Source organism: Brucella sp. RRSP16 (assembly GCF_052246815.1).
GTDB lineage: Bacteria > Pseudomonadota > Alphaproteobacteria > Rhizobiales > Rhizobiaceae > Brucella > Brucella intermedia.
The window spans coordinates 227,004-283,616 of record NZ_JBQQAM010000002.1; the positions used below are offsets into that span (position 1 = coordinate 227,004).

The following is a 56,613-nucleotide window of genomic DNA, read 5'->3' on the forward strand; positions in this document are numbered from 1 at the left end:
GCGCCAGATGCGCAAAACGCTTCACGAAGCGCGGCGTGAAATCCTGAAAAAGCCCCAGCATGTCGTCTGAAACCAATATTTGTCCATCGCAGGCAGCAGATGCCCCGATGCCGACCGTCGGGATGGCAAGCGATGCGGTGATCTCACGCGCCAGCGGCTCCACCGTGCCTTCGATCACCAGCGCAAAAGCGCCCGCATCGGCAATGGCCTGTGCATCGCGGCGGATCTGATCGGCCTCTTCATCGCCGCGTCCGAGCGAGCGGAAGCCGCCGACCGTGTTGACCTGCTGCGGCATCAGACCGACATGGCCGAACACGGGAATGCCGCGCTTGACGAGGAAAGCAACCGTTTCCGCCATCTCCTCGCCGCCTTCGAGCTTCACGCCGTCGCAGCCGGTTTCCTGCATGACGCGGGCCGCATTACGGAACGCCTGTTCCTTCGATTCCTGATAGGAACCGAACGGCATATCGACAATAACACAGGCCTTCTCCACGCCGCGCATCACCGCCTGCCCATGGGCGATCATCATGTCGAGCGTTACGGCAAGAGTGGAATCCATGCCGTAGAGCACCATACCAAGCGAGTCGCCGACCAGCAGCAGGTCGCAATGCGGATCGAGCAGCCGCGCGATCGGTGTCGTATAGGCGGTCAGGCTGACAATGGGGCGTTCGCCCTTCATGGCCTGGATGGATTTAGGCGTCAGCCGCTTCTGTTTGACGGGTGCGCTCATTTCAGGCTGCCCTTTCCTGCGCGACATGTGCGATGACGCGGTTATCGAGAAGCCGGGTCGCGCCAAGACGAACGAACAGCGCAATGAGAACCGGGCGCCCCTGTACAGCTGTCAGGCGCTCCAGGGTTTCAGGGTCGCGCAACGCGACTACTTCGGGCGTTGCCAGCGGCTCGGTAGCGATGAAGGCGCGAATTGCGGCTTCCAGCGCATCAGGATCATCCATGCCGGAGCGATAGAGGCGTTCAGCCTCATCGAGCGCTTTCGGCACGATGACGGCGGCTGCGCGCTGTTCTGGCGTCAGATAGACATTGCGCGACGAACAGGCGAGGCCGTCATCCTCACGCACGGTCTCGACGCCGACGACACGCACCGGAATGGCCATGTCTTCCACCATGCGACGGATGATGACGAGTTGCTGAAAGTCCTTCTCGCCGAAATAAGCAGTATCCGGGCCTACGATATTGAAGAGCTTGCTGACCACCGTCGCGACACCGGCGAAGTGGCCGGGACGCGCCTCGCCTTCCATCTGGTTGCCGAGCGCGGGTACATCCACCACGGTCTGCATGGGGCGCGGATACATGTCGCTGACCGCTGGTGCGAAAAGATAATCGACACTGGCCCCGCGCAGCAGAGTTGCGTCGCGCTCCAGATCGCGAGGATATTTGTCGAGGTCTTCATTTGCGCCGAACTGCAATGGATTGACGAAGATGGACACGACAGTCACATCGTTTTCCGCCCTGGATCGATGCACCAGTTCAAGATGGCCTTTGTGGAGATAGCCCATGGTCGGCACAAAGCCGATGCGTTTTCCAGTCCGCCTTGCGGGCGCCAGAGCCTGACGCAACTCCTCTATGGTGCGGATGATCTGCATGAGGTCCTCCTCGCGACCGAAATTGTTGGCCGCGAGTCCTACAGCGTCAGCTTAAATATGACAACTGCCGAGGCAGATGCCTTCCCGACTGCCTCACTGCGTCGGGATCGTCACCGCACCAACCGTATTGCCGACAGCACGACCGAAACGATCAATCTGCTCGTCATAGGTTTTGCGCGTATTGGGATCGAACACCGCAATCGGCGCCGTGACCACCAGCGAAGCCGCCGTCCCGACACCCTGCGCCGTCCCTATCGCAACTGCACCCAGACGATCGCCGAGGCCGACCTGCGAATCCGTGATGGTCTGGCCCGCGACGAGACGCTTGCCGATCAGTTGCACGACTTCCGGGCTCGCGGCAAACTTGCCATGGTTGAGACGGTCTCCCGCCTTGAGCTGCGTCAGATCGATGACGGTGATGCCCGCTCTTTCCAGTTCGGAACGATAAGGCTCGATCGACGGGTCTATCTGGCCCAGGCGGTCGATATTGCCCGAAATGCGCCGGGACAATGCAAGCGCCTTGTCGTCCCGCGAGGTGAACAATGTGAAACGGGGATGCTGCTTGCCCATAGCAAGAAACTGCTTCGAAAACACATCAACGTCGAGATCGGGCGAGGCCAGAATGACATCCGTGATCTTGGCATTCACACGACCATCGCGAATAGCCATCTGCCGCAGGGCCTCGACCGTCAGCCAGCTGCCCATGGAATGGGCCATGACCGTGATATCCTTGACCTCGGGCTCGCGCACGATGGCTCGCAGAATCTGCTCCAGCGCATCGCGGGAATAGTTGGTGCTTTCCTTGTCGTAATTGTAGTCGAACACGCTGGCGCGCGACGGCCAGGTGAAAATGACCGGTGCTACATCGGCGCCCGAATCATGCACGATCTGCGCGAAGCGATAGACGGAATCCTCAAACGTATTGTTGAAACCGTGCACGAACACCATCACGCGGCGGCTCTTGGTCAGGTGCGGACGAACCCAACCTGCCATTTCCACGTCCGTCTTGACCGGCGTCACGCTGACGGTGGTGAAATCCTTCTGGGGATTGGGCGGCAGCTTCTTCGGCCACTGCACTTCACCCGCCTTGCGGTTTTTCTCCGGGGGAATGGATACGACGATCTCATTGAGCGATACGAGCTTGTCGCGCTCGCCGGAGAAAAGAATGCCGGGGTTATCGGACGGGCGGCGGGTGGTCGCGACGACGAGGTTGACCTTCGTCGTGCCGGGAGAGGCAGTATCGCCGATTGGAACGAGCACGCCTTCAGGGCGGCTGGCGCAACCGGTGAGCAGAGATACTAGAACAAGCAACGCAGGGGCAGACCAAGAAAAAATGCGCCGCAAAACCATACTCCCTAACACTACGCCAGCAGGGCTCTTACACCCGAATTTTGAAGGTTAACATATTCTTTACGTGAAACCTTCTGCCAAGCCCCCAATTATCCACCGTTGTCGAAAGACCAGCGGTTGCGGCTTATGGGTTACACACTGTTCAACAGCTGATACTTTCCCCGCAGTCAGCCCTGCCCGATATATCCGCCAACAGCAACTCCGTTTCTGAAGGAGGCACACATATGGCATTGGAACTGACAGGGCTGCACCATCTGACAGCCATTACCGCCGATGCGCCCGGCAACCGGCGCTTCTACACCGACACGCTCGGGCTTCGGCTCGTCAAGAAGACCGTCAATCAGGACGACACCAGCGCCTATCACCTGTTCTATGCGGACGGGCTGGCTTCACCCGGGACCGACATCACCTTTTTCGACTGGCCGGTACAGCGCGAACAGCGCGGCACCAATAGCGTCGCCCGCACCGGCTTGCGCGTGAACGGGGTCGAAAGTCTTGATTGGTGGCGAAAGCATCTGACTGAGAAGGGCGTCCAGACGAGCGACATTTTCGAAGCTGCGGGACGCGCCGTTCTCGACTTCGAGGACCCCGAGGGGCAGCGGCTGCGCCTGACCGATGACGGCGGCGCGGGTGAAACGCATAGCTGGGCACGAAGCCCGGTTCCCGTGGAAAGGCAGATCAGGGGGCTCGGTCCGATCACGCTCAGCGTTCCCGAATTGGCGCCGACCCAGATCATCCTGGAAAAGGTCATGAACATGCGTCAGACCGGCGACTATGCTTCACCCGATGGCGAAGGCCATGTCCATGTCTTCTCGATGGGACCGGGTGGTGCGGCAGCCGAACTGCATGTCGCCGTACAACCAAACCTGCCAACCGCATGGCAGGGTGCAGGCGCCGTACATCACGTCGCATTTCGCACACCGGATCAGGAAAGCATGCAGGATTGGGTCGAGCGCCTGCGGTCCGTTCGCATGCCGTCAAGCGGCGAGGTGGAGCGCTATTATTTCCGCTCACTCTACTTCCGCGAGCCGAACGGCATCCTGTTTGAAATCGCCACGGACGGCCCCGGCTTCGCGGTTGACGAACCACTGGAAAGCCTTGGCGAAAGCCTGTCGCTTCCGCCTTTCCTTGAAGGAAAGCGTGAAGCGATCGAACGAAACCTGAAACCGCTTGATTGATGGAGTAAAAGGGCTGCGGAATTCTCCGCAGCCCTTTTACTTATATCTTGTCTCGAAGCCAGTCGCTTGCGATGCGGATATCTTCATCGATGAGCGCATGGCCCGCTTCGACTGTGCTGACGGTAAGCGCCGCTCCATCTTCTCGCAGGACTTTTTCCAGCGTTCCGGCCTCGTCGCCAAAAGGATCGGAAGCACCTTTCATCAGAAGCACCGAAGCATCGGACAAATCCGCCCCTTCGGGCTGTTCTTCCAGAACTTCCTGCCCGCGCAGAAGGATCGCCGTGCGAACTACGTGAGGATGCAGGCGCATGAAGGCGGCCAGCAGATTGGCGCCGTTGGAGTTCCCGATGAATGCCGTCCGGTCCGGATCGATGCCATAGGCAGCAACGGCTCCCTCGACGAAAGCCTTGAATGCTTCGGCTTCAAACCGGATATCGGCCTGATCGAACCGCTTGAGGTCAAAGCGGCGGAACCAGCGCTGGATACCCTCTTCCGTGCTGCGTCCACGCACGCCTAGAAGGGTTGCGCGCGGCGCCACCTTACGGGCGAAGGGCATCAGGTCATTTTCGTTTCCGCCAGTGCCGTGCAGGAGCACCAGCGTGCTGCCATCGGCATCTTCCGGCTGGTGTATCCGGTGAATGAAAGGCAGGTCGCGGTAGATCACTCGCTCCTCTCCCGGCAGAGCGAATTGCGGCATCCGTACGCGGATCGCATCCGCCTTTTCCTCATTGCCCGGCGGCACGAACAAAAATTTCCCCAGTTCTTCAACCGGCTCGTCTATCGTGAAGCCCGGCGCATCGGTTGCAAATTCGAACAGCGTTCCGGCCGGTTCGCGCACATAGAGCGAAGTGAAATATTTGCGGTCGTGCACATTGACGGCACTGGAGTTCAGCTTTGAAAGCTCCTTCTCCGCCCTTTCCACTTCACCTGTGTCAGCGGCGCGAAAAGCAACATGGTCGGCGATGCCGGTACCCGGAATGCCCGGCCAGAAGCCGCCCGCGTCGCGCACATCGATAGCGTCGCCCGAATCCGACAAGAGACGCTCTATCGTGCCTTCTTTGGCCGCAGCTCTGAATCCGAAATGACGCTCGATGAAACGGGCAGTCTGCTCCGGGGTTTCGGACAGGACGGTCGCGGCCCGCAAGCGCCTGACCGCGAAAACGGCGGGTATGCCCTCGCTTTCCCAGGCATCATTGGCGGCAAGATCGCAGCCGATCAGCTTCACAATCACTCCGTCAGGATCGCGCAGGCGCAGGACCGGTTCGCCGAATTCCTGCACCGGCCCTTCGGACGGCACATGATAGCGCAGCGCGCGTTCCAGCCAGAAACCGATGGCAGTTCGATCTATAGCCAGCGCAATTTCACCAACCTGTCCATGACCGACGCGGCCCCTGGAGCCATCCTCCCAAACCAGAAACGTGACCAGCGATCCGGGTGTGCCGGTACGATCCCCGTAGAACAGGTGGAGCTGCTCGGCATCCTCGAATCCACCCGTCTGCTTGACGATGCGCAGCCCCAGAAAGCCGACGTAGAAATCGACATTCGCCTGCACTTTTCTGGTGATGAGGGTGATGTGGTGGATGCCGCTTGTCATGGACGCTTCTTCCCGATTTCAGAACCTGGACCAGAAATAGAGTAGAGGCCGCGAATTGCCTATGGGCTTGCGCGGTTACGCATTGTCAACGCATCAGAACAAATAGGGGAAGCTGAAAAAGAAAAAGGCCGCGCGGGAGGAGGATGCGCGGCCTGATCTTGAATACGGCTTGGGAGGAGGAGTGCCGTATTCCTTATCGAGTTCTGGGAGGAGGAGTGAACTCGATGAAGAGATGTTTACCCGGCACCTCCCTCAGCAGCAACGACCATTAATGCATATCAGTTATGCAAAGACGTTGACGCTCACGAAAAAGGCAGGCCCTCTGGAGCGGTTCTGTTTTCACAGGTCCGTTCAAAACCACTCTAACCAATTGTTTTTATGAAAACGCTCACCCAGATAAAACGCCGGTTTCCGGGCGTTTATAGAAAGTGAGCGATCAGGGGCGCGGCCAGCACATTCACCAGTCCTACAAGCACCATGACCAGCCCGGCAATGGAACCTTCCTCGCTGCCGATCTGATGCGCCTTCGCAACACCGGCGCCGTGGGCGCCCATGCCGAAAAGGGCTCCGCGTGCCAGCGCCGAGCGGATGGGCAGCCAGTTGAGCATAACTTCGCCCATCGCCGCGCCGAACACGCCCGTGAGCACCACAAAGATGGCAGTCAGATCCGGCGTGCCGCCAATGTCGCCGGAAACCGTCATCGCAAATGGCGTACTCATCGAGCGGGGCATCAGGCTGAGGCTGATAGCTTCATTTAGTCCCAACAGATGTGCCAGACCCCATGCGGAAGCCATTGCCGACGAACTTCCCACCACCACGCCTGCCAGAAGCACCGGCCAATAGCGGCGGATCGTGGCGCGTTGCTGATAGATCGGGATTGCAAAGGCAACGGTTGCAGGTCCCAGCAGCGCGACCAGCCAGTGGGTGGCGCTGAAATAGCCGCGATAGTTCTGGTTGAGCGCGATGACGAGCGCCATCAGCAACAGTGGCGTGACGGCAAGCGGTGTCAGCCACCACATGGGAAAACGGCGGTAGACGCGCTTGGCCGCGAGATAAAGCAGGATCGTTGCGGCGGACCAGAAAAGCGTCGCTACAAGCGGGTTACTTAGCGACATAACGCAGGCTCCACCGGTAGCAGAGGTCGACCGTCAATGCGGTGACGCTCATCACCGTCAATGTGCCCAGCAAAATCACGGCCATGATCTTGAGGCCGAGCAGGCCTATCAATTCCTGATGCTCAAGTACCGCAAGAACCGCAGGAACGAAAAAGAGCAGCATCTCTGCCAGGAACCACTCCGCACCGCGCTTCATGCTGAAGAGGCTGATGCGCCCGCTCAGAAGGAGAGCCAGCACCAGCGCCATCCCCACAATGCCGCCGGGAAGCGGGAGGCCCACCAGGCGAACGAAGAACTCACCCGCCAGCCAGAAGCCAACCAGCGTCGCGATCTGCATCAGGCGACTGTGATGCAATACGTAACGAAACCGGATCAAGAGGCTGTGGGCGTTCATGTGCTTTTCCAATAGGAACCGAGGCATTTTCATCGATGAATATAGGCGGGGAGGCGCTATTCTAGAAATGAATTGATTTCATTGCAGCTATTCCGTAATAGAATGGCTCATGAATTTGCGCAGCTTCCAGGCATTTGTCGAAGTGGTGCGGCAGGGCGGTTTTTCCGCTGCCGCAAAAGCCATCAACGCGACCCAATCGACCGTCAGCAAGGCGGTCAGGCAGCTTGAGGACGAATTGGGGCTGGTCCTGCTTGATCGTGAAGTTTCGCCCTCGCGGCTCACTGCGGCGGGCGAGATCGTCTTCCGACGCGCGCTCGCGATGCTGGCGGAAAAGGACGACATGTTGGCCGAGCTCAATGAACTGCGCGGCCTCAAGCGCGGCCTCCTGAGGCTCGGGCTGCCGCCTATCGGCTCCAGCGTGCTTTTTGCGCCCGTTTTCGCAGCCTATACGAAGCTTTATCCGCAGATCGACATTCAACTGGTCGAGCACGGCAGCAGAAGGCTGGAGGAACTGCTGCTGGCGGGCGATGTGGAACTCGCGGCTTCGCTTCTGCCGGTTGGAGACAGTTTCGAATGGCAGGATGTGCGATGCGAACCGGTTGTGGCGCTGCTCCCGACCGATCACGCGAAGGCACAAGGCGATGGCGTTTCGCTGCCGGATATCGCCAGCCTGCCTTTCATTCTTTTCGAGAGCGGCTTTGCCCTCAATCATATCATCCTTGATGCATGTCGTTCGCATGGATTCTCTCCGAACGTTGCGGTCCGTTCCAGCCAGATCGACTTCATCGTGGAACTGGTGGCAGCGGGCATGGGGATCGGCTTTCTGCCGAAAATGATCGCGGAACAGCGGCATCACCCCGGCGTGCGCATTCACAAGATCAATGGCGCGGACGTGAGCTGGCATCTGGCGTTGATCTGGCGGAAAGGTGCATTCCTGTCTCACGCCGCTCGGGCATGGCTCGAGCTCAGCAAAGCCCGAACCGGCGCTGCATCATCTTGAAACACCCGTCATATCGCCTATCTCAAATAGACATACCGACTGGATAAGTGCCTTCGGCACCACTTCAGCCATAGGCCCGTGTGTAGAATATTGCTCTACCCACCCGTTTCAAAGCGCATGACGCCTGAAACCGCCGACGGATTTCTGCTCTGCGCGTCATCAGAAGGAGGCTATGATGGAAGGTCAGGTTATATTCTATAAGGACGACAGAATACTCTACCGGCACCATATCGATGTGCAGGAAGACGATTATTCAAAGGGCGTCAATGATGCGCTCATTGCCTTTCAGCGTAACTATGCTGGCTTCGACCTCGCAAGCGACAACATTCACATCCGTTTCAAGAAACCGGGCGATGTGTAAGTTTTGGAGGTTTCCTGCGGATCGGTTCAGGGTCGCGTTTCCAAAAGAACAACGACCCTGACATGTTCACGCGAAAGCGGCTTCGCGAGCAACGCGATGAATATCTGTACGGGAAAGCCCCAGATCGGAAAGCTCGCGGTCTGTGCAGCCGCTGAGTTCGCGAACGTTTTCGCGATATTGCATCCAGCGATGGAAGTGGGTACGAAGATTCATTGTGGTATCCCCTTTTTTATCTTCCTCCCGAGTGTGAGCTTCCGCCTTCCTGTGCCGTTTGAGAAGTGCATTTCCTGCATGGCAGCCGTGATCGCAGCGAAATCCCAGCATTTCCACCGGATTTCAATTTCTTCCGAGAAATAGTCTCCAAATATCGTATTCATTATGTAATTCTGGTTTAGAGATGCCCGCTATTTCACAGTCGGCCGTGGTTCGTTCTATTTTGAGTTGGAGTGCATGAAAAAGACCTTGATCATCGTCGGCAACGCGCCTTTGCCGCGCGATCTTTCTGCCGAAGTGGATGCAGCGGATTTTGTTGTCCGTTTCAATGAACCCAAACAATCAATCGGCATGAGTGGCACCCGGACGGATATCCTGATGCTGGCAACCTCCAGCAAGCCCATGCAGCGGCGTCTGCGCGATCCGGGCTTCGTACAGACACCGACCTTCAAGGCAGCCAAGGAAGTGATGCTGGCCTATCATCCCAGCATCATCCGCAAATACCACCCCCGCCCGAATTTCCTTTCCCGCCTCAAGGGACGGCGCGGTGACTGGACCATGCAGACCATTGAGGTTGTCGGTTCTGCCGGCAAGGAAATCCGGATAATGCCGCCCCAGTTCTATCTGGCCGGGTGCAAAGAGCTGGGCGTAACCGAAGAGAACATAAGCAAAGTCTTTCCAAGTACTGGTTTTTTTGGCATCTGGTACATGCTCGAAAAGTGCCCGCAGGAAAGCTGGGACGTGAAAATCTGCGGCTTCACCTGGGAAGGATGGAAACGTCACACCTGGGGGGATGAGCGCAGCTGGGTTGAGCAAAAGGTAAAGTCCGGGCGTATCAGCCTTATTCAATGACGCTGCACATACCTATAATTTTCGGCAGAAGGCGTGAGAACGATCACGAGGCAATCGCTTTAAAGGAGCATATGAATGAGTGAACCGTTGCGCATTTTCATCGGGTGGGATTCTCGCGAGCCCATCGCATACGACGTCGCCAAAGCATCGGCGTTGAAGCATTCTTCTATTCCGTTGGAAATCGTGCCGATCAAGCTGCAGGATCTTGTGGAACAGGAGCCTACACGCGAGAAGTCGACCCGCTGGCGTCGACTGAGTTTACCTATTCGCGTTTTTTCACGCCATGGCTTGCGGGCTATAAGGGCTGGGCACTTTTTTGCGATTGCGACTTCCTTTTCCTCGGCGATATTGCTGGCCTTCAATCCTATAACGATCCTTCGAAAGCCGTTTATTGCGTTCAGCACGATTATCAGCCCAAAGACAGCGTGAAGATGGATGGAAAGGTGCAGACCAGCTATCCGCGCAAGAACTGGTCTTCCTGCATGCTGTTCAACTGCGAGCATCCTTCGACGCGCAAGCTGACGCCCGAACTGGTCAACCGCGAAAGCGGGGCCTATCTGCACCGTATGCAGTGGGCTGCCGACGATGAAATCGGTGCGTTGCCGACGGATTACAACTGGCTTGAAGGCTGGAACGAGAAGCCGGAAACCGGACTGCCGAAAGTCGTCCATTACACGCGCGGCGGGCCGTGATTCAAGGACTGGCAGAATGTCGACTACGCCGATTTGTGGCGGGCGGAAGCCGATCGTGTCGAACCAGGCTGGCAGCCTGTCTGATCTGCAAAATTCCTGGAGCTTTTCCATGTGTTCCAAGGTAAATAGGGACCATGAACGAAACGCGTCCTGACATTACCGCGAGTGACGGCCCGCAGAGGGCCGTCAAGGCTTTCATCATCCATCTGGAGCGCGCCACCGACCGCCAGCCCCAGGTCGAAGAGCTTATTCGAAAGCTGCCGATTGAAACAGACGTCGTCAACGCTGTCGACGGTCGCACGCTCGATGCGCAAACGATCAGCCGTGTCTATCGGCGGTCGGCACACAAGCCCCGCTATCCATTTCAACTCAGCACCAATGAAATTGCCTGTTTCCTTTCGCACCGGAAGGCCTGGCAGGCTATTGTCGATCAAGGGCTGGACGCAGGTCTGGTGCTGGAAGATGATGTGGAACTGACGCCGGAATTTGCCGCAGCCTATTCCGCCGCATGCCAGTTTCTCAAAGCCGACAGTTTTATCCGCTTTCCCTTTCGCGAGCGGGAAAGCGGTCGGGTGGTACTGACGACGGAAGGTGCACGCATCATCGAGCCGGTGCCGGTCGGCCTCGGCATGGTGGCGCAGCTTATCGGGCGGGAAGCCGCGCAACGGCTGCTCTCGGCAACCGAAGTCTTCGACCGCCCTGTAGACACCACCGCGCAAATGAACTGGGTAACCGGGCTGAAACCACTGTCCGTCCTTCCGGGCGGCGTGAAAGAAATTTCGGTGCAGCTGGGCGGCAGCACGATCCAGAAATCACGCTCCCTGCCAGACAAGCTGAAGCGTGAAATCTTGCGCCCGCTTTATCGCTGGAAGATAAAATCGCGCTCGCGCGCAGCTGTTTGAGGTTCTCGTGCCTGTTCCGATTCTTCTTTATCACCAGATAGACGTGCCGCCGACGCACCGCGCGCCCTATCGCAGCATGATCGTTCATCCGGATCGCTTTCGCCAGCAGATGGCGTGGCTGAAAAGGCTGGGTTATCGCGGCCTGTCGGTGCGGGACGCACTGCCTTACATCTACGGCAAAAAGCAGGGCAAAGTTGCTGTCATCACCTTTGACGATGGTTTCGAGAACGTCTTCTGCAATGCGCTGCCCGTGTTGCAGGAGTTCGGCTTCACCGCCACAAACTATTTCGTCGCCAACCAGATTGGCGGTTTCAATCTTTGGGATCAAAAGATCGGCGTTGCGCGCGCCACCTGCATGAGCGTTGCGGAATTGCGAGAATGGGCAACGCTCGGGCATGAAGTTGGTTCGCACACGCTCGACCATATCTTACTTCCAGACGCGAGCGAAAAGGATGCCATAGCGCAGATTCACCAATCGCGGACAAGGATCGAGGACGTGCTCGGCAGCGAAGTCACGTCTTTCGCCTATCCTTACGGTGGAGAAAACGCAGCGACACGCAAGATCGTCGAAGCGGCAGGTTATACAAACGCGACGACGACGGAAAAACGCCGCGCAAGACCAACTGATGATCCGTTCGGCATTCCGCGCCTTACGATCAGGCGCAATGATATGTTGCTGCAGTTCTTGCGTAAGACCTTTACGCGTTAATGCGGCACTTCGGTCCCGCCGCCGGCTTTATATCTCGCAAATCGGCCATGAAGCCACGTTCAACGAGACCGGCAGGGCCTGTGTATTGCAACGAGCCTTCGTAAACGAGTGACAGGTCATCCGAAAAACGCTCGTTTTCAACGATTGCCCGATAATGTTCGGCCCCGCCCGCGTGGCTCTTTTCCGAGGCGATACGTTTGAATTCGCTGACCGAGAGCGATGAAAACCGATAATGGAGAAGAGCCCCGGTAGCGGGTAGAAAATTACGGAAACACGGTCCCGGCCCGTGAATGCTACCTCGGCGATAATCCGTTTTCCCGTCGACCCAAATCAGCGGGAATTTTGAAAGGCGCATGCTGCGTCCGAACAGGCGCAGACGCGGTCCACCGCGCACAGCTACGCCAAACTTTTCCGGCGTCACCGTATAGCCGTCGCCATCGAAATGTGAGGACACCTCGAACGGGTATCTGGTCCCATCATCGACAAAAACCCCTTCGCGCAGCAAACCGCCGGGATACATATCGATCATCGGCGCCAGGCATCGGCGAATTCCGTTCTGCTCCAGCTCCTCGATAAACGAGCGGATATTCCGCTGCTCCATTCTCGGAAACACGAAGAACTCATCGGCATCGACAGACAGATACCAGCGTCCGCGCCCATAAAGATTGAACAGAGCATCGCGCCAGGCACGGCCGCGGTCGGCCTCTGCATAACGAATGCTCGAGGAGTACAGATCCACATCAGGGGCGCTGGATAATATTTCAGCCGTACCATCGTCCGACCGGTCGTCAACGACGATGAAGCGCGTAACACCCATCTCGCGATAATAGCGCAAAAAGGATTTGATGTAGGCTGCTGCATTGCGCACCACGCAAACGAGCGGCAGATCATCGGGCTTCAAAGTCTGGAAGCTTCCAGCTGTGGCGATAAGATTTGCCTTGTTTTTTCGGTTTGGAACCGAAAGCTGCACATGACGCCATAGCAATCGCAAATGTCGCATCGGGGAAGCGCCCCAATAGGCGTTCCAATCGCCAGTGTTTGAGGCTGGATAGTTCATCGCCGAGCGCGTTGATTTCATGCAAATGCCGCGTTTTGTGTTGGATGCTGGAAACAGCTGGCGATTTTTGGCTGCTTATTCAAGCAACTCTGCGTCGAAACCAATCACTCTGCGCGATATTCCGATATGGTTCGTGATGAACAAGGGTTGTCATTATTGCCAGTGTCGAGCCTACTTGCTTGATTTCAATCAATGCTGCTTCATTCAAACGTGGCAAATTGCCCATCAATGCGCCATGGACGGCAAGTGCCAAAAGCGCTAGTTAGGGCACAGACTAAGGAGCGCATTATGGACTATCGCCGTTTTTTCGAAGAAGCGATCGACCAGTTGCACGCCGAGAAGCGTTACCGCGTTTTTGCAGATCTTGAACGTATTGTCGGACGTTTCCCCCGAGCTATCTGGCGCAACAATGGCACTGCCCGCGAAATCACCGTCTGGTGTTCGAATGACTATCTTGGCATGGGCCACCATGCCGATGTCATCAAGGCTATGTGCGACACAGCCGGCAACGCTGGCTCAGGTTCCGGCGGAACGCGCAATATTTCCGGCAATAATCACCCGCTCGTCGAACTGGAAAACGAACTCGCTGATTTGCACGGCAAGGAAGCCGGACTCGTTTTCACATCGGGCTTTGTCTCCAACGAAGCCTCGATTTCCACGATTGCCCGATTGCTGCCTAACTGTCTTATCCTGTCTGACGAGTTGAACCATGCTTCGATGATCGAAGGCGTGCGCCGCTCGGGTGCTGAGAAGAAGATTTTTCGTCACAATGACGTCGAGCATCTGGAACAGCTGCTGAAGGCTGCCGATCCTGCGCGCGCAAAGCTGATCGTGTTCGAATCCGTCTATTCCATGGACGGCGATATCGCGCCGATCGAGAAGATCGCCGATCTGGCCGATAAATATAATGCCATGACCTATATCGATGAAGTTCATGCGGTCGGCATGTATGGCGCACGCGGTGGCGGCATTACCGAACGCGATGGCCTTGCACATCGCATCGATATTATCGAGGGCACGCTTGCCAAGGCTTTCGGCGCGCTCGGCGGTTACATTACCGGCTCGCGTGCGATTGTCGATGCGGTGCGCTCCTACGCACCGGGCTTCATCTTCACCACTTCCCTGCCCCCGGCAGTCGCTGCAGCAGCGACGGCTGCGATCCGGCACCTGAAGACCTCGCAGGTGGAGCGCGACGGCCAGCAACGTCAGGCCCGGCGCGCCAAGGATGTACTTTCGGCCGCCGGTTTGCCCGTCATGTCGTCGGAAACCCACATCGTGCCCATTCTGGTCGGCGATCCCGAGCTTTGCAAAAAGGCCAGCGACCGCCTGCTTGAAGTGCATGGCATCTATATCCAGCCGATCAACTATCCGACCGTTCCGCGCGGCACCGAAAGATTGCGCATCACGCCGTCGCCCCTGCATGATGACGCCTTGATCGACGGTCTCAAGGAGGCACTTCTGGAAGTGTGGAACACGCTCGGCATCCCCTACGCCGAACCCACTGTCTCACAGCCCGCCAGTTCCGAGCGGATCATTCCGCTGATGGTCTCCAAGGCCGGCGGCTGACAAGCAGGATCATTGGAACAAAAGGCCGGTTCAACCGGCCTTTTTGCTGTGTCAGAAGATGAGCGTGGCCGCGAGAGCCGCAAGATAGAGCCCCGCTCCGAACCACAGATGCGTCATTATACTCCATCCCCGGGCGGCCCAGGGCTTCGGCGTCTTTCGTGCGGCGATCCCCGCCCCCATGCCGGGCTGCATGACAAAGAATGGAGCAGCAACGGTCAACAATCCGAAGGCAAGCGCGGGCAGGAGCTTCGGCGATGCCATCCACTCAAGCCCGCCAGCAGCAACCAAACCAGCCGCAAACAGCACGCCGATGGCGTAATGAACGCCCCAGCCAAGAAGTTTCTCTCCTCGAACCGGCGGGCTGGCGGTGATCCGCTCGTGCACGAAGCGCCCTTCCATCATATGACTGAACCAGCGTCCCACCAGCCCATAATCCAGGCTCGCAACGCCGAACAGCCGCGCTCTCGCCATCGTCCAGATATCCGTTATGATTGTCGCTCCCACTCCGATGAAAACGATCTGCAAAACAAGCATTTACCTTTCCTTTCCACTTGCGTGGATCATTGAAAAGGCGGACCATACAAGTTAAAGCCGACTTGAGGTCAATATGAAAGATATGGACATTGCTGAAGTTGCGAAAGTGACAGGCATTCCCGCATCAACACTGCGATACTATGAAGAAAGGGGGCTGATCGCCTCGCACAGCCGACGGGGCTTGCGCCGAGTATTTGATCCCGGCGTTGTGACCAAGCTGTCCCTGATCGCCCTCGGACAGGCGGCTGGCTTTTCGCTCGATGACATTGCGGGCATGTTCGGCCCCGACGGCCAGGTTTCGATCAGTCGCGAAACCCTGTCTGCGAAGGCGGATGATCTCGACCGTACAATCGCCCATCTTGCGGCACTTCGAGACGGGCTGCGCCACGCAGCGACCTGTCCAGCTAAAAGCCATATGGAGTGCCCGACCTTCCAGCGTCTGATGAAGGTGGCGGCAAGCCGCAGCCCCCGCCCTTCAACCGGGAAGCGATGAGTTCAACGCTTTTCGATCCAGTGCACAAGCCGCCTTGCGGCCTCCTCCACCTGTTCAGGGTCGCGGCAGAAGCAAAGTCGGAAGAACCCTTCGCCACCAAGGCCAAATGCGCTGCCTGGCGCCAGGCCAACATTGGCATTGTCCACCATGTCGATAGCTGCCTTGACCGAATCCTCGACGCCATCCACGCCGAAGAACAGATAAAATGCACCCTGTGGAGGATTGAGGCGAACCTTGCCCGTCGCCAATAGCGCGGCGCACAGGCTATCGCGCGTGGAACGGGCGCGCTCAACCTGCATCGAAATGAAGGCGTCGCCCTCATCGAGAGCCGTAACGGCACCACGCTGCATGAATTGCGCAACGCCCGAATTCGAATACTGGATCAGGTTTTCAATAACCGGTCCCAGCAACGGGTGCACAGTCATCCAACCAATACGCCAGCCCGTCATCGCCCAGTTTTTGGAGAAGGAATTGACAAAGATGATGCGGTCATCCGGCTCCATAATATCCATGAAGGAGGGAGCACGACCGCCGCCATAATAGAAGTGGGTATAAATCTCGTCCGCAATGATCCAGAGGCCCTGTTTGCGCGCCAGATCAAGAATGAATTGCAAAGTTTCCCGATCCGCCGTCCAGCCGGTGGGATTGGAGGGGGTATTGACGAATAGGGCCTTTGTGCGGGGTGTGGTGGCGGCTGCAATCTTCTCCGGATCAAGCATCCAGCCGTTGTCCCCGAATTCCAGTTCGACCGGGACCGGCGTGACGCCAGCAAGACCAGCCGCACCGACAAAATTGGGCCAGGCCGGGGAGAGATAGATCGCTTCTTCACCTGCTCCAACGGTTGCTGTCAGCGCCATTTCGATGGCATGCATACCCGAACCGGTGACATAGAAGTTCTCGGGCTTTAGAGCGAGTGGAAAATGCCGCGCATGATAGCGAGCCAGCGCTTCCCGCAACTCCGGTATGCCTGCCTGCCAGGTATAGAAGGTCTCTCCGTCAGAAATGCCTTTTTGAGCCGCGGCGCGAATGAAATCCGGCGTAGAAAGATCGCCCTCGCCTACCCACAGCGGAATAAGTCCTTCGCGTCCGCGCCCATGATTGGCGACCGCCACAATCCCGCTTTCCGGTGACTGGGCTGCTTCCCGACGAAGATTGGCGATGAGCGTCATGATTTCCCCGCGTTGGATCTGGATTTTGACTTCGTGCTTATCAAGGCCCGGTAGCGAAATCACGCGGCTTTTTGTGATGGTCTGATCAAACGCATTTATGGATCAAAAGAAACGGGGCCAAAAGGCCCCGTTTCATCCGTCAGTTCCTGGGCAATCAGGCTTTCTGCTTTGCCAGAAGATCGCGGATTTCGGTCAGCAGAACCTCTTCGCGCGGTGCTTCCGGTTCCGGCTTTGCTTCTTCCTTCTTCTTCATGCGGTTCATCGCTTTCACCACCAGGAACAATACCCACGCGATGATAAGGAAATTGATGAGAAGAGTGATGAAGTTGCCGTAGGCGATGGTCGCACCGGCGTCGCGGGCAGCTGCCAGCGTGGTCTTGGGTTCACCTGCCAGCTGTATGAACATGTTCGAAAAGTCGATACCGCCGGTGATAAGACCGATGATCGGCATGATGATGTCATTGACGATGGAGTTGACGAGGCCGCCGAACGCCCCGCCGATGATAACACCGATGGCCAGATCGACCATATTGCCCTTCAGGGCGAATTCCTTGAATTCCTTGAGCATTGCTGTCTCCCTCACGAACGCGGACCGCTTGGGCCGTCCTGCCACGGTGGCGTTCGTCAAATCAACCTGGGCACCAGAAAAACTGGCAGTGGATGGCAAAGCCGTCTTCCACAAATGGAACCGAAAGCGCTTTGTCATTTCAAACGCAGTCCTGAAAAGGGCCCTGCACTTTCAGGATCACACTGTCAGTTTGTAGACGAAAATTACCAAAGAAAAGATAAAGCGGCAGAAACGCACTGTTTTTGATCAATAATCTTGCGCGATCGCACTGAAAGTGCTTGCGTCATTCGTGATCGAGGAGTGAGGGAACAAGCCGGCTATGCAGGGCTGGGGTATTATTGGCGCCGCCTTTTTGTATCTGCTGCTGCTCTTTGCGGTAGCCAGCATCGGCGACCGGCGCACGTCGCGCTGGAACAGTGCCCCGCGCCCATATATCTACGCGCTCAGCCTGGCCGTCTACTGCACATCCTGGACGTTTTTTGGCTCTGTCGGCTTGTCGGCGCAGCGCGGACTTGAATTTCTCGGCATCTATATCGGCCCCATTCTCGTCTTCACGCTCGGCAACCGTTTGCTGCGGCATATCGTTCGACTGGCGAAGTCCGAACACATCACATCGATCGCCGATTTTCTCGCTGCACGCTACGGCAAAAGCTTTGGTGTCGCGTCACTTGCGACCTGCATCGCAGCCGTCGGCTCGATCCCCTACATCGCGCTCCAGCTCAAAGCCGTTTCCGGGAGTGTCGGCCTCGTCATGGAACATTACGGATCGGCCGTCGATCCGTCAGTATTCATATTCGGCGATATTTCCCTGCCAGTCGCCGCCGTGCTTGCCGTCTTTGCGATTCTCTTCGGCACGCGCCATACCGACGCCACCGAGCACCAGAACGGCCTCATTCTGGCGGTGGCCCTGGAATCGGTCATCAAGCTCTGCGCCTTCCTGACCGTCGGTTTTGCCTGCACTTTCTTCCTGTTCGGCGCTCCGTCGCAACTGATCAACCAGATATCCCAGTCGCCGGAGGCGCTGGAAGCGTTTCACTATCAGACGTCCATCGGCACATGGATCGTGCAAAGCGCACTTAGCGCCGCGGCCATCATCATGCTGCCGCGCCAATTCCATGTAACCGTGGTGGAAAGCCGGAGTGAAAAGGAACTGCGAACCGCCTCGTGGCTCTTCCCGGTTTATCTGGTGCTCATCAATATCTTCGTGTTTCCCATCGCGCTGATCGGCGTGATGACACTCGGAGGCAATGTCAGCGGAGACCTGTATGTTCTGGCCCTGCCGCTGGCTGCTGGTGCTCACTGGCTTGCCCTCGTGGCTTTTCTCGGCGGGTTGTCGGCGGCAACCGCGATGGTTATCGTCGCCTGCGTCGCGCTTTCGATCATGATTTCCAATCATCTGGTGCTGCCGCTTTTCATACGGCGGCTGGCCAAGCAACAGGCAGCAGAACAGCGCGACCTGACTAAAATCATTCTGAACACCCGCCGCCTCACCATTATTGGCATTCTGGCGCTGGCGTTTGCCTATTATCGCTTCACCTCCAACAATATCCACCTGGCTTCAATCGGCTTCGTTTCCTTTGCTGCGATTGCCCAATTCGTGCCTGCCTTCATTGGCGGGCTGTTCTGGCGCAATGCCAACGGACGCGGTGCGATGCTTGGTCTTTCGACCGGCTTTCTGGTCTGGGCCTACACTTTGCTGCTGCCCACCATGGCGCCGGAAAATGCCGCCATTTTACGCAATGGTTTTCTCGGGTTCACCGCATTGCGCCCTGAGGCGCTTTTTGGAACCAATGCTCTTCCCCTGACCAACGGCGTGGTGTGGAGCCTTGCGGCCAATACGCTGTTCTACGTTCTTGGTTCCCTCTCGCGCGCCTCGACGCCGCTGGAACGCATTCAGGCCAGCATCTTCCTGCCGCGTTATGTGATCGGCACACCGACCCTGAAGCGCTTTCGCACGACTGTCACCGTCGCCGAACTGAAGGCAACCATGGCGCGCTATCTCGGCGCCGAACGCGTGGAGCGCGCTTTTCTTCGTTTTGAAGGAAGGGAACAGCGGCGACTTGATCCCGGCATGACCGTCGATACGCCTTTGATCCGCCATGCGGAGCAACTGCTTGGTACGGCAGTCGGCTCTGCATCGGCGCGCCTTGTCCTGTCACTGCTGTTGCAAAAGGGCGATGCGTCCGGCCGCGATGCGCGACAACTCCTGGACGATGCTTCAACGGCCTTGCAGCAAAACCGCGACCTGCTGCAAACCGCACTGGACCAGATGGAACAGGGCATCACTGTTTTCGACAAGGACTTGAGGCTTACCTGCTGGAACCGGCAGTTCCGCAAGCTTTTCGATCTCCCCGATGAGGTGATGCAGGTCGGGATACCCGTTTCCGAAATCGTGGAACAGCTGCATCGTCGCGGCGACATATCTTTCACCGGCCAGAACAGCGCCATACGCTCGCTCGCGGCTGTGCGCCGTCCGTGGCGCATCAATATGAAATCCACCGGCAAGGTGCTGGAAATTCAGTCCAATCCCATGCCTGATGGGGGCATCGTCGCGACATATACCGATATCACGGCGGCGGTCGAAGCGGATGTCACGCGCCAGAGGGCGGCAGAGATGCTCGAGCAGCGCGTGGCGGATCGCACGGCGGAACTGACCCGCGTCAACCAGCAGCTTGCCAAGGCGCAAGCCGCGGCCGAAGAAGCCAACCAGGGGAAGACACGATTTCTTGCGGCTGCCGGGCACGACATTCTGCAACCGCTTAACGCAGCAAGACTGTACAGTACCGCGCTTGCCGAAAGACTGGGGCGTTCCGAAACCAGCGAATTCGCACGCAATATCGACTCCTCACTGGAAGCCGTGGAAGCCATTCTAGGCATGGTGCTGGATATTTCACGGCTGGACACCGGATCGCTCAAACCCGAACTCTCGGTATTTCGTCTCGACAAGCTGATGAGCCAGATTGCAACCGACTTCACACCGCTTGCAGCTGCCAAGGGGCTGAAACTGCGCGTTGTCCCGTCAAGCATCGTGGTCAAGACGGATCGCAACATGCTGCGGCGCCTGATCCAGAACCTCGTCTCCAATTCGATCAAGTATAGCCGCAGGGGCGGTATCTTGCTCGGCGTCCGCCGCCGTGGTTCCTTTGTGGAGTTGCAGGTGCTCGATACCGGAATCGGCATTCCTCCGCAAAAGCTGAAACTCGTCTTCCGCGAGTTCACCCGGCTCGACGAGGGAATGCGGGAAGCGGAAGGCCTTGGCCTTGGCCTTTCCATCGTTGACCGCATCGCGAGGCTCTTGTCGCTGCCGCTCGCGCTGGCTTCGACGCCCGGCAAGGGGACGATGTTCACCCTGCGCATTCCTGTCTCGCAGGAAAAGGTGCCCGCTGACGAAGTGAAGAACCGTCGCGGGCTGCAACGGGCGCTGGAACTGACGGGACTCGATGTTCTCTGCATCGACAATGACGCCAGCATCCTGTCGGGAATGGAAACGCTGCTTCGCGGATGGGGGTGCCAGGTTACGACACTGCGCAGCGGAACTGCGCTGAAATCGTACTGCACCGACCATTCCCGCCCGCCGGATGTGATCGTCGCGGACTATCATCTGCTGAACGAAAACGGCCTCGATATGATCGGTTTTGCCCGCGAAACGTTCCAGACCGAAATACCGGCCATCCTCCTGACAGCCGATCGCTCCAAGGAAGTGCGCCAACGCGCTGAGGATGAAAACGTCACTGTCTTGCACAAGCCGCTTCGTCCCGCGGCGCTTCGTTCGCTGCTATCGCATTTTCATCATGCGAGGCAGGACAATGCATCGGCGCAAAATGCCGCTCAGTAACGGACTGTCCGGAACATTTCCTGTTTAAATTGAGCCTCGCAAATGCTCTATCCAATTGTCTCCCAGTTTCGGGAGACGTGCCCTAATCCGTGTTCAGCGCATCATTGCCGATGCGCGACAGGAGAATGACCGCCTGTGTGCGGCTATCGACCCCCAGTTTCTGCAGCACTGCCGAAACATGCGCCTTGACCGTGGCTTCCGACACGCCAAGCTCATAGGCGATCTGCTTGTTCAACAGCCCCTCCGCCAACATGGTCAGCACGCGCGTCTGCTGCGGCGTCAATGTGCGCAACCGCGCGATGAGCGCCTCTATTTCCGGGTCGTGCGCATGATCCAGTTCAATATCGGCGGGTGTCCAGATATCGCCAGCCAGAACAGTGCTTACGGCCTCGCCGATGGTTTCCATGCTGGCGGATTTCGATATGAACCCAGAGGCACCGAGCTCGACCGCATGACGGATCGTCGCCGCATCGTCGGTTGCCGAAACGATGATGATTGGAAGTGCAGGCTGCAAGGCCTTCAACGTCACCAGACCGGAAAGGCCAGTACCGCCCGGCATCGTCAGATCCAACAGCAGAAGGTCGATATCCTCTCGCTCGCCGACCAGTTTCTTTACGGCGTCGAAATCGCCAACTTCGATGATTTCCACGCTTTGCGACTGTCCGGAAAGGACCTGTCTCAATGCCCCCCGGAAAAGCGGATGATCGTCAGCGATGATAAAATGCATGTGCCTCGCGCGCCATTGTTTCAGGTCTCCTCCCCTCGCGGTGCAGGCCAATCAGCCAATCACTCCGTTTTATGCCGTTTTTTGGCTCGGGCAACCAAAATTCACGTTGCTAATCCCTTTTCGCATTACTCATTGCCGCCATCTGGCCGCATTGTATGTTAGGTTATGCGCTGAAAGTAACATAAGAGCGGCCCGACCAGCGAAATGGGGGGACCAAAAGGCATTTCATGACGCGCAATACGCTTTATCCCGAAATCCAACCGTTCAAGGAAGAGATGCTGCAGGTCTCTTCGCTGCATCGAATCCACGTCGAGCAATGCGGCAACCCGGACGGCAAGCCGGTCATCGTGATCCATGGCGGCCCCGGCGGTGGAATCACGCCGACGATGCGTCGCCTGCATGACCCGGAGCGCTATCGCATAATCCTGTTCGACCAGCGCGGATGCGGCCGCTCCACCCCGCATGCGGAACTGCGCGAAAACACGACCTGGGATCTTGTGGCGGACATGGAGCATATTCGCGCGCATCTCGGCATCGACAAGTGGCAGGTGTTCGGCGGCTCGTGGGGAGCGACGCTCGGCCTTGCCTATGCGCAATCCCATCCGGATCGCGTTGCAGAACTTATCCTGCGCGGTATCTTCATGGTTCGCCGTTTCGAAGTCGACTGGACCTATTCCAACGGCGCAAGCATTCTCTTCCCTGATCATTTCGAGGCCTATCAGGAGCATATACCGGAAGCAGAGCGCGGCGATATGATCGCTGCCTATTACAAGCGCCTCACCGATCGCAACCCGCAGGTGCAGCTTGAAGCGGCCCGACGCTGGGCGCGCTGGGAAGGCTCGATCATTTCGCTTCTGCCCGATCCGGCGCGTGTCGATGCCTTCGGTGAAGACCAGTACGCCATCGCTTTTGCGCGTATCGAATGCCACTATTTCCAGAACCGTGGCTTCCTCGATTCCGACGACCAGCTTCTGCGGAACGTCGACCGCATCCGGCATATTCCCGGCGTGATCGTGCATGGCCGCTATGATGTCTGCACGCCGTTCATCAATGCCTGGCAGTTGAAGAAGATGTGGCCTGAAGCCGATCTCAAAATCGTCGAGGACGCCGGGCATGCCGTTACGGAACCCGGTATAACCCACGAATTGATAGAAGCAACAAAGCGTTTCGCGCAATAGGGCGAAACGCACTCACATTTGCTGGAAATGCTCAATGAAAAGGCGCCGTGCGGCGCCTTTTTCCTTGCTTTCAGGTTCGGCCGCCCGGAAGGGTTCCGTTGTCCGGCTTTTCCGGCTCGCTGTCGAAACTCTTCGCGATGTCCATAAAGCGCCGCATGAACCGTTCCATATAGCTCATGGATTGCTCAAACTCCTGCTCCGTCGGCAAGCCCGAAGCACTACTTCCGCCTTTCCCTTCAAGAGCGGAGACCTTGTCCTCAAGCTTCTTCACGCGATCCTGCAGGCTGGCAATGTCGTTCTCATAAGCCTCGCGATCTTCGGTCGCCATCTTGCAGACGAGTTGTCCCTGCTGCTCTACGCAGGTCGAGAGCGCGCCGGTTCGGGTGTCCAGACGGACATAGCCGTTTTCCGTTCCTTCCAGCCGATAACGCCCGTTTTCCTGCGCCAGCGCATTGGCCGGGGCAAGCGCTGAACCAAGAACAGCAACAGCAGCCAGATTGCGGACCATCAATGTCTTTCTGTTCAACATAAGGCTATTCCCTTCAGCTTCTCTTTGAGGTGTCCCCATCATATGGGACGTTTACGACGAAAATCGAACATGCGGGACTTTGATTTCCGAAGAAATTCGGTCTAGAGAGCACCCATGACCAATGAGATCATCTATAAGATCGCTCCGCGCGGGCTTTGGGCGCAGGCAGAACAGGCTGGTAATTTTACCGGGGCTCCAGTTGATATTGCGGATGGCTATATCCATTTCTCTACTGGAACACAGGTGCGGGAAACGGCAGCTAAACATTTTGCGGGCCAGCGGGATCTGCTTCTGATCAGTGTGAATGCTTCTGCGCTCGGCGCGGCATTGAAGTTTGAAGTTTCACGCGGCGGGGCCCTTTTTCCTCATCTTTACGGCACACTGCCGCTTGCAGCCGTTTTGAAGGTCGAACCCCTGCCGTTGGGCGACGATGGTCTTCACATTTTTCCGGAGCTGGAAAGTTAATGAGCGGGCTTTTTGAAACTCTCGGGCGACGCGCCCTTTTCGCCTTCGATGCAGAACAGGCACATGGTCTTTCCATCGCTGGCCTGAAGACAGGTCTCGTGACCTGCGGTGCGCCGAACGATCCGGCGCTTTCCGTCAAGGTTGCGGGATTGCAGTTTCCAAATCCGCTCGGCATGGCAGCGGGCTACGACAAGAATGCCGAAGTGCCGGACGCCCTGTTGAAGCTCGGTTTCGGCTTCACGGAAATCGGCACCATCACGCCGCGCCCGCAAAGCGGCAACCCGCGTCCGCGCATTTTTCGGCTCGTGGATGACAGGGCCGTTATCAATCGGCTGGGCTTCAACAATGAAGGCCATGATGCTGCGTTTAAGCGCCTGTCGCAACGCGCTGGCAAGAGCGGTATCGTGGGCGTCAATATAGGCGCCAACAAGGATGCCGAAGACCGCATTGCCGATTATGTTGCCGGTATCCGTCGCTTCTATCAGCTGGCGCGCTACTTCACCGTCAATATTTCTTCGCCCAACACGCCGGGACTGCGCAATCTTCAAGCCCGCGACAGTCTGCGTGAACTGTTGAGCCGCGTGCTGGAAGCGCGCAACGAAGAAGGCAAGATGTGCACGCTGAAGCGTCCGGTTTTTCTCAAGATCGCCCCCGATCTGGCCGATGAAGAACTGGACGACATCGCTGCCGAGGCAACTGAACAGAAGCTCGATGGCATCATCATATCCAACACGACGCTTTCACGCACCGGATTGAAAAGCGCGGACAACCTGAACGAAACAGGCGGGCTTTCCGGGGTACCGCTTTTCGAGCGCTCCACCATCGTCCTTGCCAAGATGCGCGAGCGCGTCGGCCCCGACATGCCATTGATCGGCGTCGGCGGCGTGGATAGCGCTGAAACGGCGCTGACAAAGATCAAGGCCGGTGCCGATCTGGTCCAGCTTTATACAGGCCTCATCTATCGCGGACCGAACCTGCCCGCCGAAATCGTGCGTGGCCTGTCGGCGGCGGTGAAACGCGAGGGCGTTGCCAACATCGCCGCACTGCGCGACCGGGACACCAGCGACTGGGCGAAGCGTGACCTGCCCGCCTGAGAGCCGGGTCACATAATGAATTCTGTACGATAACGTCGCGGCAGAATCGCCAGAAGCAAAACTCCGCGAATTGACAGAAACAGGTTGAGAGCCAGCCAGAGCCCGTGATTGCCCATCACGGGTTTTGCCGCATAAAGAACTGCCAGAAAGAAGCCGAGCGACAGGAACATCATGTTGCGCATATCGCGCGACCATGTGGCGCCGATATAAACCCCGTCCATATGGAAGGCCAGCAGTCCCGTCATACCTGTCAGCGCCGCCCAGGGCAGGTATTTCAAGGCTTCAGCGTGAACGTCTTCCGCCTTGGACAGTAGCCCGATGATCGCATCGCCAAACACCAGCAGGAAAAAGGCAATGACGCTGGCCATGACCAGCCCCCAGACGAAAGTGAGCTTGGCGCCGCGCACGAACGCAGGACTGTAGCGCGCGCCAATAGACCGTCCGACAATCTGTTCGGCGGCTGCCGCCATGCCGTCCAGGAAGAAACCGGCGATGAGGAAGAAGTTCATCAAGACAGCATTGGCCGCCAGTGTGACCGGGCCGAGATCGGACCCTGCCCGCGTGAAGAACGCGAAGGCCGTGAGAAGCAGGAAGGAGCGGATCATGATGTCGCGATTGACCGCGAACATGCGCAGGATTCCTTGCTTCTGGAATATCCGCGCCCGGTCCGGACGCAGTGACGCATCCTTTCGGAAATGCCGCAGCACGATGAACATGCCGACGAGAGCGGCAACCGTTTCGCCGGTCACGGTCGCCCAGGCAACGCCAGTAACGCCCCAGCCCCACTCCAGCCCGAGGATAATGCAGAGCACGATATTGATGCCGTTGAGGAGCACCTGAAGGCCGAGGCCGACAATACCCTGTCCACGTCCGAGAACCAGTCCGAGGATTGAATAGTTGATGAGCGCAACCGGCGCCGACAACATGCGGATCGACACATAGGTCGCCATTGCTTCCTGCGTTGCAGACGTCGGATGCATGAAGGTGGACGAGACGCCGATGATGATCGGCAGGCACAGTATCATCAGGCTGCCGGCAATGACCGCGATGATGATTGCCCGCCAGAAGATCGCCTGCTCTTCCACGGCGTCTTCCGCACCCATGGCCTGTGCAACCAGTCCGGTCGTGCCGGAACGCAGGAAATTGAATATCGACAGCAGGACATCGAAGACCAGCGCGCCAATCGCCAGCCCCCCGATCAGCTCGGCCTGTCCCATCTGGCCGACGACGCCCATATCAACAAGTCCGAGAAGCGGCGTGGTGATCGCAGCAAGCGTCATGGGAATGGCGATCAACATCACCATCCTGTGTGTTACTTCGAACGGCCTTGTTGCGCCACCACGCTGCAGCGACTGATCCATGATGCTTGTCCCGAATATTCCCCTCAGATCAAAACGATCTACTCTGGAATCAATCGAAACTACAGATAATTCGGCCACCGCATTGTCGCAGTTCCTGACAACCGACTGTCAGGAGAATGAGGGATCAAAGTCCGAGCACCATGGCCCAATATATATAAGTTGGTTTGGTTTCTGGTGTTGCCCAGGCGAGACCATAATGCTCGAAGGTCGGATCGAGCATGTTCTTGCGATGGCCGGGCGATTTCATCCAGGCATCGAAGACGGCCTGTGTACTGCGCTGTCCCGATGCGACATTCTCTGCCGCCGGCCCCCGTATACCTGCCTGCCGCAGTCGCGCCACAAAACCATTGCCCCAACCGACGCTATGGCCGATCTTTCCATAACCCGCCATTCGCCTGGCCTGGTAAAGCGCGGCTTGCTCCAGCTTGGAATCCGTCGCCATCAAAGGCAGTCCGTTTGCCTTTCGAATAGCGTTGAAAATAGCGGTGGGATCGTCGTCACCTGCCGCCCATGCCGCCTTCCACGGCATTGCCGACATCGCCAGCGCGCCCCCGGCAAGGATCAGAAAGCCACGCCGGTTGAGTGTTAAACATTGTTTTTGCTGCATGCCTGTCTGAGCTACCCAGTTACCGAATTGATTTCATTTCCGGTAGCTGAGGATACGGAGCAAAATAAAGGCAGGAATGACGACTGCAGCGCCAAGAATGAGATAATCGACAAAGCCTGCAATTGCCGAAAAGCCCATATTCCAAAGGCGGAGGAAGAAATCGCGGATGCCGTACAAGATGTCGTAGGGCGTCCAGTGAAATGCGCTCATGACCACGCCAACCACCAGCGAAATCAGCACCAGCTTGATCAGAACGCGGGCCGGGGTATCGCCAAGAAAACGGTTTACACCATCCGACATGCAAATCTCCTGTGTGGTTATTGGTTAGAGCGGATGCTCTCAAGTTGAAACGTCGTCCCGCTCTAAACTTTTGTTTGAGCATAATTCCGAAAACCGGTTCCCACTTTTCGGAATCATGTTTTAAAGCGACAGATTCTTCGCGCAAGAAATAGGCTCTCCGTACAGCCTGCGCAAGTTCTACCCTCGCCTCAGCGCTGCTTGCGGTACTCGCGCGGGGCTTTCTGCTTTTGGCGCGAGAACGACCGGTTCATGCTGCGCGTATCGGTAAAGCCGCTTGCAACAGCCACTTCCAACAGTGACAGGCTTGTCTCCGACAAGAGCTCCTTGGCCTTCTTAACCCGCAGCTCTTCGCGGACCTCGAACGCCGTCCGCTCAAGGGCAAGCTTGAACCCACGCTCCATCTGGCGGACGGAAATTCCCAATCGGCGCGCCACGTCAATCATAGGCACCGGGTCTTCCAGTGTTTCCTCGAAAATGCGGATTGCCTTACGGATCATCGGCGACCGCACGCCGTTGAAGCTCAGCGCCGGTTGTTCGGAACGCACAAGCTCATAAGGGATCATGAGGATGGACGCACTCTTGCGCGCCAGTTCCTCCGAAATCTCGTTCTGGATGATGGACAGCGCCAATGACGCCGTGCCAAGCCCGCCCGCACAGGTGAAGTGCCTGCCGCTACGATGGAACAGGCTCGTCGTATCGGCTGTATATCCATCGAAAAGCTCCAGAAAATCGTCGCGATGGAACCAGCTGACGCAGCAATTGCGATCCGGCAGAAAGTCTGCTTCCGCCAGCAGAAAGGCAGCCGTGCAAAGGCCCACCACCGTCTTGCCGCGCCGGTCCGCACGCTTGATGAGATCGACCAGCGCCTGCTGTCTGGGCCGATATTGCGCAAGCAATCCGCCGACGACTGCCACATAATCACAATCGTCGAGTTCGCCTATGGGAGCGGTCGGCTCGATCACCATGCCCGAGCTGGAGGTGACAGGGTCTCCTGACAGCGTGCATATTTTCCACGCACAGCGTATCTGACGGCTCTTGTCGCGATCATCGGCGGCAAGGCGGAAGGGATCGAGGAAAAGGCTGAGTGCACTCAGCGTAAAACCGGGCAAAGCAACAATGCCCACCGACAGCCTGCGTTGCGGGGCATCTGTTGCGGCTTGAAGCTTCTTGTCCCGATCCCGTTCAGTTCCGTTCGTCACGTCGACCTTGCTCCTCCACCAGAATTATATTTGCTTGGAGGAGGCTATTATAGTCAACGAAAATGCTTGGAAAGCTTCAACTGCTGCGCCTGGTAGTTGGAGCCGAGATCGACGCCATAAAGTGCAGATGGGCGATGCAGCATATGTTCGTAAACCAGCCGCCCCACGATCTGCCCGTGCTCCAGAATGAATGGAACCTCGTGGCTGCGGACTTCCAGAACGGCGCGACTTCCGGTTCCGCCCGCAGCGCTGTGCCCGAAGCCCGGATCGAAGAAGCCGGCATAATGAACGCGGAATTCGCCGACCAGCGGATCGAAGGGCGTCATTTCGGCCGCATAGAGCGGCGGAACATGCACTGCCTCGCGCGAAACGAGAATATAGAATTCATCCGGGTCAAGCACGAGTTCGCGCGAACCCCGATCATAGATCGGCTCCCAGAAATCAAGGATGTCGTGCGCCGCACGCTTGTCCACATCCACCACAGCCGTATGGTGCTTGCCGCGATAGCCAATCAGCCGATCAGGACCACCCGAAAGATCAACCGACAGCGCAATGCCACCGCCGGAGATGTTCGGCATTTCCGCTGCGACCAGCGTTTCGGCCTTGTGCAATGCAGCAAGCTCCGCCTCGTCAAGCTGGGCACGTCCCTTGCGGAAGCGTATCTGCGACAGGCGCGATCCGGTGCGCACGACGATAGGAAATGTGCGCGGGCTGACTTCCAGATAAAGCGGACCGTTGTATCCGGCAGGTACCTTATCGAATTCCTGCGCTCCGTCGGCGATGACGCGGGTGAAGATATCGAGGCGGCCCGTTGAACTTTTCGGATTTGCCGACGCCGAAAGATCGGGCGACAGCGCCAGGCTTTCGAGAAGCGGAACGATGTAAACGCAGCCCGTTTCCAGAACGGCTCCCGCCGTCAGGTCGATCTCGTGCAATTTCAACCGTTCCAGCTTTTCGATGACCGGCGTCCCGGGTCCCGGCATGAAGGAAGCGCGAACACGATAGGCTTTTGCGCCCAGCCTCAGGTCAAGGCTCGCGGGCTGTATCTGGTCGGGATCAAGGGCGCGCGGCGACGCCAGCAAACCGCTTTCAAACAGCGCGGAAATATCCGCGTCCGCCAGAATTCCAGCATCTTTCTGCGTCATCGACCCGATACTCCGTAGCCTAAAGCATGTCGTACTTTGTCGTAATCAAGCGACATGCTTTAATCTCTTGTTTTCACGCATGTCTCCCGAAACCGGTTCCCGATTTCGGAAGGCATGCTCTAGGCATTGCTTGACAAAGACCATTGACCGCTCTGGGCCTCAATGCCAACCCTTCCAGCCGCTAGAAACCGGGTTTTCCGCAGGAATCAGAGTATTTTCATGGCGCCCCGGATGCGCTTTTCGAGAAATGCGTTGGTTTCGGCATTGACGGCTCCGCGCAACAGGCATAATGGAAAACTGTTCCGTGGTGATTTGGCCGGCCGGCTTGCAGCCACGTTAAAGAATTCGCTAAAAAAGGCCGCGGTTCGTTACCGGCCTTTTGCGTTTTCGCAAGGCCGGTTTTTTATTGGCCGCCGAGGCTCGACATCCTGCCCCGGCCGACCAGCTTTTCGACAGGTTGGAAAAATGACGACTGAGAATACCCGCAAATTTCGCCCTGCAACCGAACTCGTGCATGCCGGATCGCTTCGCTCCGGATTTGCCGAAATGTCGGAAGCGATGTTTCTGACACAGGGCTTCCTTTATCCCAATGCCGAAGCCGCCGAAGCGCGGTTCAAGGGCGAGGACCCGGGTTTCATCTATTCGCGTTACGCCAACCCGACCACCGACATGTTTGAAAAGCGCATGTGCGCGCTGGAAGGCGCCGAAGAAGCACGCGCCACCGCCTCCGGCATGGCTGCGGTCGCGGCTGCCATTCTCTGTCAGGTGCAGGCAGGCGATCACGTGATTTCGGCTCGCGCCGTCTTCGGCTCCTGTCGCTACATCGTCGAGACGATCTTGCCGAAATACGGCGTCGAAATCTCGATCATCGATGGTTCCAACATCGAAAACTGGAAAGCGGCTGTTCGCCCGAACACGAAGGTGATGTTCCTTGAAAGCCCGTCCAACCCGACGCTCGAAATCATCGACATTGCTGCCGTTGCGCAGGTCGCCAACGAAGCAGGCGCCAAGCTGATCGTCGACAATGTTTTCGCGACCCCGCTATTCCAGAAGCCGCTGGAGCTCGGTGCGCATATCGTCGTTTATTCTGCGACGAAGCACATTGACGGTCAGGGGCGCTGCCTTGGCGGCGTGGTCCTCTCCGACCGCGAATGGATTGAAAACACCCTGCAGGATTATTTCCGCCACACGGGTCCGGGCCTTAGCCCGTTCAACGCGTGGATCATGCTGAAAGGCCTTGAAACACTGTCCGTGCGTGTACGCCAGCAGACGCTGTCGGCGGCAGCAGTTGCCGACTTCCTCGCAGGCAAGCAGGGCGTGAAGCGCGTGATCTATCCGGGTCGGGCGGACCATCCGCAGGCCGACATCATCGCCAGGCAGATGACCGGTGGCTCAACACTCATCGCCCTGGAGCTGGAAGGCGGCAAGGAGGCAGCGTTCAAGTTCCAGAACGCCTTGCAGGTCTTCAGCATCTCCAACAATCTGGGCGACGCGAAAAGCCTTATTACCCACCCGGCAACCACTACGCACAAGAACCTTACCGACGATGCCAAGGCCGAACTGGGTATCTCGGACGGCCTGCTTCGGATATCGCTTGGCCTTGAGGATACGGACGACCTTGTGGAAGACGTGGAAGCAGCGTTGAAGGTCGCTCGCTGAACAGCCACTTCCCACATTGTGGCATTTAGGCTGCAAACAGAGGCCCAAACGGTGCAATTTCCGGAGATTTCGGCAATTGCATCGTATTTTCTGCCCCACATTGTTGACCCTCCCGCAACTTTAGCGATAGGAGGGGCGAAAAGCGGCGTCCGTAAACCGAACGACGAACCGTTGAGTAGACAGCATCATTGCGATCCGGATTGCAGGGTGCCAGGCCGATGTGAATGTAGGGCGGTGCGCATGTATAGAGCGGTAACGCGGGGGATCGAGGTTTCTGTCGAGCCTTTCTATCTCGAAGATCAGTCGGACCCCGATGAAAACCGTTATGTCTGGGGTTATCGTATAACGATCGCCAACAATTCGACGGAAACCGTGCAACTTCGCTCGCGTTACTGGCAGATTACCGACGCAAACGGGCACGTCGAAGAGGTGCGCGGCGCGGGTGTGGTTGGCGAACAGCCGACACTTGAGCCCGGCGATTCATTTCAATATTCCTCGGGCTGCCCGTTAACCACCACATCCGGTGTCATGGTAGGACGGTACCAGATGCAGGGTATTGGCGGCAGCATGTTCGAAGTCGATATCCCCGCCTTCTCGCTTGACATGCCGGACCTGCGACGCACCTTGAATTGAAATATCCCAGCATTTTGCGAAGGCAGATGACGAACAGAGTTGTACTCTGTTCTTTGCCTTTTCAGGAAGCCGCCGCCCGGCTCGAAGAAAAGCGCGCTGGATTTTCAACAGGGCGCGCAATCCGGCGCCCGGTAAGAAAGTTTTAAACGCGTTCGATCAGAAAATAAGTCGTTGGACCCGGTGGGTTCGGCAGAACAGAAACATTGTTCCAAAGCTCGACATTGAGTCCATCCGTTCCGTCACCCGTAATCGCCGGAGGCTGCACCACGCCATCCAATCCGACCGGGGATAAGCGCCAGGCGGTGTTGATCGGCATCTTGAACCAGACATGCCCAACCTTGATCTGCACCGGCAAGGTGCCAAAGCTGCTGACAGTCTTTTCTTCGTTGTCGGCGAATACCATGTCGGTATTACGTGCATCCGTGGCGAAGATCAGCAATAGCTTGCTGCTGTCCGCTACCCTCTCGCCATCGAGCGAAGAAACAGCCAGCATGCCCGCACCGGAAGCCGAACCGACCCAGAGCTGCCCGAGTTGTACCGGCTGGGTGATGGATGAGAATGCAAGTGCTTCCGTATGCTGCGTGACAACCCGCATCTGTTTGGCCGCGCTATCAAGCCTGATCTCTCCGGTATCGCTGACATATATCCCCGATGCTGCATCGCTTGGATTTGTCGCAGCCAGAACTCCATGGCTGCGCAGGAATGCGATGGCGTCCGCACGGGTGCTAATCTGGCGAGGGGAACCGACCGTCACAGCGTCTGGTGCGAACGGAGCATCGCCTTGTGCGAAACGAGACATTAGCGACATGATCGTCACCGCATCCGGTTCCTGCATGTCCAGCCTCGCCAGATTTCCGATATCCTGTATCTGCGCCACCACACGATGCAACGCTTTCGCAACGTCTCCACGGCGGAAGAGCAGCGCCGACAGGGTTTCGCCAGCACGGGCAACAGGATCAAGTGCCGCGCGGTAAGGACGGATATACTGTTCGTTAAAATCGCTGCCGCCATAGCCAAGGACAAGTGCTCCATTGCTATGCCGGCACAGAATATCCCAGTCCTGCAGAGCGGCATAAGCCGGCATTGCAAGCCCCGCCTCGTAGCGATGCCTGTTCCAGAAGACGTGATCATACTCCGTCATCACAAATGGCTTTGCTGCCAGACGTGTCGCAGCCGCATTGCGGACGTAATCCACCGCGCCGTCAAGCGAACTGGTCTGGAATATCGGCCCCGTCATAGTGTCGTTCGGATCATGATAGGTATTCATCGCCACCGCCTGTTGATTGCGGCGTGTGAGCATGGTCTGGATGCCATATCCGTTATTATAGGGTGCTATGATACCCCTGAAGCCCATCGCATGGATGCAGTCGCTCATTTTCTTCGCCGTCTCGGTTTCAACCGACACGCAGAAACTTGCAAAATCGCGCAGCCTTTTGGACGCGGCATAGCGGTTTGAAGGCAGGGCAACTGTGGCGTTTTCAATTTGTTCGGTACCCAGCAACTCGCCGCCCCAGGCAGCCTGCAAGGCTGCCGTGGTACCATATTGCTCCTTCAGCCAAGCATTGAACGGCGGCTTCAATTCCGCCAACGCCTGGAGGTCGCCGTTGGCGTAAACCCACGAGTTGAACACCAATCCATTCTCATTGAACGGCACGACCATCGCCATAGCCGGGTCTTCGAAAGGCACAAGCCCGGTATAGGGATTGACCGTCCCGAAGATATCGACCTGAAAGCGCAGCCAATGGCCGAAAGCCGCATTCTCAACATGCGTCTTGAGTTTCAGCCTGCCTTCCGTTCCCCAGCGATCCGTTACGCCGCCCAACGCGCCAGCATTCGATGTAAGGCCATCGACGACCCAGTATATGCCGTTCTGTTTCAACGCAGCCATGTAGTAGCGGAACCGATCAAGAATATCCTGTCGGTATTCGAAATCCTGAAGCTGCCCCTCCATCAAAGCGATGTCGAGAAAATGGAACCGTGCGCAATTGTATCCATGACGACGCAACTGAACGGCCATCCTGTCCGCTGTCACATGGTCGGGAATAGTTGCAATGGCTCCGCACAGCAGCCGATATGGAACGGCCGGATTGCTCTGCAAGCCGATGTGACCGTCCGAATTGACGATGAGCCGTCGCTCCTCGTCAATCGGCGGATTTGGTAGGAATGTCGAAAAATCGAGCGGACTGCCAGCCTCGATCTCGAGATTCTGCTGGGTAACCGGTATCCAAATGTCGGGCATATCGTATCTCCACAATTGACTGGTGGAGAATAAAAGCCTGCCCGAACACGGGGATAAATTCCTACTAATTTATCTACGCATCAGTTCCCGAACTCTGCCGGATCAAACGAATAGATTTTCGAGCAAAATTCGCAAGTTACGGAAATCTTGCCGTTTTCCGCGCTTTCTGCAATTTCCTCGGCCGTGAAGCCTGATAGCACGCCGGAAATTTTCTCTCGCGAGCACGAGCATTCGTCCAGCACAGGCACAGATTCGAACACACGCACACCGCGTTCATGGAACAGCCGGTAAAGCAGCCGCTCCGAGCCAACTTGCGGGTCCGTCAGTTCCGAACTTTCAATCGTACCCACCAGCGAGCGAGCCTCGTCCCACGCGTCATCTTCCGGATGGAAGGCGGCCTCGGCTCCGTCCTCGTCGCCACCCGGCAAGTCGGGGATGCGCGCGCGCAATTCGGATTCCGGCAGGAATTGAATAATCAGTCCGCCAGCCCGCCACTGTTCGACAGGTTTTCCGTCGGCGCCACGCTCGACAAGCTTGGCGACACTCAGTTTGAGGTCGGTTGGAATCTGTTCCGACTGACGGAAATAGGTCGTAGCGATTTCTTCCAACGTCGAACCATCCAGCGCGACGATGCCTTGATAGCGCTGGGTGTAAGCACCCTGGTCGACTGTGAATGCAAGCGTTCCCCGTCCCAGCAGTTCCTCCGGCTTCGTCTTGTTTGCGGCAATCGCTTCCTTCAGGCGCTCCGCGTCGAAACGTGCATAGGCACGGACTGAACGCGGCGTGCGGAAATCGACCACCAGCATGTCGACGGGGCCGTCGGACTGCGTCTGGAAGATAAACTTGCCTTCGAATTTGAGCGAGGTGCCAAGCAATACGGTCAGAACCGTTGCTTCCCCCAGCAGACGGGCCACTTCTTCGGGATAGTTATGGCGTTTCAGAATGCCGTCGATGCTCGGGCCGAGCTGAACCGCGCGACCGCGCACGTCGAGCCCCTCCACCTGGAAGGGCACGACCGCGTCATCGCCTGCGAAGTCGAAATCGCCCAGATTGACGTGGATGTTCTCGACTTCGATATGCTCGTTGCTGGTCTTGTCAGCCAAATTATGCTCCCAAACCGCGGCCTTGCAGGCACCACGCCAGAATGGCTTTCTGGGCATGAAGCCTGTTTTCCGCTTCGTCGAATACGACCGATTGCGGTCCATCGATCACTTCATCCGTCACTTCCTCGCCGCGATGGGCGGGCAGGCAGTGCATGAAAAGCGCCTTTGGATCAGCTTTTTCCATCAGTCGCGCATTGACCTGATAGGGCATGAAAACGTTGTGGCCGCGAGCATGATCTTCCTGCCCCATCGAAACCCACGTATCGGTCACGATGCAATCCGCACCGCTCGCCGCCCGTTCCGGATCGGTGGTGGACATGATGTTCGCGCCGTTCGCTTTCGCCCAATCGACATAGTGCGACTTGGGTTCGCTGCCTTCCGGCGTTGCGATATTGACGTTGAAATCAAAACGCGCCGCGGCTTCGACCAGCGAGTGGAGGACGTTGTTGCCGTCCCCCATCCAGGCAAAGGTCTTGCCTTTGATCGGGCCGCGATGTTCCTCATATGTAAGAACGTCGGCCATGATTTGACAAGGGTGCGTGTCATCCGTCAGTGCATTGATGACCGGAACGGTCGCATATTCGGCAAGTTCGAGCATCCGGTCATGCGATGTGGTGCGGATCATGATCGCATCGACATAGCGCGACAGGACCTTCGCCGTGTCGGCGATGGTTTCGCTGCGCCCGAGCTGCATTTCCGAGCCCGTCAGCATGATTGTCTCGCCGCCCAGCTGGCGCATGCCGACATCGAAGGACACGCGCGTGCGGGTGGAGGGCTTTTCAAAGATCATCGCAAGCACCTTGCCTGCGAATGGCTTCTCCATTTCTCCAGCCTTGAGGCGCGCCTTGCGTGCCTTGGCGTCTTCCATGATCGCACGAAGCTCCGATGCAGGCACAGCGGAGAGGTCGATAAAGTGTTTGATCCCGTTATCGTTAGCCATGATATCACGCTGTTTTACTGGTCGGATTTGCAGTTGCGAGCCGTTCGACCGCCATTTCGATGCGCTTCAATGCTTCGCGCGCTTCTTCGGGCGTCGTGATCAGCGGCGGAAGCAGACGGACGACATTGTCTCCGGCCCCGACGCTCAAGAAATGCTCGTCACGGAGAGCCTGAATGAGACTGGTATTCGGCACAACGCACTTGATACCGATCAACAGGCCACGACCACGCACTTCCGAAACGACGTCCGGGTAGCGGTCGATGATGGAGGCGAGCCCCTGTTTCATGACCAGAGCGGTCGCCTGGACGTTCTCGAGGAAGCCATCGGCCAGAACAACATCAAGAACCGCATTGCCGACAGCCATGGCCAGCGGGTTGCCGCCGTAGGTCGTGCCGTGGACGCCCGCCGTCATGCCTTTGGCAGCTTCGGCAGTTGCGAGGCAGGCACCCATCGGGAAGCCGCCGCCGATACCCTTGGCGACCGCCATGATGTCCGGCTTGATACCGGCCCATTCATGCGCGAACAGCTTGCCGGTGCGACCGACGCCGGTCTGCACTTCGTCAAGGATCAGCAGAAGGCCCTTCTCATCGCAGACCTGGCGCAGCATGCGCATGAATTCTTCCGGGAAACCGCGCAGACCGCCTTCGCCCTGAACGGGTTCAAGCAGGATACCGGCGGTCTCGTCGGTGATGGCGGCGCGCAATGCCGCCTCATCGCCGAACGGCACCTGATCGAAACCGTCGACCTTCGGGCCGAAACCTTCGAGATACTTGGCTTGACCGCCCGCGGCAATTGTGGCCAGCGTGCGGCCGTGGAACGCACCCTCAAAAGTCACAATGCGGAAGCGTTCCGGATGACCGCTCACATAATGATAGCGGCGTGCGGTCTTGATCGCGCACTCGAGTGCTTCAGCGCCGGAATTGGTGAAAAAGACCTTGTCGGCGAAAGTGCTTTCGACAAGACGCCGCCCCAGCTTTTCCTGCGCCGGAATTTCATAAACGTTGGACAGATGCCAGAGCTTGTCCGCCTGCGCCTTCAGCGTTTCCACCAGATGCGGATGCGAATGACCAAGCGAGTTCACAGCAATGCCCGCCGCGAAATCGAGATAACGTTCACCGCTTTCGGTAATAAGCCAGATGCCCTCACCTCGCTCGAAGCGCAGAGCCGCACGATTATAGGTGTCGTAAAGCGGTTGCACGGTCGTAGCGTCGGTCATAGCATCAGGCCTCCAAAGCCCATATTAGCAGCTTGCCCAGCTGCGCCGGCAAAGCTGTGTTTTCCCATAAACAGTCCTCAGGCACCCGAAACGGTTCCCACCTTTCGACGAGCGCCCAACACCCCATTCCAAGCCGTCACGAAACTACGAGGAGACATGAGAGGAATGGGCTCAGACCCATGCTTCCTAGCCTGAGCCTTCGGTAGAAATAAAAAACCGCCCTCTGGGCGGCATATTTATCTCGCGCGTATATTGGCGTTCGCAGAAAAAATGTCAATCAAAGCAAGCGAGGTTTGAGGGCCATCTTTCGACATGAGTTCATGCATTTTCGCGCTCTTGCCGCACTCCGGCATCGAAGGTGGCTTTACGTAGACACCCATACTATATAGTGAATGGCCTTTCCCTGGCTGAGACTGCCAGACGACGTTGCTCATTCCGCAAGTCCGCGATGTTCCATCCTGAAACAATCCGGGTTTTCAGTTCTGAAGCAATTGCGTGCAAAATTTCGGGGCGGATCAAATAAAAACCGTCTTTGGCACCCAAGTTGGGGAAAACCGTAAAAATGGAATCCGCCTGACAAGGCTATCCCTTGTCATGGAGTCGTTGGATATTGTAGTTTCTTTTTAGAGATTAAAGCTACATTTCGTGCGGCGGACCTAGTCACCCGGATAGATATGGTGTTTTTGCTCGGAGCGATCCGAGAACACTGCCGGATTCCGGATAACGAAAATGATTGGAGCCCAGGGCGATGAACTGGACAGACGAACGCGTCGAACTACTGAAGAAACTGTGGAGCGAGGGCTTGAGCGCGAGCCAGATCGCAGCGCAGCTTGGCGGCGTCAGCCGTAATGCAGTGATCGGCAAAGTGCACCGTTTGAAGCTTTCGGGCCGTGGCAAGACCACGACCGCTGCTCCGCGCAGCAAGAAAGTCAATACGGTTGCCGCATCGCCACGTCCTGCAGCACAACATTCAACCGGCGTACATACGACGACGATGCGCACGGCCACGGTGACCAAGACGGTCGGCGCGACGGCCCTCCAGGTGGACTATGCCGTGGACGTTGTTGCGGAAACAGTGGTCAAGCCCGCTTCCGACGTGGTGGTGCCTATTTCCCGCAGGCTCTCGCTGTTGCAGTTGAGCGAACGCACCTGCAAGTGGCCGATCGGCGACCCGCTGAACGAAGACTTCCATTTCTGCGGCCATGAATCCGGTGAATCGAGCCCATATTGCAGCTACCATTCGCGTCTGGCTTTTCAGCCGACCGCAGAGCGTCGCCGGGCACGCTGATTTAAGGAAAGTATGGGAATAAGGGAGTGTGTCGAACGTGTTCGGCAGCTCCCTTTTTCTATTTCAGCATTTCCGCAAGATCCGAACTAAAAAACACATATGCGACTATGATGATTGTCGGGTGGAGAAACGCGGATAAGTTGCTGGTTGCAGCACGGGGCGACTTTGGGAGCTGGCTCTTCTCCCATATCCCCCTACTTTCCTATTCCCTTATTGCTTCCTCATAGACCTTCAGCGTGCGATCAGCGATCCCGCTCCAGCTATAGTCCCTTGCGATCCAGTCGATCATTTCCTGCGACTGCTCGCTTGTCAGAGGTTGATCGATTTTCCGCCGCAGCGCATCCTTCAACGCATCCACATCGCCCAGTGGAAAGTAGCTATCCTTCGAAAGTCCGACTTCCACATTTGCAGTGATATCGCTTGCAAGCACGTTCAAGCCGTATCCCATGGCTTCGAGAAGCGCGATCGGCATGCCCTCATGGCTGGAAGGCAGGACGAATAGTGCGGCCTGACTGAACAGGGCCGACAGTTCCTCCCCCTGAAGCGCGCCCGTCAGCACAACGCCGGGTACAGCCGCAGCCCTTGCACGAACGGTTCCGGCATATTCAGCCGTATATTCCGCTGATCCGATCAGGGCCAGTTTCAAGGAAGGATCCGCAAGTTTTGCAAAGGCTTCAATAAGATCAAGCTGACGTTTTTCCGGAACGATCCGCGCCACCAGAGCAATGTAGCGTTTGGGATCAAGCCCGTGCTTTTCCAGCCACCTCGTGTCTTGGCAGGCCGGGCGAAGCGTGACCCCATTGGGGATGAAAGTGATCGGCACATGATAATGCTGCTGCATGGTTTTTGCGATATCGTTGGACACTGCGATGCGCGCATTTGCAAAACGCATCCCGCACCATTCGCCAAGCTTCAGCATTGCGCGCGCAAGCCGTCCCCACTTCTGCCGATTGTAGTCAAAACCGTGATGGGTCACGACCGTGCGCAGACCGAACAGACGTGCCAGCGGAACCGCAAGAGCCGGACCGATCGCATGAATGTGCAAGACATCCGGGCGTGTGAAACCTGCACGCAGCACGCCCAGCACCGTATGCACAATTGCCTCGAACTTCATGGAGGTAGGCGCCCAGCCTGGCGTCACCTCTACGCCCTCCCAGACATAAGGCTGCTTTTTCTCAAGATAAGGACGGCGTCCGATCACCTCCACATCCCAGCCCTTCGTCAAATAGAGCCGGGCGAGTTCTTCGACGTGTTTTTCCACGCCCCCCTGCACATTGGGGACACCGCGCAGGCCCAGCATCATGACGCGAGGTCTTTTATCGCTTCGCACCATCAAAACGCTCCCAACTCGGCATAGAGTTCCAGCGTCCGGTTTCTGTACGCCTCTGGCGAGAATTCATGGCCGGCCCACATGCGGCCTGCCTCTCCCATCTTGCGCCGCGCCTGCGGGGTCAACCGCGCAAAATCGCCCAGGACGCGGGCGAGGTCGTCGATATCGCCCGTACGCGAAACCATCCCGGTCTCGCTCTCGATAATCATTTCGGGAATTCCGCCAATGTCGGCGCCGATCACCGGCACCCCGAGTGCGTAGGCTTCGAGAATACTGATCGGCGCGTTCTCATACCATTCAGACGGCAGAACGAGCGCTTTCGCCTCGCCGATAAGCTGATGCAATCTTTCGCCCGAGACATAGCCTGCAAAGGTGACATCTCCGCCCGCCTCAGCCGCGAGCGCTTTCAAGGATTCTTCCTCCGGCCCAGTGCCCGCAATGACAAGTTTCTGTCCAGCAAGAGCCGCTGAGCGAATGAGAGTACCAATCCCCTTTTCCGGCGCCAGCCGTCCGACATAGGCGAAATAATCGCCTTCATCCGCATAGGGCTTCAGGTCGTCCGTGTGGGCGAAGTTGGGGATATAGACCAGCTTTTCTTCCGGCCATCCCCATTCGGCGAGCTTTGCAATATAGAAACGGCTCGGCACAACGATACGGTCAAGCGTATTGCGATAAAGGCCAAGCATGCGATGGATCGCTGTCTCAACGAAAACCAGTCCGCTCAGCGCTGTGGAATCCTTGATGCATTTGTGGAGCGCCACATTGTAGATGCGTCCGCCCTTGCAGCGCTCGCAGATCTGGTTGTGGGACAGCATCTTATAGGCCGGACAGGCAAGTTTAAGGTCGTGCGCCGTCATGACCGTCGGAATTCCAGCCTCTTTCAAAACCGGAAAAATCGACGGCGATAGATGATGATAGATATTATGCGCATGCGCGACGTTGGGGCGAAAGTGTTCGATCAATGCCTTGATCCGGTCCCGCGCCTCCCATGAATAGATGATCTTACCCGCCTGCACGACTTTGGTGAACGGGCTGCTTTCCCGGCCATACTCGATTTCGGAAACAAAATAGGAGGACCAGTCGGAGGGAAAATTATCCGGATGCTGCATGGCAAACGGTGCGGTTTGCCAGCCGATCTCCGAAAACAGTTTGATGTGGTCGAGAAAAACAGTTTCGGCGCCGCCACGCCGATAAAAATAGTTATTAATCGCCAGCAGACGATGGGCCGTATCATTCACATGCGTCAAACAGCACCTCGTTGCGCGCTGGAGCGTTTCGATTTGATTGAACAAATCGGCGCGTCTCAGCAGTTTGTCTTTTGATGCGCATCTTATCCGAAAACCGTTTCACGTCTTTCGGGATGCGCTTCAAGGCGCGCCACCGCCTCGCGGACAGAAAGAATGGTCGCCCCGCTTTTCACCGCATGGGATACGAGGCGCTCGAAGGTCTCAGGCCTGCACCCGAATTCAGTCGGCGTATCGCTGATATCATGCGTATAAAAGACGAGCCAGCCAGGATTGGCACTAAGGTCATCGATCCAGCGGGTCTGGCGTGCAGCCCCGTCGTCCGGCTGTCTTATTTCCACTGCCTGCAAAAAGGCAAGATCGATCATGCCGCGATTGATACGATTGCCACCGCCGCGACAGGTCGCGTAACGGTCAGCAAATAACCGCCGTGTCATCATGGAAGATGCGCAATAAGGATAAGCGAAATTGCGTGGCATGCCACGATTGGGCTCGAACGCATCGAGATAGGCCGTGTTGCGGTCCAGGTCAGCTGCTATTTCCCCGGCGCCGAAATAAGGGACCTTGAGATGGTTGTAGGTATGGCAACCCAGCTCGTGCCCCCCTTCAACCAGCTTCCGGCACCCTTCCTGCGTGATCAGGTTCCTCTCGCGCTCCTTCGTGCCGACCATGCTGCCGGCAATATAAAAAGTGCCATGGACGCCGTGCTTGTCAAGGATCGCAGCTCCGGCGCTTTCCGCCGTGTCGGGTACATCGTCGAACGTAAAAGTGATGATCCGTTCGTTGGCTGGCAAGCAGAACGGGCGCAACGGAAACCGGCGACTGATGCTGTCGTTCAGCCGAATGGCGTACCATTCCAGACGTCTGCGTGCCCTCTCGAGACTATCCATTTCCGCCATTGCCCCCAGCTCCCCAAGCTGTTTCAGACGAGCCTTGCCTTAGCCTGCAAGCGCAATCCGAAGACAGCAACCATGATACAGAACCATAGTGCCCCACCGTTCTGAAAGAACGTACTTTCCATACAAGACATATATAATCCGTAAAGCCAAAGGCGAATGTAAAGCAGCGTTAATATAGGGTCGTTGTCTGTGCTTTCCGCTTCCCTAATATATCGAAGCGGCAAAATCATTATCCAGATGAGTGTCAGAATGAGACCAATAATGCCAGCATTGATCATCATATCGAGGAATGAATTATGCGCATTGAAGGCGGCAACCGCCCAGCTTGCACCGCCGCCGCCTGCATAGACCATTTCGGGCGTTTTCCAAAACGAGTCCAGACCGTAGCCGAAAACCGGCTTGGCCGAGATCGCAGAGAATGCAAGTTTCCAGATATCAGAACGGTTTGTAAAACTGGCGTCAACTCCCAAGCTTTCTACAAGCTCGCGCAGTGGATCGAAGACAGCGGCCCCTACGGCAACAATGTTAAAGGCCGCGATCCCGCCGACTGCAATGAAAACACGCGTCCATTTCCACCGCACGAACACCAGCGACATCACCACGATAAAAGGCAACATGGCCGTCGATGTCTTGCCGCCTGTATGCAACACGAAAAAAACGCAAAGGGCGACAATCAGCAGACCTGTTATCGGCAAACCGCGTTTCCGGATGTAAAGCCCCAGAAAACTCATCAGCACCAAAGATGCGGCGGCGGCATTCTTGTGCGGATAGTGACCGCGCCAGGCGCCAGCCAGCATGGGCTCAAGGACTTCAGTGCCCTGATGAATAGCGCGCTGCGGCATGAAAATTACGCCGAAATAGGCAAATGCCAGCGTTATCAGTGAGCCAATTGCCAGCAATCGCGCCATCTGGCGTTCGGACTGCGGCAACATAAGAAAGATGCTCGCGTTCAAGGCAGTCAGGATAGACAGCACGACTTTCTTGCTGGCGATCATGGGGTGGGCCGACAGCAAAGCCGTCAGGAGAAGCCAGAAGAAAACGAGCCCCATCAGAATGCGCGGCTGCATGATGACACTGCGCATGGAGCTGTTCAATCCGCAGATCAGAAAGCCGCCCGTCAAGAAGAGAGTGACAAGCTGGTTGAAGGAACTGGAGTCGGCGGCTTTGGCTGTGACACCGGTCACCGCACCAATGTCGGGATAGGGATTGGTGCCTATCCACATAAACAGGAACATGCACAGAAAAAGGCCAGCTCCGACAGCTGACGAGACTCGCGGCTGTATCTCCTCACGGTAATGAACCGACAGCTCAGCCAAGGTCAGATCGTACCTTCCCGATTTCTGCGCCACGCTCCAAGATAGCCGAGGCCGAGCGCCAGCACCACACCAAGTCCCATACCGGCGATACCGCCTCCCGCACCGAGCACCAGCGTCTTCGGAGGCCAGCTCCGGCCGATCGGCGGAATGGCCGTCGAAATGATCCGTATGTTGGTCGCATCCAGTTGCTGGCGCTGGCTCGTCTCCGATGAGCGGGTCAGAAAGGTGTTGTAGATCGACACTTTCGCGGCCATGTCACGTTCGAGGTCCGAAAGCTGGACTTGTGCGTCATTGTCAAGCGCCACCGCTGAACGGGCCGAAGCAGCCTGGGCGTTGAGCAATGCGACAACGGCATTTGCCTGATCCAGATCAACCTTCGCGGATTGCAGAATACGCGCCCGTTCCTGCGCCATTTGCTGCTCCAGACCGGCAAGCTGCCGCTCCGTATTTATCAATTCGGGATACCGTGGCCCATAGGTCATCGCGAGAGCGTCGTAGCGCTGTTTCAGCGATGCATATTGTCCGCGCAGGTTCGTCATCGTAGGCGACTGCAATGTACTCGCAGGACTGACGGCGCTGCCCGTGTCCCTCGTCAATTCCTCGTAGCGCGTGCTTGCGTCGGCAACTCGCGCCTTGGCGTCAACCAGCTTGGAATTGATCTGCGTCATGGACTGGGTGCTGACAAGTTCGCCGCCGGCGGTCTGCAAGCCATGCGCCCTGCGAAACGCGGCAACTTTCTCTTCCGCTTCTGTCGCGGCCTTTTGCAGCGAAGCCAGACGTTCGGATAGGGCCGCAGCCGCCCGCCCCGCCCCATCGGCATCCGCCTGGGCGACTTCTTCCTGAAAGGCGTTTGCGAGAGAATCCGCAACCTTCACCGATTTTTCCGGATTATCCGTCCAGACGGCAATCGTGACCAGATAGGATCGTTCAGGCCGCGTAACGGTAATGCGCTGCGACAGGGCGCGCACCGCAGCCAGCGTATCATCCTTCGGACCTGCAGGCTTGCTGAGGCCAAGCATGGCTCGCAGATCGAAGGCTGGCGGAGGCGGGACGAACTCCTCGTCTTCATTCAGTTTCAAATCCGTTACGACCCGCCGGAGCACGTTGCCGGAAGTCAGGATGCGCATCTTGCTTTCAATGTCGAGAATCTGGCTGTCCGCCTGAAGGCTCTGGGCATAGACGTCATTGGGCAGCAACTGAAGACCCGATGGGGGCACCAGCAAATCGGTATAGGCTGTATATCGGGGCTTTGCCGTCATGCCGTAAGCAAGGCCCGCCAGGCCGCCGATGATCGCGAGCGCGGCTATCAGAATCCACCGGGCACGCATCCAGGCCAGCGCTTCAAACAGGTCGATTTCAGGCAACATCAGCCCGTTGTGAGCGGGCGCAATTGTTTCGGTGGTCCTCTCTTCTTCGCGGATAATATGCGTTTCGCGCCGGGCTGCGCGCAACCGCTCATCTACGGGGACCGGATTTTCACCAGCGGCCTCCGTTACCCGTGCTTTCGAAGCGAGGTCACGCAACGTATACATTAGTTGCCCCTAAAGTTCACTCGACAGCGCGAACATGGCGCCACTGTTTTCCTTAGACTTAAAGATTAAAAAATTCGGTTAATGAAAGGCAATCATCCGCAATGGTGTCACCAAAATGCCCTTGAGGATCATTTAGTCTTGCAGTTTGCGACAAATTTCCGTCGACGTGCTTGGCACCTTGTGTTTTTCGGGATTAAGAGAAAACGGAGCATATGCTGCACCATCAGAAATTCAACAAAAAGCACTCCGCTTCACTACGGTCCGGACCGGCCCGAAAATTCGGTATGAAAATTTGAAACGCCATTGGTCGACATTACTGTCCTACGCAGCTTCTAGCGGCAGCCTTTTTGCAGCAAACATCGCACAGCTTTTTACATTTGCCTTGTTGGCGCGGTATCTTGGTTCCCACGAGTTTGGCCTGTTCGTAACCGTAATGGCCGTAACCAACATCGCTACCTTCATCTGTGGCCTGGGCGGAGCAGAATGCCTCGTGCGCCGCGTGGCGCAGGACCGGACGATCTACCCCGCGATGCTCGGCCACAATCTCATTCTCATCGCGATTACCGGCATTGTCCTCGTCGCCGCCGGAATGATCATATTGCCGCTCTGGCTTTACAATTCTCCTGAATTTACAGGAAACCTGTTCGGGCTTTTCCTGCTGCTCGTCACCAACATCGTGCTTATGCGCCTCATCCTGCTGGTCGAGCAGATTTATATCGCACATACCGACTTCGTATCCGCCAATCTCTCCGTCGTCGGGTTTGCCATTGCCCGAACCATTGCGGCAGCAATCGCCTGCCTTCTATTCGGTGTCTCCACTGTCGTCGGGTGGGCCTATTGGCAGTTTGGAGCCCATGTACTGGTCGCCGTGGTCTACGCACTGTTTCTGCGCAGGCTCGGACGGCCGCAATATACGATCGTGCGCGACGAAATACGGCTGGGCGTGATGTTTGCTTCGCAATTCATCTTCAAGGCCGTGCGCCAGAATGCAGACCTCCTGCTCCTCGGCACATTGATGCCGCCGAGCGTCGTCGGCAGTTACGGCGTCACACGTCGTATCATCGACAGCAGCACCTTGACCGTCGAGGCGATGAACCGTCTGGTCTATCCTCATCTGGCCCGCGCCAGCGCAAACGGCATCCATCATGCCCTGCCGATCACGATGCGCCTGCTTGGGGCCGCTTTTGCAATCGGCATATTGACGTCGCTGGCCGTGTTTATCATCGCGCCCTATCTGCCCTATCTGTTTGGCAGTGAGTATGACACGCTGGTTTCGTTCTGCCGCACGCTTTGCTGGATCACCGTGTTTGTTGCCCTGTGGTCGATAGCAGTCGATCTTCTGGGTGCCGCCAGCCAGCACAGCTATCGCACGGCTGTCCTCAACACAGGCAATATTCTCGGCGCGCCGCTCCTGGCACTGGCAACGTGGTACGCGCCGATCACGGGAACTTTCGCCGCCATTTACGCAATTGAAATCAGTATTGTGCTGGCATCATGGGGATGTGTTATCTACCTCGTTCGTCGGAGTCGTGACGCAGAAGAGAAGAAAGCGGTTTCAACAGTGGGGGCTTAGATGGCGGATATCTCGACCTCGGCAAACGACGTCAAATCGCGGCGCGTTCGCGCAATGAAGCTTGATGATATCCCGGCGATCCGAAACCTGTTTCAGCGAGTTTTTCGCCCACATTCGAAGTCATGTAACGAAGCTTTCGATCAGTATTTTCAGCGATTTTTCTTCGAGAACCCCTATTACGACCCTGCGATTGGCAGTGTTGTGCACGAGGACGAGCGCGGCGAGATCGACAGCGCACTCTCGGTCTTGCCCATCCCTTACAAGGTCAACGGGAAAAATGTCATGGGGCGGTTGGTTTGCGCTTTCATGATGAAGCCGGAGGTCTCCCCCCGCGGCGCCGCTGAACTGACCCTTACCCTGCGTCCGAGCGAAAAGTTATTCAATTTCACCGACAGCGCAGCCCCCGTAAGTCTCAGGCATTCCGAAGCAATCGGCGGAATTGTTCTCAGCGCGCATGGTCTGGGTTGGACACGGGTGTTTCAGGCCGCCAGCTACGTGGCCAATTACGTCGCCGAACGGCGTCCAATCCTCGGAGGGCGCGGGACAAGCTCGCTTGGCAAAATGCTCAATCCCCTTTTTCCCCTCCCGCCAATCAAGAAGGCCCCCAGGTCGCAAGCGAATGTGACGGAAATAGCGAAGGATGAGGCTGTCTCGCTCATCTCCGGTTTCCTGCAAGGCTATTGCGCACATCCGGACTGGACGGAAAACGACATCAACTGGCTGCTGGATATGGCGGCGGGCAACCGGGCGGCCGGTATCTTGCGGTTCTGCAAGATCAGCGAACAATCCGGGGGTCCGAGCGCCCTTTTCTGCTACTACAGCCGCCCCAATGGCATGGCGGAAGTTCTGAATGTCGTTGCAAAAGCCGGGGCGGAAAAACCTGCTGTCGAAGCGATGTTGCTCCATCTGCAGGAGGAAGGACATATCGCGGCCCAAGGCCGCGTCGATCCGCGCTATCTCAATGCGCTCTCGCAGCAATCCATCATGTTCTTTCGTCTCAAAGCCAATGTCTGTGTGGTCACCGCAAACGAGGACATACTAGGCGCGATCCAGCGCAATGATATCTTTATTGGCGGACTTGCCGGCGAAAGCTGGAGCAGGTTGTCGACGGATTTCTATTGAACAGCAAGCTTCCTTTCCAGAAGGAAGAAAGTGGTCGGTCCGGCTTTGCCCGCACCATTATCCAAACGGAAAGCGATCGGGCCAGACCCGGCGGCTATTCGTTCGTGGACCTTGCCATCGAGGCCAACCGGAGAGAGCGTCCATGACACCGTGTTTCCTGCCAAATTCACATCCACGCGATTGCGCAGCAAGGTAACCGGTAGACGTCCCCAGTCTTCAATAACCTTCTCTGCCTTGTCACGGAAACGCATATCGGAATTCCGTGCATCGCTGGCGAAAATGACAAGCAGCTTTTCGCTGTCCTTCAGCACCTTTCCATCAATTGCCGAAACAGCAAACAACCCCCTCGCCTCCGCATTGCCGAGGGACAGCTCACTTAATGTCACGGGGTCTCTCAGCTCGGCAAAGGCAATGGCCTCGGTCTCAGGTGTAACAACCTGCATCCGCTGCCTGTTGCGGTCGAGCATGATCTGGCCTGTAGCGCTTTCAAACAAGCCTTGCGACGGATCAGTGGCATTATCCCGCGGCAGAAGTTCTGCGCCCTTCAAACGCTGCAACACGTTGTCGAGCGAGACGTTCCGGTAGTCCACCGCAACCAATTTTTGCAGTCCCTGCGGCCAGGCCTGCTCTTTCGTCGCCAGACCGATCCCTCCGACAAGCGCCAACGGCTTCAGTCGCGCCGGTTCTGGAAACTCCAGCGATTCACCAAGACTCGTCTCTCCCTGCATCATGAGCGGCACATTGAAAGCTGCCGTTTCGACGTCGCCCCTGCGAAACAGCAACGATGCCAGTGTCTCACCGGCACGGGCGACGGGATCTACAGCGAAGGTATAGGGGATGATGCGCTGACGGAATGGAGCTGCCTCGTCGAATGCAAGTGTCAGCGGCCCCTGACCATGGCGGCAGATACCATCCCACCCCTGCAAAGCGGCATAGGCTGGCATCATTATTCCGGCTTCATAGCGATAACGGTTCCAGAACAGGTGCTCGTATTCTGTTGCGAGAAAAGGCCGTCCGAGCCAGCGTCCGGCGGCGATTTCACCGACGTAGGAAGCGGCGTCGGCAATCGAACTCGTATCCTTGATTTCGGTACCGGGGTTCAGGGTTCCGATCCAGTCGTGGTAGGTGTTGGCGACGACCGCCTGCTGGTTTTGCCGCGAAAGAGCCGTCTGGACCGTGAACCAGTTGTTATAGGGAGCGACGAGGCCGCGATAACCAAGATCGCGGAACGCCTGCTCCAGACGTTGGGTCAACAACCGTTCTCTCTCAACCAGAAAAGCCTGAAAATCCCGCAATCGTCCGCCGCCGCCGCTCCGGCTTTGCGGCAACTGGACAGTTTGCTGTTCAAGATTTTCGCCGGAGGCCAAACCGCCCCAGGCTCGCGACAAGGCACGGGTATCCGCATATCGTTTTTTCAGAAAAGCATTGAATGCAGGACGATAGCCTGTCCAGAATGTTGTCCCGTCAGCGTGCTCATGCACAAAGCTCGTAAACTCGATACCATTTTCGTTGAAAGGAACGATCAGCGCGAGCGCGGGATCGTGCAAAGGTGCAAGTCCCGTATAAGGATTGACCGTCGCGAAGACTTCTTTTTGAAAACGCAGCCAATGATCAAATGCCGCATCGTCCACATAGATCCGGCGCTTCAGATTGCCGTCCACGCCCCAGCGATCGATGTCCTTGCCGCCCAGGGCGCCGCTCTCGGACGTCAGTCCGTCGATAATCCAGTAGATGCCTTCGCGCTTAAGCGCAGCCATCAGATAGCGCATCCGGTCAAGGGCTTCAGGGCGGAAGTCGAAATCCCGCTCCTGTCCGAGCATCAGATCGGCATCAACGAAGTAAAACCGGGCTATATTGTAACCGTGCAGACGAAGCTGCCGCACATATCGATCGATAAAGGCATGATCCACCGCCCCCGACGACGGCGGTCCCCAGGCAATTGACGCACATTGCAGCCGGAGCGCCTCGCCCGGCTTGTCAGCCTGAGCGAAATGCCCATAGGGATTTGCGATCAGGCGATTTTTTTCTTCGATCGGCGTATTGGCCAGAAACCCCGAAAAATCGAGAGGGCTCCCGGCGGAGATTTCGAGATTGTTTTCTTTGACGGGAAGCCATTCTTCAGCACCGGTGCCAGACACTGCGAGGCCGATAAACAAGGCGGATAAGGCCAGTCGCCGAATGTCCATCAGGGCTCCCTTATAACCTTGCTCTCAATCCAGTCGGTCGGTTTACGGCGTGGCTGAAAAAAGCCAAGGGGCAGTGCTGCTGCATGGAATATCCATGCAACCACCGCGTAGACACCAAGCTCGATACTACGCGTTCGGACGCACATTGCCACGAACGGCGCCGCGGCAATAATGGCCGCCACAACAATTGCAGGAAACCATCCCGGCACGAAAAACAGAGCGGCCACAATGGCCAGCCACCAGAGATAGACCGCGCCCCAGAGGCGCAATTCCGGCAGTTCGCGAAACAGATTTTTTTGATGCGGCTGCCCCATTGCAGCACGCAATACTTCACCGGTGCCACGCAGGTATTTGCTCTTCCAGCGACGGACCAGGAGCTTGTAGGCATTCATCGTATAGCCGAAATGCTGCACGAACGGCCGGTCCAGACGATGGAGTTTCCACCCATGGCTTCGCAGGCGAACACCGGCATCGAACTCTTCGTGACCATGCAGATTGCGATCCGAGAAATATCCGGCCTGCTCGATGGCGCTGCGCCTGTAGAGCCCGCCGCCGTTCATCCGGTCGATATCGCCTGTCCGTGCTTCGGGCGAATGTCGTTTTGAACGGCGCTGGAATTCCAGACTTTCGAGAACCTGATCCACGACATGGCCGGTCACGCCACCGGCATCGGGGTGATTGTCGAGATAAGCAAGAGCGGCTGGCAGAAAATCCGGCTCAATTATCATGTCGCCATCGATCAGGCAGATAAAAGGCTGGGTCGAATACTGAAAACCCAGCTGCGGGCCGAGGCCGCAACTGGCCTGCGCCGGCGGTTCGATCTGCACGATCCTGATCGGATAGGCCCGCGCGATCTCGATCGTGCGGTCGGTAGAGCCGCTGTCGGCTACGATCACTTCGACTTTTCCGCCGGGCAAGGCTTTCAGGGCACTTTCAACAGCCTCGGCGATGCGCTTTTCCTCGTTCAAGGTTTTGATGATAATCGAAACAGACATCGTTGCCCTATTTGTGAAAAAGCACGCGCGAAGCAATTTGGGATTGGGACCAAACCAGCCAGAACTTCATAGTTTTTTTTGGTTTCAAATCCAATAAACACTTCAACTATAAAATGAGATTCGGTGCGCTCGGAAATACTGAAAGCCTTTTATGTTGACCAAAGATTTTGACATCCGGGTTTTCAGCAACATGGAACAGCTATCCATAGACTGGCCGGACGCCGATGACAAAACCGGCTGCGCATTTTTTGTCTTTCAGTCCAAATCCTTTATCCGGGCATGGGAAGCGAGCTATGGGCAAGAACCCGGCGTACAGCTCTGCTTGACCGAAGTTCGCCAGACTGACGATACACCGCTTCTTTTTCTGCCGCTCTTTATCACACGCATCTGCGGTTCCCGGGTCCTTTCATTTATCGATGGGGGCGTAAGCGATTATAATGCCCCTATCGTCTTTCCGGCCGCAACACAGCTTTCGCATGATGCCGCAATGCGCGTCCTCGCAGCTGTGCTTGCATCGGTTCCCTCTCACGATGTCGTTGCGCTCTGCAAAATGCCGGAACATATCGAGGGTCTTATCAATCCCTTATGGTCGGTAACGGACCGCTTTTCCGGTGCATCCACGCACACGATGTCACTGGTGCGTCCGATCGCGGAAATAGAAAAATCCATACAGGGTATCGGCAATATCAAAAAACGTGACCGAGCATTTCAGAAGCTGGAAGGGGCCCGGTTTCTTATAGCGCAGACCGAAGCTGAGCGCCGGTCTGTTCTGGATGCCATGTTCCGCCAGAAACAGCGGCGTTTTGAAGAAACCATGGTTCCCGGTTTCGATGCACATCCTGAAAAACGACGCTTTTTTGAAAAAGCGACAGAGCAACTCGCCCGACATGGCGCCCTGCACCTGTCCGCGCTGGCCGTGGGGGAAACCATATGGGCTACGCTGTGGAGCGTCGTCCGCAATGGCCATTATTGCGCAATGATCATAACGTTCGAGAACGGCATGTGGAGCAAGTTTTCACCCGGAAAACTGCTGATATTGCGCCTGTTATCTGCGCTCAAGGCTGACGGTTACAGCATTTTCGATCTGGGCTTTGGCGACGAGCCATGGAAGTCCGGCATATGCGACCGAACCACACCTCTGCGTGACTATATTCGTCCGGTCACTTTACGTGGGCGCATTTCGCTTAGCCTCGCCCGTGGCATGGAAAGACTGAGAGAGACCTCCCTCTACGCCAAGCTGCGCCCGTTGAAATGGAGGCTCTTGCGCAAGTTCGGCTAGGCGATCTATGCCGCACGTTTCGGCAGCCGTACGGTAAACGTCGAGCCTTCGCCCAGTTGTGAGCGAACGACCAGACGTCCGCGGTGACGGGCGAGAATATGTTTGACGATGGCAAGACCAAGACCTGTGCCCTTATGAGCCCGGCTCGTTTCCACATCGATCCGATAGAACCGTTCCGTCAGGCGCGGCAGATGCTCGGCCGCGATGCCGGGACCAAAATCCTGAACGGACGCCACGACCTCCGGAGAACTGCCACTATCGTCTTCGTCCAGTTTGACGATGACGCGCTTGCCAGCCTGTCCGTATTTGCAGGCATTCTCCACGAGATTCTGGAAAACCTGGATAAGCTCGTCACGCGCGCCGGTGACCATGACAGGATGACCCGGCAATACCCGCTCGATGTTGATATCGAGGCCTGCGGCCAGCGGCGCCAGCGTGTCGGCAACGTGATTGAGAATGGAAGTCATGTCGATGCATTCATTGACGGTCAGATGGGCCCGCATTTCCAGTCGCGACAAAGACAAAAGATCATCGATCAGGCGCGACATGCGTTCGGCCTGTTTCTGCATGATATCCAGAAAGCGATCGCGGGCAGCCGCGTCATTTCGCGCTGGCCCCTGCAGCGTTTCGATAAATCCGCGCAGCGAAGCGAGCGGCGTGCGCAACTCGTGGCTCGCATTCGCGATGAAATCCGAGCGCATGCGGTCGATGCGCCGTGTTTCGCTTTGGTCGCGAAACAGCAGGACAAAAAGTTCGGGTCTGCCGTCCTTGCCCGGCAACGCCTTGACCATGGCCTTGAACCAGCGATCGATCGGGACGCGCTCGAAATATTCTATGCTGCGTGCTTCGCCATCGGCGATTACCCCCTGAATCAGTGCGTGCATTTCCGGTGCCCGAAACCGCAGATAGAGCGCTGTGCCAGTCTCCAGACACTGAAATGCTTCGATAGCCGCTGAATTGGTGAACAACACCGTGCCGCCATGATCGAAGACAACCATCGGGTCGGTCAGAAGGTCTGCCAGGCGCTCGCCGGACACTCCCGCCATTTCGTTGGGCGCTATATTCTTTACCGGCACTTCATCCGGCTCACTGCTTGCAACTTCGCTTGCGAGCCAGACGGCGCCGAGCACGACCACGGCCAGCAGACCAGCGCGAAACCAGAAAGGAAGATCGAGAGCCAGCACGCAGACGGCGAGAACCATGCTGGCGATCACGACACCCTTGACCCGAAGAAGCGGTTCGAAAATGGACTTCTCCGCTTCAGGTTCTGGACCGGTGTGATTGCCTGCCTCGCTCATGCTGCTTCCTCTGCGGTTGTGGCATCGACCTTAGAGCGCAATGATCCCGCTCTACATTTTTGTTCAAGCATGTTTTCACCCGAAAACCGGTTCCCGCTTTTCGGAATCATGTTTTATCCGGAAATGCCCGGACGTCCTTTACGTAGCTTCCAAACAGCCCATATCATGCCTTGATATAAACGAAAGGGAATTGCCGTGGGTGACAGTTCGAAGACAGCTAACAAAAAGAAAGACAAAAAAGACGAGGCAAAATCAGGCGACAAGCCAATCAAGCTCAAAATTGGAGGCGAGACGCGGACGTTCGACATAAACGATCCGAAGCTGCCGAAATGGATCGACGACAATGCGTTGCGCTCAGGCGGATATCCCTATCCGTCCAAGATGAAGTCGGAAGAATATGAGGAAACGCTGGAGCGGCTTCAGATCGAACTCGTCAAACTTCAATATTGGCTTCAGGATACTGGCGGGCGTGTCATCAGCGTTTTTGAAGGCCGGGACGCTGCCGGCAAGGGCGGAACCATCTTTACAATCCGCGAGTTCATGAACCCCAGAACCGCGCGTAACGTCGCCCTGCCCAAGCCAACCGAAACAGAACAGGGTCAATGGTATTTCCAGCGTTATGTCGCGCATTTCCCAACGGCTGGCGAGTTCGTCACGTTTGATCGTTCATGGTACAACCGGGCCGGCGTGGAACGCGTCATGGGGTTCTGCACACCGGCGCAGCTCGAAACCTTCCTGACCGAAACGCCCGATTTTGAGCGCATGATCGTGACGGATGGCATCCATCTTTTCAAATTCTGGCTGGATATCGGCCAGGAAATGCAGCTCAAGCGTTTTCACGAGCGGCGCCACAGCCCTCTCAAGAACTGGAAGTTCTCACCGATGGACGTGGCCGGCATTTCTCGCTGGAATGATTATTCCGATGCATTGCACACCATGCTCGAAAGGACCGATACGGGCTACGCGCCCTGGACCATCATCCGTTCGAATGACAAGAGACGCGCCAGACTGGCAGCAATCCGGCGCATCCTTTTGACGCTACCCTATGAGGGAAGAGACCTTCAGGCCATCGGGGCCGAGGATCAATCAATCATCGGACGCGGCTCCACATTCCTCACCTCGTCATCGGTGGAGATGTAAAACAGGCTTGGCTGGTGCGGTGTCTTTTCCCAAAGATGCGGCACATGCACCAGCTGCCATAGCGCGCGCCAGGCCGCAATTGAGATCAGCACCCAATATACCGGGATCGAGAACAGGTACGCATACCCTCCCAGTTCCGTTGGCTCCATCGTTCTCGCTCCCAGAAGGTAGAAACTCAGATAGGCCAGCAGAATGTTCGTCACATCGATCCCCAACAGCCAGATACTGTGTGTCGTCAGCGGCCCGAACATCATTCCGATCAGCAGGAAGGCGAACATGGCAAGCATCAGAGGATGCAGAAGCGCCGAACCGATTATTCCCAGGGTATAGACCTGATTGACGGAATACCTGAACCAGCCAAGCTCGCGCCAGGTATTGTGCGGCTGGCGGCCATGGACGAGCCATGTCTGCATCCAACCCTTGAGCCAGCGTGTCCGCTGCTTGCGCCAGACGTCATAGTTTACGGGCGCATCTTCAATCGTGCCACGCGTGATGACACCGATACGATACCCGAAACGAGCAAGCCTCACGCCGAGATCGGCATCTTCCGTGACGTTGTAGGCGTCCCAGCCGCCAACCTCCTCCAGACAGGACCGCCGAAAGTGATTGGAGGTTCCTCCGAGGGGAATAACGTGCCCCCGGGAAGCAAGCCAAGGCAGCAGCCCGCGGAAAAGTGCGGCATATTCAAAGGCGAACATTCGCGTCAGCAGATTATGGCGAAAATTCCCGATGATCAGCGGCGCCTGCACACAGGCCAGCTTGTCGCCTTCGACCTGAAAGGTCTGCCATGCTTCAAGCAACTGGTCAGGGTGAGGCCGGTCCTCGGCATCGAAGACCGCGACGATCTCCCCTCGGGCAAACTGCAATGCATAATTCAACGCCTTCGGTTTCGTCTTGGGCCCGCCGGACGGCACGAGAACCAGTTCAAAATTCGATGGCAGCCCCACACGACGTATCGCGGCGATCGTATCGAAATCGTCCTTCTCGCAGACAAGCTTGATATCGAGCTTGCTGGCTGGCCAGTTCAGGCGTTTCAAACTCGTTACAAGCTGGCCTATCACCTCCTGTTCCCGATATAGCGGGACCAGCACGGAATAGATCGGCAGATCGCGCGGCCTGCTTTTCTTGATCTCCAGAAATTTCAACCGCCGTCCGGCAACCGCTGCGAACAGACGGATCATCACGCAGCCGAAGAAGAATAATGACAGTGCTACATGGAGAACAAGGAGAGTGGTCGCGGGCCAATTGAACATGCAGGCGAAAAGCGCGTAAACCGCCATGGCGATGATAAACGCCTGCGGCGTATCGAGAACGCGCGATGCGGACAGCGATTGCGGTGTCATTTCATAGGCTCTGGCGATCAGATCCTTTTGATGCCGCTGCCGCATGACCTGCTTCAGGAGCGTCGGCGTGCAGATCCGTATCCGGTTCTTCAACTGCGGCGTCGCAAGCACATAGTCCCGAAGCGTCCGGATGCGATTTTCCGAAGGCGCTATATAGAGATAGTTGCTTCCATCTGCGCCGAGCACCATAACCTGTCCCACATCGATGAAAGCCGACGGCTTTTCTTCGCCCGATACGAAAATACGGGACGGCAAGGCTTCGTCTGTGAACTCCAATGTCAAAAGATCAGCTATGGCTGCATAAAGCACCGATTCCGCAACATCACCCCGCTGAACCAGCTCCACGCAAAACGACGTTCCGTGGCGAGCAGCAGCCCTATATGCCCCAAGCAACGCCTCTCTCGCTACGCCGCATTGTTCCAGTCTGGCTGATATGGCGCTGCATATCTCCAGATCGAACGCAGTCGATACACTACTCATAGCACCCCCG

Annotated in this window: 51 protein-coding genes, 1 pseudogene and 1 riboswitch (1 of these 53 cut by a window edge); of the genes and pseudogenes, 21 read left to right on the top strand and 31 right to left on the bottom strand. The window is 57.0% G+C overall.

The window, feature by feature from the left end:
- The 3 genes from panB to ACS5UA_RS04285 all read right to left on the bottom strand — a co-directional run.
- On the bottom strand, window positions 1-730 hold the 5' portion of the coding sequence (gene panB / locus ACS5UA_RS04275; protein WP_113463488.1) for a 3-methyl-2-oxobutanoate hydroxymethyltransferase. 98 nt of this gene lie to the left of the window's left edge; 730 of the gene's 828 nt are visible here — the first part of the coding sequence; it begins with the start codon at window positions 728-730; its stop codon lies off the left edge, out of view.
- Window position 731: 1 nt separating this feature from the next.
- Window positions 732-1,601 carry a pantoate--beta-alanine ligase gene (gene panC, locus ACS5UA_RS04280; protein ID WP_113463487.1) on the bottom strand — a complete coding sequence of 290 codons (870 nt, stop codon included), beginning with the start codon at window positions 1,599-1,601 and terminating at the stop codon, window positions 732-734.
- 93 nt (window positions 1,602-1,694) lie between these two features.
- Entirely contained in the window at window positions 1,695-2,951 is a 1,257-nt protein-coding gene (locus tag ACS5UA_RS04285; RefSeq protein ID WP_031346485.1) for an alpha/beta hydrolase, read from the bottom strand.
- 224 nt (window positions 2,952-3,175) lie between these two features.
- Between ACS5UA_RS04285 and ACS5UA_RS04290 the strand changes: the two genes are divergently transcribed.
- On the top strand, window positions 3,176-4,129 hold the full coding sequence (locus ACS5UA_RS04290; protein WP_443101198.1) for a ring-cleaving dioxygenase: 954 nt from the start codon (window positions 3,176-3,178) through the stop codon (window positions 4,127-4,129).
- A 40-nt stretch (window positions 4,130-4,169) separates the two neighbouring features.
- Here ACS5UA_RS04290 and ACS5UA_RS04295 read toward each other — a convergent pair whose 3' ends face one another.
- The 3 genes from ACS5UA_RS04295 to ACS5UA_RS04305 all read right to left on the bottom strand — a co-directional run bounded on the left by ACS5UA_RS04295 (window position 4,170) and on the right by ACS5UA_RS04305 (window position 7,232).
- Window positions 4,170-5,723, bottom strand: coding sequence for a VOC family protein (locus tag ACS5UA_RS04295; protein WP_113463485.1), 1,554 nt, complete (start codon window positions 5,721-5,723; stop codon window positions 4,170-4,172).
- A 419-nt stretch (window positions 5,724-6,142) separates the two neighbouring features.
- A complete protein-coding gene (locus tag ACS5UA_RS04300) occupies window positions 6,143-6,838 on the bottom strand; it encodes an LrgB family protein (RefSeq protein ID WP_113463484.1) in 696 nt (231 codons plus the stop codon).
- The gene (locus tag ACS5UA_RS04305) at window positions 6,825-7,232 is read right to left on the bottom strand and encodes a CidA/LrgA family protein (RefSeq protein ID WP_021586232.1); all 408 of its coding nucleotides are present in this window, start codon (window positions 7,230-7,232) and stop codon (window positions 6,825-6,827) included. The genes ACS5UA_RS04300 and ACS5UA_RS04305 overlap by 14 nt, the downstream gene beginning before the upstream one ends.
- Window positions 7,233-7,341: 109 nt before the next feature.
- On the opposite strand from ACS5UA_RS04305, the gene ACS5UA_RS04310 reads away from it, so the two are divergent.
- Both ACS5UA_RS04310 and ACS5UA_RS04315 read left to right on the top strand, forming a co-directional pair.
- Window positions 7,342-8,232: a LysR family transcriptional regulator gene (locus tag ACS5UA_RS04310; RefSeq protein WP_113463483.1), complete on the top strand. Its 891-nt coding sequence runs from the start codon at window positions 7,342-7,344 to the stop codon at window positions 8,230-8,232.
- A 175-nt stretch (window positions 8,233-8,407) separates the two neighbouring features.
- Entirely contained in the window at window positions 8,408-8,593 is a 186-nt protein-coding gene (locus ACS5UA_RS04315; protein WP_021586234.1) for a hypothetical protein, read from the top strand.
- Window positions 8,594-8,659: 66 nt separating this feature from the next.
- Here the strand turns inward: ACS5UA_RS04315 and ACS5UA_RS04320 are convergent, their stop codons facing one another.
- Entirely contained in the window at window positions 8,660-8,806 is a 147-nt protein-coding gene (locus ACS5UA_RS04320) for a DUF1127 domain-containing protein (protein WP_022568352.1), read from the bottom strand.
- 237 nt (window positions 8,807-9,043) lie between these two features.
- Between ACS5UA_RS04320 and ACS5UA_RS04325 the strand changes: the two genes are divergently transcribed.
- From ACS5UA_RS04325 to ACS5UA_RS04340, 4 genes and pseudogenes are all read left to right on the top strand, one after another.
- On the top strand, window positions 9,044-9,658 hold the full coding sequence (locus ACS5UA_RS04325) for a glycosyltransferase family 29 protein (protein WP_113463482.1): 615 nt from the start codon (window positions 9,044-9,046) through the stop codon (window positions 9,656-9,658).
- Between the two features lie 75 nt (window positions 9,659-9,733).
- A pseudogene (locus ACS5UA_RS04330) lies at window positions 9,734-10,434 on the top strand (glycosyltransferase).
- A 50-nt stretch (window positions 10,435-10,484) separates the two neighbouring features.
- Window positions 10,485-11,252 carry a glycosyltransferase family 25 protein gene (locus tag ACS5UA_RS04335; protein WP_113463481.1) on the top strand — a complete coding sequence of 256 codons (768 nt, stop codon included), beginning with the start codon at window positions 10,485-10,487 and terminating at the stop codon, window positions 11,250-11,252.
- A 7-nt stretch (window positions 11,253-11,259) separates the two neighbouring features.
- Window positions 11,260-11,961 (top strand): polysaccharide deacetylase family protein, encoded by a 702-nt coding sequence (locus ACS5UA_RS04340; protein ID WP_113463480.1) that lies wholly within the window; start codon window positions 11,260-11,262, stop codon window positions 11,959-11,961.
- Here ACS5UA_RS04340 and ACS5UA_RS04345 read toward each other — a convergent pair.
- A complete protein-coding gene (locus ACS5UA_RS04345) occupies window positions 11,951-13,039 on the bottom strand; it encodes a glycosyltransferase family 2 protein (protein WP_113463479.1) in 1,089 nt (362 codons plus the stop codon). The two genes, ACS5UA_RS04340 and ACS5UA_RS04345, sit on opposite strands and share 11 nt — an antisense overlap.
- Before the next feature lie 267 nt (window positions 13,040-13,306).
- Between ACS5UA_RS04345 and hemA the strand changes: the two genes are divergently transcribed.
- Window positions 13,307-14,584: a 5-aminolevulinate synthase gene (gene hemA, locus ACS5UA_RS04350; protein ID WP_021586241.1), complete on the top strand. Its 1,278-nt coding sequence runs from the start codon at window positions 13,307-13,309 to the stop codon at window positions 14,582-14,584.
- Window positions 14,585-14,635: 51 nt separating this feature from the next.
- Here the strand turns inward: hemA and ACS5UA_RS04355 are convergent, their stop codons facing one another.
- On the bottom strand, window positions 14,636-15,118 hold the full coding sequence (locus ACS5UA_RS04355; protein ID WP_113463478.1) for a DUF2938 domain-containing protein: 483 nt from the start codon (window positions 15,116-15,118) through the stop codon (window positions 14,636-14,638).
- Between the two features lie 73 nt (window positions 15,119-15,191).
- Between ACS5UA_RS04355 and ACS5UA_RS04360 the strand changes: the two genes are divergently transcribed.
- Window positions 15,192-15,611, top strand: a complete 420-nt coding sequence (locus tag ACS5UA_RS04360; protein WP_113463477.1) for a helix-turn-helix domain-containing protein — start codon at window positions 15,192-15,194, stop codon at window positions 15,609-15,611.
- Window positions 15,612-15,613: 2 nt separating this feature from the next.
- Here the strand turns inward: ACS5UA_RS04360 and ACS5UA_RS04365 are convergent, their stop codons facing one another.
- On the bottom strand, window positions 15,614-16,780 hold the full coding sequence (locus tag ACS5UA_RS04365) for a pyridoxal phosphate-dependent aminotransferase (RefSeq protein ID WP_196107517.1): 1,167 nt from the start codon (window positions 16,778-16,780) through the stop codon (window positions 15,614-15,616).
- A 154-nt stretch (window positions 16,781-16,934) separates the two neighbouring features.
- Window positions 16,935-17,348, bottom strand: coding sequence for a large conductance mechanosensitive channel protein MscL (gene mscL / locus ACS5UA_RS04370; RefSeq protein ID WP_006471056.1), 414 nt, complete (start codon window positions 17,346-17,348; stop codon window positions 16,935-16,937).
- A 319-nt stretch (window positions 17,349-17,667) separates the two neighbouring features.
- Here mscL and ACS5UA_RS04375 point away from each other — a divergent pair, with 319 nt between their 5' ends.
- Window positions 17,668-21,183, top strand: a complete 3,516-nt coding sequence (locus ACS5UA_RS04375; protein ID WP_196107516.1) for a PAS domain-containing hybrid sensor histidine kinase/response regulator — start codon at window positions 17,668-17,670, stop codon at window positions 21,181-21,183.
- Between the two features lie 82 nt (window positions 21,184-21,265).
- Here ACS5UA_RS04375 and ACS5UA_RS04380 read toward each other — a convergent pair whose 3' ends face one another.
- Entirely contained in the window at window positions 21,266-21,910 is a 645-nt protein-coding gene (locus tag ACS5UA_RS04380; RefSeq protein WP_021586247.1) for a response regulator transcription factor, read from the bottom strand.
- 227 nt (window positions 21,911-22,137) lie between these two features.
- Between ACS5UA_RS04380 and pip the strand changes: the two genes are divergently transcribed.
- A complete protein-coding gene (gene pip / locus ACS5UA_RS04385) occupies window positions 22,138-23,088 on the top strand; it encodes a prolyl aminopeptidase (RefSeq protein ID WP_113463474.1) in 951 nt (316 codons plus the stop codon).
- Window positions 23,089-23,158: 70 nt separating this feature from the next.
- Here pip and ACS5UA_RS04390 read toward each other — a convergent pair whose 3' ends face one another.
- Complete coding sequence (locus ACS5UA_RS04390; RefSeq protein WP_279719001.1) at window positions 23,159-23,617, bottom strand: hypothetical protein; 459 nt, start codon at window positions 23,615-23,617, stop codon at window positions 23,159-23,161.
- 114 nt (window positions 23,618-23,731) lie between these two features.
- On the opposite strand from ACS5UA_RS04390, the gene ACS5UA_RS04395 reads away from it, so the two are divergent.
- Both ACS5UA_RS04395 and ACS5UA_RS04400 read left to right on the top strand, forming a co-directional pair.
- Window positions 23,732-24,082 carry a DUF952 domain-containing protein gene (locus ACS5UA_RS04395; RefSeq protein WP_006466056.1) on the top strand — a complete coding sequence of 117 codons (351 nt, stop codon included), beginning with the start codon at window positions 23,732-23,734 and terminating at the stop codon, window positions 24,080-24,082.
- Entirely contained in the window at window positions 24,082-25,176 is a 1,095-nt protein-coding gene (locus ACS5UA_RS04400; RefSeq protein ID WP_113463473.1) for a quinone-dependent dihydroorotate dehydrogenase, read from the top strand. Before ACS5UA_RS04395 ends, ACS5UA_RS04400 begins: the two co-directional genes overlap by 1 nt.
- Window positions 25,177-25,184: 8 nt before the next feature.
- Here the strand turns inward: ACS5UA_RS04400 and ACS5UA_RS04405 are convergent, their stop codons facing one another.
- From ACS5UA_RS04405 to ACS5UA_RS04425, 5 genes are all read right to left on the bottom strand, one after another.
- On the bottom strand, window positions 25,185-26,537 hold the full coding sequence (locus tag ACS5UA_RS04405) for an MATE family efflux transporter (protein WP_443101199.1): 1,353 nt from the start codon (window positions 26,535-26,537) through the stop codon (window positions 25,185-25,187).
- A gap of 124 nt (window positions 26,538-26,661) precedes the next feature.
- On the bottom strand, window positions 26,662-27,144 hold the full coding sequence (locus ACS5UA_RS04410) for a CAP domain-containing protein (RefSeq protein ID WP_113463472.1): 483 nt from the start codon (window positions 27,142-27,144) through the stop codon (window positions 26,662-26,664).
- Window positions 27,145-27,177: 33 nt separating this feature from the next.
- Window positions 27,178-27,444, bottom strand: coding sequence for a DUF6460 domain-containing protein (locus ACS5UA_RS04415; protein ID WP_006466052.1), 267 nt, complete (start codon window positions 27,442-27,444; stop codon window positions 27,178-27,180).
- 188 nt (window positions 27,445-27,632) lie between these two features.
- A complete protein-coding gene (locus tag ACS5UA_RS04420) occupies window positions 27,633-28,643 on the bottom strand; it encodes a GlxA family transcriptional regulator (protein WP_443101200.1) in 1,011 nt (336 codons plus the stop codon).
- A 53-nt stretch (window positions 28,644-28,696) separates the two neighbouring features.
- Window positions 28,697-29,788: a 2'-deoxycytidine 5'-triphosphate deaminase gene (locus ACS5UA_RS04425; protein ID WP_100648065.1), complete on the bottom strand. Its 1,092-nt coding sequence runs from the start codon at window positions 29,786-29,788 to the stop codon at window positions 28,697-28,699.
- A 294-nt stretch (window positions 29,789-30,082) separates the two neighbouring features.
- A riboswitch (SAM riboswitch) is annotated at window positions 30,083-30,162 on the top strand.
- 91 nt (window positions 30,163-30,253) lie between these two features.
- Between ACS5UA_RS04425 and ACS5UA_RS04430 the strand changes: the two genes are divergently transcribed.
- Together ACS5UA_RS04430 and apaG are read left to right on the top strand one after the other, a co-directional pair.
- Entirely contained in the window at window positions 30,254-31,447 is a 1,194-nt protein-coding gene (locus tag ACS5UA_RS04430) for an O-succinylhomoserine sulfhydrylase (RefSeq protein WP_113463471.1), read from the top strand.
- Between the two features lie 240 nt (window positions 31,448-31,687).
- Window positions 31,688-32,080 carry a Co2+/Mg2+ efflux protein ApaG gene (apaG, locus tag ACS5UA_RS04435; RefSeq protein ID WP_113342079.1) on the top strand — a complete coding sequence of 131 codons (393 nt, stop codon included), beginning with the start codon at window positions 31,688-31,690 and terminating at the stop codon, window positions 32,078-32,080.
- Window positions 32,081-32,222: 142 nt separating this feature from the next.
- Here the strand turns inward: apaG and ACS5UA_RS04440 are convergent, their stop codons facing one another.
- From ACS5UA_RS04440 to ACS5UA_RS04455, 4 genes are all read right to left on the bottom strand, one after another.
- On the bottom strand, window positions 32,223-34,319 hold the full coding sequence (locus ACS5UA_RS04440; protein WP_443101201.1) for a glycoside hydrolase: 2,097 nt from the start codon (window positions 34,317-34,319) through the stop codon (window positions 32,223-32,225).
- Window positions 34,320-34,399: 80 nt separating this feature from the next.
- Window positions 34,400-35,422 (bottom strand): Hsp33 family molecular chaperone, encoded by a 1,023-nt coding sequence (locus ACS5UA_RS04445; protein WP_100648059.1) that lies wholly within the window; start codon window positions 35,420-35,422, stop codon window positions 34,400-34,402.
- Between the two features lies 1 nt (window position 35,423).
- Entirely contained in the window at window positions 35,424-36,362 is a 939-nt protein-coding gene (gene argF, locus ACS5UA_RS04450; RefSeq protein ID WP_063881818.1) for an ornithine carbamoyltransferase, read from the bottom strand.
- A 4-nt stretch (window positions 36,363-36,366) separates the two neighbouring features.
- Window positions 36,367-37,578 carry an aspartate aminotransferase family protein gene (locus tag ACS5UA_RS04455; protein WP_021586260.1) on the bottom strand — a complete coding sequence of 404 codons (1,212 nt, stop codon included), beginning with the start codon at window positions 37,576-37,578 and terminating at the stop codon, window positions 36,367-36,369.
- A gap of 748 nt (window positions 37,579-38,326) precedes the next feature.
- On the opposite strand from ACS5UA_RS04455, the gene ACS5UA_RS04460 reads away from it, so the two are divergent.
- A complete protein-coding gene (locus ACS5UA_RS04460; RefSeq protein WP_021586262.1) occupies window positions 38,327-38,866 on the top strand; it encodes a GcrA family cell cycle regulator in 540 nt (179 codons plus the stop codon).
- A gap of 202 nt (window positions 38,867-39,068) precedes the next feature.
- On the opposite strand, the gene ACS5UA_RS04465 is transcribed toward ACS5UA_RS04460, so the two are convergent.
- On the bottom strand, window positions 39,069-40,199 hold the full coding sequence (locus ACS5UA_RS04465; protein ID WP_021586263.1) for a glycosyltransferase family 4 protein: 1,131 nt from the start codon (window positions 40,197-40,199) through the stop codon (window positions 39,069-39,071).
- Window positions 40,199-41,404, bottom strand: a complete 1,206-nt coding sequence (locus tag ACS5UA_RS04470) for a glycosyltransferase family 4 protein (RefSeq protein WP_235694352.1) — start codon at window positions 41,402-41,404, stop codon at window positions 40,199-40,201. The genes ACS5UA_RS04465 and ACS5UA_RS04470 overlap by 1 nt, the downstream gene beginning before the upstream one ends.
- Between ACS5UA_RS04470 and ACS5UA_RS04475 the strand changes: the two genes are divergently transcribed.
- Window positions 41,297-41,518: a hypothetical protein gene (locus ACS5UA_RS04475; RefSeq protein ID WP_230350371.1), complete on the top strand. Its 222-nt coding sequence runs from the start codon at window positions 41,297-41,299 to the stop codon at window positions 41,516-41,518. The two genes, ACS5UA_RS04470 and ACS5UA_RS04475, sit on opposite strands and share 108 nt — an antisense overlap.
- A gap of 8 nt (window positions 41,519-41,526) precedes the next feature.
- Here the strand turns inward: ACS5UA_RS04475 and ACS5UA_RS04480 are convergent, their stop codons facing one another.
- Genes ACS5UA_RS04480 through ACS5UA_RS04490 form a run of 3 tightly spaced genes read right to left on the bottom strand, consistent with a single transcriptional unit; the run spans window position 41,527 to window position 45,187 of the window.
- Window positions 41,527-42,339: a polysaccharide deacetylase family protein gene (locus ACS5UA_RS04480; protein WP_021586265.1), complete on the bottom strand. Its 813-nt coding sequence runs from the start codon at window positions 42,337-42,339 to the stop codon at window positions 41,527-41,529.
- Window positions 42,340-42,362: 23 nt separating this feature from the next.
- Window positions 42,363-43,688 carry an O-antigen ligase family protein gene (locus ACS5UA_RS04485; protein WP_235817990.1) on the bottom strand — a complete coding sequence of 442 codons (1,326 nt, stop codon included), beginning with the start codon at window positions 43,686-43,688 and terminating at the stop codon, window positions 42,363-42,365.
- The gene (locus ACS5UA_RS04490) at window positions 43,658-45,187 is read right to left on the bottom strand and encodes a GumC family protein (protein ID WP_025089716.1); all 1,530 of its coding nucleotides are present in this window, start codon (window positions 45,185-45,187) and stop codon (window positions 43,658-43,660) included. Before ACS5UA_RS04490 ends, ACS5UA_RS04485 begins: the two co-directional genes overlap by 31 nt.
- A 292-nt stretch (window positions 45,188-45,479) precedes the next feature.
- Here ACS5UA_RS04490 and ACS5UA_RS04495 point away from each other — a divergent pair, with 292 nt between their 5' ends.
- On the top strand, window positions 45,480-46,760 hold the full coding sequence (locus ACS5UA_RS04495) for a lipopolysaccharide biosynthesis protein (protein WP_021586268.1): 1,281 nt from the start codon (window positions 45,480-45,482) through the stop codon (window positions 46,758-46,760).
- Window positions 46,761-47,882 carry a hypothetical protein gene (locus tag ACS5UA_RS04500; protein ID WP_021586269.1) on the top strand — a complete coding sequence of 374 codons (1,122 nt, stop codon included), beginning with the start codon at window positions 46,761-46,763 and terminating at the stop codon, window positions 47,880-47,882.
- On the opposite strand, the gene ACS5UA_RS04505 is transcribed toward ACS5UA_RS04500, so the two are convergent.
- Complete coding sequence (locus tag ACS5UA_RS04505; RefSeq protein WP_021586270.1) at window positions 47,876-50,068, bottom strand: hypothetical protein; 2,193 nt, start codon at window positions 50,066-50,068, stop codon at window positions 47,876-47,878. The genes ACS5UA_RS04500 and ACS5UA_RS04505 overlap by 7 nt on opposite strands.
- Window positions 50,068-51,063 (bottom strand): glycosyltransferase, encoded by a 996-nt coding sequence (locus tag ACS5UA_RS04510; protein WP_021586271.1) that lies wholly within the window; start codon window positions 51,061-51,063, stop codon window positions 50,068-50,070. Before ACS5UA_RS04510 ends, ACS5UA_RS04505 begins: the two co-directional genes overlap by 1 nt.
- 190 nt (window positions 51,064-51,253) lie before the next feature.
- On the opposite strand from ACS5UA_RS04510, the gene ACS5UA_RS04515 reads away from it, so the two are divergent.
- Entirely contained in the window at window positions 51,254-52,342 is a 1,089-nt protein-coding gene (locus tag ACS5UA_RS04515; protein ID WP_235694306.1) for a GNAT family N-acetyltransferase, read from the top strand.
- A gap of 5 nt (window positions 52,343-52,347) precedes the next feature.
- Here ACS5UA_RS04515 and ACS5UA_RS04520 read toward each other — a convergent pair whose 3' ends face one another.
- Window positions 52,348-53,640, bottom strand: coding sequence for an ATP-binding protein (locus tag ACS5UA_RS04520; protein WP_443101202.1), 1,293 nt, complete (start codon window positions 53,638-53,640; stop codon window positions 52,348-52,350).
- 195 nt (window positions 53,641-53,835) lie between these two features.
- Between ACS5UA_RS04520 and ppk2 the strand changes: the two genes are divergently transcribed.
- Window positions 53,836-54,780 carry a polyphosphate kinase 2 gene (gene ppk2, locus ACS5UA_RS04525; protein ID WP_006466028.1) on the top strand — a complete coding sequence of 315 codons (945 nt, stop codon included), beginning with the start codon at window positions 53,836-53,838 and terminating at the stop codon, window positions 54,778-54,780.
- On the opposite strand, the gene ACS5UA_RS04530 is transcribed toward ppk2, so the two are convergent.
- Window positions 54,723-56,603: a glycosyltransferase family 2 protein gene (locus ACS5UA_RS04530; protein WP_443101203.1), complete on the bottom strand. Its 1,881-nt coding sequence runs from the start codon at window positions 56,601-56,603 to the stop codon at window positions 54,723-54,725. The two genes, ppk2 and ACS5UA_RS04530, sit on opposite strands and share 58 nt — an antisense overlap.
- Window positions 56,604-56,613: the final 10 nt, after the last annotated feature.

Coding starts and splice junctions, on each gene's coding strand:
- ACS5UA_RS04500 (WP_021586269.1), top strand. CDS start 46,761: ATGGCGGATATCTCGACCTCGGCAAACGACGTCAAATCGCGGCGCGTT.
- ACS5UA_RS04305 (WP_021586232.1), bottom strand. CDS start 7,232: ATGAACGCCCACAGCCTCTTGATCCGGTTTCGTTACGTATTGCATCAC.
- ACS5UA_RS04380 (WP_021586247.1), bottom strand. CDS start 21,910: ATGCATTTTATCATCGCTGACGATCATCCGCTTTTCCGGGGGGCATTG.
- apaG (WP_113342079.1), top strand. CDS start 31,688: ATGTATAGAGCGGTAACGCGGGGGATCGAGGTTTCTGTCGAGCCTTTC.
- argF (WP_063881818.1), bottom strand. CDS start 36,362: ATGGCTAACGATAACGGGATCAAACACTTTATCGACCTCTCCGCTGTG.
- ACS5UA_RS04355 (WP_113463478.1), bottom strand. CDS start 15,118: ATGCTTGTTTTGCAGATCGTTTTCATCGGAGTGGGAGCGACAATCATA.
- ACS5UA_RS04295 (WP_113463485.1), bottom strand. CDS start 5,723: ATGACAAGCGGCATCCACCACATCACCCTCATCACCAGAAAAGTGCAG.
- ACS5UA_RS04465 (WP_021586263.1), bottom strand. CDS start 40,199: ATGGTGCGAAGCGATAAAAGACCTCGCGTCATGATGCTGGGCCTGCGC.
- ACS5UA_RS04460 (WP_021586262.1), top strand. CDS start 38,327: ATGAACTGGACAGACGAACGCGTCGAACTACTGAAGAAACTGTGGAGC.
- ACS5UA_RS04455 (WP_021586260.1), bottom strand. CDS start 37,578: ATGACCGACGCTACGACCGTGCAACCGCTTTACGACACCTATAATCGT.
- ACS5UA_RS04300 (WP_113463484.1), bottom strand. CDS start 6,838: ATGTCGCTAAGTAACCCGCTTGTAGCGACGCTTTTCTGGTCCGCCGCA.
- ACS5UA_RS04425 (WP_100648065.1), bottom strand. CDS start 29,788: ATGACGCAGAAAGATGCTGGAATTCTGGCGGACGCGGATATTTCCGCG.
- ACS5UA_RS04520 (WP_443101202.1), bottom strand. CDS start 53,640: ATGAGCGAGGCAGGCAATCACACCGGTCCAGAACCTGAAGCGGAGAAG.
- ACS5UA_RS04475 (WP_230350371.1), top strand. CDS start 41,297: ATGCTGCATGGCAAACGGTGCGGTTTGCCAGCCGATCTCCGAAAACAG.
- ACS5UA_RS04405 (WP_443101199.1), bottom strand. CDS start 26,537: ATGGATCAGTCGCTGCAGCGTGGTGGCGCAACAAGGCCGTTCGAAGTA.
- ACS5UA_RS04505 (WP_021586270.1), bottom strand. CDS start 50,068: ATGGACATTCGGCGACTGGCCTTATCCGCCTTGTTTATCGGCCTCGCA.
- ACS5UA_RS04415 (WP_006466052.1), bottom strand. CDS start 27,444: ATGTCGGATGGTGTAAACCGTTTTCTTGGCGATACCCCGGCCCGCGTT.
- ACS5UA_RS04395 (WP_006466056.1), top strand. CDS start 23,732: ATGACCAATGAGATCATCTATAAGATCGCTCCGCGCGGGCTTTGGGCG.
- ACS5UA_RS04310 (WP_113463483.1), top strand. CDS start 7,342: ATGAATTTGCGCAGCTTCCAGGCATTTGTCGAAGTGGTGCGGCAGGGC.
- ACS5UA_RS04285 (WP_031346485.1), bottom strand. CDS start 2,951: ATGGTTTTGCGGCGCATTTTTTCTTGGTCTGCCCCTGCGTTGCTTGTT.
- pip (WP_113463474.1), top strand. CDS start 22,138: ATGACGCGCAATACGCTTTATCCCGAAATCCAACCGTTCAAGGAAGAG.
- ACS5UA_RS04335 (WP_113463481.1), top strand. CDS start 10,485: ATGAACGAAACGCGTCCTGACATTACCGCGAGTGACGGCCCGCAGAGG.
- hemA (WP_021586241.1), top strand. CDS start 13,307: ATGGACTATCGCCGTTTTTTCGAAGAAGCGATCGACCAGTTGCACGCC.
- ACS5UA_RS04510 (WP_021586271.1), bottom strand. CDS start 51,063: ATGTCTGTTTCGATTATCATCAAAACCTTGAACGAGGAAAAGCGCATC.
- ACS5UA_RS04390 (WP_279719001.1), bottom strand. CDS start 23,617: ATGTTGAACAGAAAGACATTGATGGTCCGCAATCTGGCTGCTGTTGCT.
- ACS5UA_RS04290 (WP_443101198.1), top strand. CDS start 3,176: ATGGCATTGGAACTGACAGGGCTGCACCATCTGACAGCCATTACCGCC.
- ACS5UA_RS04400 (WP_113463473.1), top strand. CDS start 24,082: ATGAGCGGGCTTTTTGAAACTCTCGGGCGACGCGCCCTTTTCGCCTTC.
- ACS5UA_RS04480 (WP_021586265.1), bottom strand. CDS start 42,339: ATGGCGGAAATGGATAGTCTCGAGAGGGCACGCAGACGTCTGGAATGG.
- ACS5UA_RS04440 (WP_443101201.1), bottom strand. CDS start 34,319: ATGCCCGACATTTGGATACCGGTTACCCAGCAGAATCTCGAGATCGAG.
- ACS5UA_RS04320 (WP_022568352.1), bottom strand. CDS start 8,806: ATGAATCTTCGTACCCACTTCCATCGCTGGATGCAATATCGCGAAAAC.
- panC (WP_113463487.1), bottom strand. CDS start 1,601: ATGCAGATCATCCGCACCATAGAGGAGTTGCGTCAGGCTCTGGCGCCC.
- ACS5UA_RS04365 (WP_196107517.1), bottom strand. CDS start 16,780: ATGACGCTCATCGCCAATCTTCGTCGGGAAGCAGCCCAGTCACCGGAA.
- ACS5UA_RS04530 (WP_443101203.1), bottom strand. CDS start 56,603: ATGAGTAGTGTATCGACTGCGTTCGATCTGGAGATATGCAGCGCCATA.
- ACS5UA_RS04325 (WP_113463482.1), top strand. CDS start 9,044: ATGAAAAAGACCTTGATCATCGTCGGCAACGCGCCTTTGCCGCGCGAT.
- ACS5UA_RS04345 (WP_113463479.1), bottom strand. CDS start 13,039: ATGAAATCAACGCGCTCGGCGATGAACTATCCAGCCTCAAACACTGGC.
- ACS5UA_RS04410 (WP_113463472.1), bottom strand. CDS start 27,144: ATGCAGCAAAAACAATGTTTAACACTCAACCGGCGTGGCTTTCTGATC.
- ACS5UA_RS04430 (WP_113463471.1), top strand. CDS start 30,254: ATGACGACTGAGAATACCCGCAAATTTCGCCCTGCAACCGAACTCGTG.
- ACS5UA_RS04490 (WP_025089716.1), bottom strand. CDS start 45,187: ATGTATACGTTGCGTGACCTCGCTTCGAAAGCACGGGTAACGGAGGCC.
- ACS5UA_RS04315 (WP_021586234.1), top strand. CDS start 8,408: ATGGAAGGTCAGGTTATATTCTATAAGGACGACAGAATACTCTACCGG.
- ACS5UA_RS04360 (WP_113463477.1), top strand. CDS start 15,192: ATGAAAGATATGGACATTGCTGAAGTTGCGAAAGTGACAGGCATTCCC.
- ACS5UA_RS04375 (WP_196107516.1), top strand. CDS start 17,668: ATGCAGGGCTGGGGTATTATTGGCGCCGCCTTTTTGTATCTGCTGCTG.
- mscL (WP_006471056.1), bottom strand. CDS start 17,348: ATGCTCAAGGAATTCAAGGAATTCGCCCTGAAGGGCAATATGGTCGAT.
- ACS5UA_RS04515 (WP_235694306.1), top strand. CDS start 51,254: ATGGAACAGCTATCCATAGACTGGCCGGACGCCGATGACAAAACCGGC.